The sequence below is a fragment of the Bradyrhizobium diazoefficiens genome, from assembly GCF_016616885.1.
Classification (GTDB): Bacteria; Pseudomonadota; Alphaproteobacteria; order Rhizobiales; family Xanthobacteraceae; genus Bradyrhizobium; species Bradyrhizobium diazoefficiens_F.
The window spans coordinates 6751728-6808172 of sequence record NZ_CP067102.1 but is presented as its reverse complement, the minus strand read 5'-3'; the positions used below and the strand labels follow the sequence as shown (position 1 = coordinate 6808172).

General features: G+C 64.0%; 50 protein-coding genes and 4 pseudogenes (2 of these 54 running past the window's edge). 26 read left to right on the top strand and 28 right to left on the bottom strand.

The features are described 5' to 3' along the window. The 5 genes in view from JJC00_RS31670 to JJC00_RS31650 are tightly spaced (at most 52 nt apart) and all read left to right on the top strand, a layout consistent with a single transcriptional unit that may run on beyond the window. On the top strand, positions 1-946 hold the end of the coding sequence (locus JJC00_RS31670) for a sensor domain-containing protein (protein ID WP_200469713.1). Its footprint begins 1739 nt before the window's first position; 946 of the gene's 2685 nt are visible here — the last part of the coding sequence; its start codon lies off the left edge, out of view; its stop codon occupies positions 944-946. A 39-nt stretch (positions 947-985) separates the two neighbouring features. Continuing rightward, on the top strand, positions 986-2464 hold the full coding sequence (locus tag JJC00_RS31665) for a glycerol-3-phosphate dehydrogenase (protein WP_200469712.1): 1479 nt from the start codon (positions 986-988) through the stop codon (positions 2462-2464). Positions 2465-2516: 52 nt separating this feature from the next. After that, a complete protein-coding gene (locus JJC00_RS31660) occupies positions 2517-3686 on the top strand; it encodes an ABC transporter ATP-binding protein (protein ID WP_200469711.1) in 1170 nt (389 codons plus the stop codon). Further along, the gene (locus tag JJC00_RS31655) at positions 3683-4594 is read left to right on the top strand and encodes an ABC transporter permease (protein WP_200469710.1); all 912 of its coding nucleotides are present in this window, start codon (positions 3683-3685) and stop codon (positions 4592-4594) included. The genes JJC00_RS31660 and JJC00_RS31655 overlap by 4 nt, the downstream gene beginning before the upstream one ends. Position 4595: 1 nt before the next feature. After that, positions 4596-5408, top strand: a complete 813-nt coding sequence (locus JJC00_RS31650; RefSeq protein ID WP_200469709.1) for an ABC transporter permease — start codon at positions 4596-4598, stop codon at positions 5406-5408. 102 nt (positions 5409-5510) lie between these two features. Here JJC00_RS31650 and JJC00_RS31645 read toward each other — a convergent pair whose 3' ends face one another. The 4 genes from JJC00_RS31645 to JJC00_RS31630 form a co-directional block, all read right to left on the bottom strand. Beyond that, the gene (locus tag JJC00_RS31645; protein WP_200469708.1) at positions 5511-6362 is read right to left on the bottom strand and encodes a carbohydrate ABC transporter permease; all 852 of its coding nucleotides are present in this window, start codon (positions 6360-6362) and stop codon (positions 5511-5513) included. Beyond that, the gene (locus tag JJC00_RS31640) at positions 6359-7231 is read right to left on the bottom strand and encodes a carbohydrate ABC transporter permease (protein WP_200469707.1); all 873 of its coding nucleotides are present in this window, start codon (positions 7229-7231) and stop codon (positions 6359-6361) included. The genes JJC00_RS31645 and JJC00_RS31640 overlap by 4 nt, the downstream gene beginning before the upstream one ends. A gap of 98 nt (positions 7232-7329) precedes the next feature. Further along, complete coding sequence (locus tag JJC00_RS31635) at positions 7330-8715, bottom strand: ABC transporter substrate-binding protein (protein ID WP_200469706.1); 1386 nt, start codon at positions 8713-8715, stop codon at positions 7330-7332. Positions 8716-9107: 392 nt separating this feature from the next. Next, the gene (locus JJC00_RS31630; RefSeq protein ID WP_246773987.1) at positions 9108-10088 is read right to left on the bottom strand and encodes a LysR family transcriptional regulator; all 981 of its coding nucleotides are present in this window, start codon (positions 10086-10088) and stop codon (positions 9108-9110) included. A 117-nt stretch (positions 10089-10205) separates the two neighbouring features. Here JJC00_RS31630 and JJC00_RS31625 point away from each other — a divergent pair, with 117 nt between their 5' ends. Both JJC00_RS31625 and dctA read left to right on the top strand, forming a co-directional pair. After that, positions 10206-11279: a 4-oxalomesaconate tautomerase gene (locus JJC00_RS31625; RefSeq protein ID WP_200469704.1), complete on the top strand. Its 1074-nt coding sequence runs from the start codon at positions 10206-10208 to the stop codon at positions 11277-11279. Positions 11280-11333: 54 nt separating this feature from the next. Further along, positions 11334-12719, top strand: a complete 1386-nt coding sequence (gene dctA, locus JJC00_RS31620; RefSeq protein ID WP_200469703.1) for a C4-dicarboxylate transporter DctA — start codon at positions 11334-11336, stop codon at positions 12717-12719. A 96-nt stretch (positions 12720-12815) separates the two neighbouring features. On the opposite strand, the gene JJC00_RS31615 is transcribed toward dctA, so the two are convergent. Next, positions 12816-14705 carry an AsmA family protein gene (locus JJC00_RS31615; protein WP_200474300.1) on the bottom strand — a complete coding sequence of 630 codons (1890 nt, stop codon included), beginning with the start codon at positions 14703-14705 and terminating at the stop codon, positions 12816-12818. A gap of 273 nt (positions 14706-14978) precedes the next feature. Between JJC00_RS31615 and JJC00_RS31610 the strand changes: the two genes are divergently transcribed. Together JJC00_RS31610 and JJC00_RS31605 are read left to right on the top strand one after the other, a co-directional pair. After that, positions 14979-15686 (top strand): CoA transferase subunit A, encoded by a 708-nt coding sequence (locus tag JJC00_RS31610; RefSeq protein WP_200469702.1) that lies wholly within the window; start codon positions 14979-14981, stop codon positions 15684-15686. 15 nt (positions 15687-15701) lie between these two features. Then, positions 15702-16352, top strand: coding sequence for a 3-oxoacid CoA-transferase subunit B (locus JJC00_RS31605; protein ID WP_200469701.1), 651 nt, complete (start codon positions 15702-15704; stop codon positions 16350-16352). Between the two features lie 125 nt (positions 16353-16477). Here the strand turns inward: JJC00_RS31605 and JJC00_RS31600 are convergent. Then, positions 16478-17138 (bottom strand): annotated as a pseudogene (locus tag JJC00_RS31600) (formylglycine-generating enzyme family protein); the annotation flags it as partial. A 53-nt stretch (positions 17139-17191) separates the two neighbouring features. After that, positions 17192-18289 (bottom strand): copper-containing nitrite reductase, encoded by a 1098-nt coding sequence (gene nirK, locus JJC00_RS31595; RefSeq protein ID WP_200469700.1) that lies wholly within the window; start codon positions 18287-18289, stop codon positions 17192-17194. A 252-nt stretch (positions 18290-18541) separates the two neighbouring features. Here nirK and JJC00_RS38395 point away from each other — a divergent pair. Both JJC00_RS38395 and JJC00_RS31585 read left to right on the top strand, forming a co-directional pair. Continuing rightward, positions 18542-18904, top strand: a pseudogene (locus JJC00_RS38395) (radical SAM protein); the annotation flags it as partial. Then, a pseudogene (locus tag JJC00_RS31585) lies at positions 18892-19799 on the top strand (NnrS family protein); the annotation flags it as partial. The pseudogenes JJC00_RS38395 and JJC00_RS31585, both read left to right, overlap by 13 nt. A 3-nt stretch (positions 19800-19802) precedes the next feature. On the opposite strand, the gene JJC00_RS31580 reads toward JJC00_RS31585, so the two are convergent. Beyond that, positions 19803-20840, bottom strand: coding sequence for an AraC family transcriptional regulator (locus JJC00_RS31580; protein ID WP_200469698.1), 1038 nt, complete (start codon positions 20838-20840; stop codon positions 19803-19805). Between the two features lie 201 nt (positions 20841-21041). Between JJC00_RS31580 and JJC00_RS31575 the strand changes: the two genes are divergently transcribed. Together JJC00_RS31575 and JJC00_RS31570 are read left to right on the top strand one after the other, a co-directional pair. Further along, positions 21042-21662, top strand: a complete 621-nt coding sequence (locus tag JJC00_RS31575) for a response regulator transcription factor (RefSeq protein WP_200469697.1) — start codon at positions 21042-21044, stop codon at positions 21660-21662. Positions 21663-21844: 182 nt separating this feature from the next. Next, positions 21845-23524 (top strand): mucoidy inhibitor MuiA family protein, encoded by a 1680-nt coding sequence (locus JJC00_RS31570; protein ID WP_200469696.1) that lies wholly within the window; start codon positions 21845-21847, stop codon positions 23522-23524. A gap of 159 nt (positions 23525-23683) precedes the next feature. Here the strand turns inward: JJC00_RS31570 and JJC00_RS31565 are convergent, their stop codons facing one another. The 5 genes from JJC00_RS31565 to JJC00_RS31545 form a co-directional block, all read right to left on the bottom strand. Then, the gene (locus tag JJC00_RS31565) at positions 23684-25039 is read right to left on the bottom strand and encodes an esterase-like activity of phytase family protein (RefSeq protein ID WP_200469695.1); all 1356 of its coding nucleotides are present in this window, start codon (positions 25037-25039) and stop codon (positions 23684-23686) included. An 84-nt stretch (positions 25040-25123) separates the two neighbouring features. Further along, positions 25124-25966 (bottom strand): carbohydrate ABC transporter permease, encoded by an 843-nt coding sequence (locus JJC00_RS31560; protein ID WP_246774304.1) that lies wholly within the window; start codon positions 25964-25966, stop codon positions 25124-25126. Positions 25967-26015: 49 nt separating this feature from the next. After that, positions 26016-26972 (bottom strand): carbohydrate ABC transporter permease, encoded by a 957-nt coding sequence (locus JJC00_RS31555; protein ID WP_200469693.1) that lies wholly within the window; start codon positions 26970-26972, stop codon positions 26016-26018. 132 nt (positions 26973-27104) lie between these two features. Beyond that, the gene (locus JJC00_RS31550) at positions 27105-28448 is read right to left on the bottom strand and encodes an ABC transporter substrate-binding protein (RefSeq protein ID WP_200469692.1); all 1344 of its coding nucleotides are present in this window, start codon (positions 28446-28448) and stop codon (positions 27105-27107) included. A gap of 99 nt (positions 28449-28547) precedes the next feature. Further along, a complete protein-coding gene (locus JJC00_RS31545) occupies positions 28548-29591 on the bottom strand; it encodes a C-terminal binding protein (RefSeq protein WP_200469691.1) in 1044 nt (347 codons plus the stop codon). A 262-nt stretch (positions 29592-29853) separates the two neighbouring features. On the opposite strand from JJC00_RS31545, the gene JJC00_RS31540 reads away from it, so the two are divergent. Beyond that, entirely contained in the window at positions 29854-31539 is a 1686-nt protein-coding gene (locus JJC00_RS31540; protein WP_200469690.1) for a methyl-accepting chemotaxis protein, read from the top strand. 196 nt (positions 31540-31735) lie between these two features. On the opposite strand, the gene JJC00_RS31535 is transcribed toward JJC00_RS31540, so the two are convergent. After that, positions 31736-32713, bottom strand: a complete 978-nt coding sequence (locus JJC00_RS31535; RefSeq protein WP_200469689.1) for a Bug family tripartite tricarboxylate transporter substrate binding protein — start codon at positions 32711-32713, stop codon at positions 31736-31738. 98 nt (positions 32714-32811) lie between these two features. Next, complete coding sequence (locus tag JJC00_RS31530) at positions 32812-33747, bottom strand: DMT family transporter (RefSeq protein WP_200469688.1); 936 nt, start codon at positions 33745-33747, stop codon at positions 32812-32814. A 105-nt stretch (positions 33748-33852) separates the two neighbouring features. On the opposite strand from JJC00_RS31530, the gene JJC00_RS31525 reads away from it, so the two are divergent. Together JJC00_RS31525 and JJC00_RS31520 are read left to right on the top strand one after the other, a co-directional pair. Further along, on the top strand, positions 33853-34242 hold the full coding sequence (locus tag JJC00_RS31525) for a DUF1330 domain-containing protein (protein ID WP_200469687.1): 390 nt from the start codon (positions 33853-33855) through the stop codon (positions 34240-34242). 173 nt (positions 34243-34415) lie between these two features. Further along, positions 34416-37652 (top strand): AAA family ATPase, encoded by a 3237-nt coding sequence (locus JJC00_RS31520; protein ID WP_349643520.1) that lies wholly within the window; start codon positions 34416-34418, stop codon positions 37650-37652. 83 nt (positions 37653-37735) lie between these two features. Here JJC00_RS31520 and JJC00_RS31515 read toward each other — a convergent pair whose 3' ends face one another. The 3 genes from JJC00_RS31515 to JJC00_RS31505 all read right to left on the bottom strand — a co-directional run bounded on the left by JJC00_RS31515 (position 37736) and on the right by JJC00_RS31505 (position 40013). Continuing rightward, positions 37736-38410, bottom strand: a complete 675-nt coding sequence (locus JJC00_RS31515) for a class I SAM-dependent methyltransferase (protein ID WP_246773986.1) — start codon at positions 38408-38410, stop codon at positions 37736-37738. Positions 38411-38418: 8 nt separating this feature from the next. Next, on the bottom strand, positions 38419-38934 hold the full coding sequence (locus tag JJC00_RS31510; RefSeq protein WP_200469685.1) for a hypothetical protein: 516 nt from the start codon (positions 38932-38934) through the stop codon (positions 38419-38421). 143 nt (positions 38935-39077) lie between these two features. Then, positions 39078-40013, bottom strand: coding sequence for a DMT family transporter (locus JJC00_RS31505; RefSeq protein ID WP_200469684.1), 936 nt, complete (start codon positions 40011-40013; stop codon positions 39078-39080). A 369-nt stretch (positions 40014-40382) separates the two neighbouring features. Here JJC00_RS31505 and JJC00_RS31500 point away from each other — a divergent pair, with 369 nt between their 5' ends. Both JJC00_RS31500 and JJC00_RS31495 read left to right on the top strand, forming a co-directional pair. Further along, positions 40383-41675, top strand: a complete 1293-nt coding sequence (locus tag JJC00_RS31500) for an adenylosuccinate synthase (RefSeq protein ID WP_200469683.1) — start codon at positions 40383-40385, stop codon at positions 41673-41675. 37 nt (positions 41676-41712) lie between these two features. Then, complete coding sequence (locus JJC00_RS31495; protein WP_200469682.1) at positions 41713-43296, top strand: hypothetical protein; 1584 nt, start codon at positions 41713-41715, stop codon at positions 43294-43296. A 78-nt stretch (positions 43297-43374) separates the two neighbouring features. On the opposite strand, the gene JJC00_RS31490 is transcribed toward JJC00_RS31495, so the two are convergent. Together JJC00_RS31490 and JJC00_RS31485 are read right to left on the bottom strand one after the other, a co-directional pair. Further along, positions 43375-43740 carry a hypothetical protein gene (locus JJC00_RS31490; protein ID WP_246773985.1) on the bottom strand — a complete coding sequence of 122 codons (366 nt, stop codon included), beginning with the start codon at positions 43738-43740 and terminating at the stop codon, positions 43375-43377. A 192-nt stretch (positions 43741-43932) separates the two neighbouring features. Beyond that, positions 43933-44178, bottom strand: coding sequence for a hypothetical protein (locus JJC00_RS31485; RefSeq protein ID WP_200469681.1), 246 nt, complete (start codon positions 44176-44178; stop codon positions 43933-43935). A 145-nt stretch (positions 44179-44323) separates the two neighbouring features. Between JJC00_RS31485 and JJC00_RS31480 the strand changes: the two genes are divergently transcribed. Next, positions 44324-44749 (top strand): DUF5413 family protein, encoded by a 426-nt coding sequence (locus JJC00_RS31480; RefSeq protein ID WP_200469680.1) that lies wholly within the window; start codon positions 44324-44326, stop codon positions 44747-44749. A 60-nt stretch (positions 44750-44809) separates the two neighbouring features. Then, the gene (locus JJC00_RS31475) at positions 44810-45352 is read left to right on the top strand and encodes a DUF4112 domain-containing protein (protein WP_200474297.1); all 543 of its coding nucleotides are present in this window, start codon (positions 44810-44812) and stop codon (positions 45350-45352) included. A 232-nt stretch (positions 45353-45584) separates the two neighbouring features. On the opposite strand, the gene JJC00_RS31470 is transcribed toward JJC00_RS31475, so the two are convergent. The 4 genes from JJC00_RS31470 to msrA all read right to left on the bottom strand — a co-directional run bounded on the left by JJC00_RS31470 (position 45585) and on the right by msrA (position 47518). Further along, the gene (locus tag JJC00_RS31470; protein ID WP_148754538.1) at positions 45585-45878 is read right to left on the bottom strand and encodes a hypothetical protein; all 294 of its coding nucleotides are present in this window, start codon (positions 45876-45878) and stop codon (positions 45585-45587) included. A gap of 215 nt (positions 45879-46093) precedes the next feature. Next, on the bottom strand, positions 46094-46258 hold the full coding sequence (locus JJC00_RS31465; RefSeq protein WP_187436663.1) for a DUF3309 family protein: 165 nt from the start codon (positions 46256-46258) through the stop codon (positions 46094-46096). A 108-nt stretch (positions 46259-46366) separates the two neighbouring features. Continuing rightward, the gene (gene msrB / locus JJC00_RS31460; protein ID WP_200469679.1) at positions 46367-46786 is read right to left on the bottom strand and encodes a peptide-methionine (R)-S-oxide reductase MsrB; all 420 of its coding nucleotides are present in this window, start codon (positions 46784-46786) and stop codon (positions 46367-46369) included. Between the two features lie 30 nt (positions 46787-46816). Continuing rightward, on the bottom strand, positions 46817-47518 hold the full coding sequence (msrA, locus tag JJC00_RS31455) for a peptide-methionine (S)-S-oxide reductase MsrA (RefSeq protein ID WP_200469678.1): 702 nt from the start codon (positions 47516-47518) through the stop codon (positions 46817-46819). A gap of 276 nt (positions 47519-47794) precedes the next feature. Here msrA and JJC00_RS31450 point away from each other — a divergent pair, with 276 nt between their 5' ends. Then, positions 47795-47932, top strand: coding sequence for a hypothetical protein (locus JJC00_RS31450; protein ID WP_200469677.1), 138 nt, complete (start codon positions 47795-47797; stop codon positions 47930-47932). Positions 47933-48112: 180 nt separating this feature from the next. Here JJC00_RS31450 and JJC00_RS31445 read toward each other — a convergent pair whose 3' ends face one another. Beyond that, positions 48113-49228, bottom strand: coding sequence for an ATP-dependent DNA helicase (locus JJC00_RS31445; RefSeq protein WP_200469676.1), 1116 nt, complete (start codon positions 49226-49228; stop codon positions 48113-48115). 190 nt (positions 49229-49418) lie between these two features. Here JJC00_RS31445 and JJC00_RS31440 point away from each other — a divergent pair, with 190 nt between their 5' ends. The 4 genes and pseudogenes from JJC00_RS31440 (at position 49419) to JJC00_RS31425 (ending at position 53541) form a co-directional block, all read left to right on the top strand. Continuing rightward, the gene (locus JJC00_RS31440; RefSeq protein WP_200474296.1) at positions 49419-50546 is read left to right on the top strand and encodes a helix-turn-helix domain-containing protein; all 1128 of its coding nucleotides are present in this window, start codon (positions 49419-49421) and stop codon (positions 50544-50546) included. Positions 50547-50634: 88 nt separating this feature from the next. Further along, a complete protein-coding gene (locus JJC00_RS31435; protein WP_200469675.1) occupies positions 50635-51864 on the top strand; it encodes an acyltransferase family protein in 1230 nt (409 codons plus the stop codon). 136 nt (positions 51865-52000) lie between these two features. Next, positions 52001-52579 (top strand): annotated as a pseudogene (locus JJC00_RS31430) (LLM class flavin-dependent oxidoreductase); the annotation flags it as partial. 179 nt (positions 52580-52758) lie between these two features. Continuing rightward, positions 52759-53541, top strand: coding sequence for a helix-turn-helix transcriptional regulator (locus JJC00_RS31425; protein ID WP_200469674.1), 783 nt, complete (start codon positions 52759-52761; stop codon positions 53539-53541). Between the two features lie 803 nt (positions 53542-54344). Here the strand turns inward: JJC00_RS31425 and JJC00_RS31420 are convergent. The 3 genes from JJC00_RS31420 to JJC00_RS31410 all read right to left on the bottom strand — a co-directional run bounded on the left by JJC00_RS31420 (position 54345) and on the right by JJC00_RS31410 (position 55852). Then, positions 54345-54659, bottom strand: coding sequence for a hypothetical protein (locus JJC00_RS31420; RefSeq protein ID WP_200469673.1), 315 nt, complete (start codon positions 54657-54659; stop codon positions 54345-54347). Between the two features lie 33 nt (positions 54660-54692). Then, positions 54693-54995, bottom strand: coding sequence for a GNAT family N-acetyltransferase (locus tag JJC00_RS38390; RefSeq protein ID WP_246774303.1), 303 nt, complete (start codon positions 54993-54995; stop codon positions 54693-54695). Positions 54996-55345: 350 nt separating this feature from the next. Further along, a complete protein-coding gene (locus tag JJC00_RS31410) occupies positions 55346-55852 on the bottom strand; it encodes a DUF1993 domain-containing protein (protein WP_200469672.1) in 507 nt (168 codons plus the stop codon). A 161-nt stretch (positions 55853-56013) separates the two neighbouring features. On the opposite strand from JJC00_RS31410, the gene JJC00_RS31405 reads away from it, so the two are divergent. Further along, positions 56014-56445, top strand: partial view of a TetR/AcrR family transcriptional regulator gene (locus JJC00_RS31405; RefSeq protein WP_200474295.1) — the 5' portion only. The gene runs 138 nt beyond the window's last position; 432 of the gene's 570 nt are visible here — the first part of the coding sequence; its start codon is at positions 56014-56016; its stop codon lies beyond the right edge, outside the window.

The window sequence follows — 56445 nt, the reverse complement described above, 5'->3', positions numbered from 1 at the left end:
TATCACCACCGGCATGTCGATCTTCCCGCACAATGGCCCCGACGGTGCTTCGCTGCTTGCCAATGCCGGCGCCGCCCTGTTCCGTGCCAAGCAGAAATCGCGCGGCACGATCAGCCTCTACCAGCCCGAGATGGACCAGCAGATCCGCGACCGCCGCGTGCTGCACCAGGATCTGTCGAAGGCGATCAAGAACGGCGAGCTGTCGCTGGCCTTCCAGCCCCAGGGCATCGCGCGCAACAGCGTCGCCGAGAGCGAGATCATCGGCTTCGAGGCCCTGGCACGCTGGCAGCATCCGGTGCGTGGCCAGGTCTCGCCGGCCGAATTCATCCCGATCGCGGAAGAAAGCGGCCTGATCGTCGAGATGGGCGAATGGATCCTGCGGCAGGTCTGCCGCGAGGCGGCGTCGTGGCCGAAGCCGCTGCAGGTCGCAGTCAATCTGTCGCCGGCGCAGTTCATGCACGGCGACGTCGTCGGCCTCGTCCATTCGATTCTGATCGAGACCGGGCTTGCGCCCGGCCGGCTTGAGCTCGAAATCACCGAGGGCGTGCTGATCGAGGACTTCGATCGCGGCCTGGCGCTGCTGCGCCGCCTGAAGGCGCTGGGCGTCCGTATCTCGATGGACGATTTCGGCAGCGGCTATTCCTCGCTGAGCTATCTCCAGGCGTTCCCGTTCGACAAGATCAAGATCGACCGCGCTTTCATCATCAATCTCGGACGCAACCCGCAATCGGCCGCGATCGTCCGCGCCGTGATCGATCTCGGTCATGGCCTCGAAATGTCGATCATCGCCGAGGGCGTCGAGACCATCGACCAGCTCGCCTTCCTCGCCAGGGAAGGCTGCGACGGCGTGCAGGGCTATCTGCTCGGCAAGCCGCTGCCGATCGGGCAATATGCCGGCCTCGTCGGCCGCGTCGAGGCCATGGAGCTTGCGCTCAAGACCGGCTAGTGGTGCTGAGTACTTACCTCGCTCGCTCTCGACGGCTTCATGGCGGATTACGACCTCGCGATCATCGGCGGCGGCCTGAACGGTGTCAGCCTCGCGCGCGATGCCGCCGGCCGCGGGCTGCGGGTGATCCTGATCGAGCAGGGCGATCTCGCCGGTGCTGCCTCGTCGGCGACACCGCGATTGATCCATGGCGATTTATCCGTGCTGGAGCGGCGTGGCTTCTGGCGGGTGCGCCGGGCCCTGGCCGAGCGGTCGACCTGGCTCCGGATCGCGCCGCATCTGGTGCGGCCGATGAGTTTCGTGATCCCCGCCCATTCCGACGAACGCCCGCCATGGCTGTTGCGCGCGGGCCTATACGTTTATGACGTCCTCACGAACCGCGGCGGCCTGCCCCGATCGACTACCCTCGACATCACGCATCATCCGGTCGGCAACGCGCTGAAGCGGCCGTTCGGCATCGCGTTCGAATATGCCGATTGCGTCGTCGACGATTCGCGCCTGGTGGTGCTCACGGCGCTGGATGCCAGTGAGCGTGGCGCCGCGATCCTGACCGGGGCGCGTTGCGTGCGCGCCGACAGGACCGACATCTGGCGGCTCGCGCTGGTCGATCGCGGCCATCGCCGCGTGATCACGGCACGTGCGCTGGCCAATGCCACCGGCGCCTGGACCTCGATGGTTGCCGAGACCGTGCTGCGGCAGAAGCAGCCGGCCATGGCGGCCATGCAGATGAGCCAGATCGTCGTGCCCAGGCTGTTCGAGTCCGACAACGTCTACGTCTTCCAGAACAACGACGGTCGGTTGATTTTTGCCAGCCCGTTCGAACGTGATTTCACGCTGGTCGGCACGGTCACGCATGACTTCACCGGCGATCCCGCAATCGTCGCGATGCCGGGTGCCGATATCGGCTATCTCTGCGAAGCCGCCAGCCGCTATTTTCGCGAGCGCGTTACGCCGAGCGACGTGGTGCGCACGGTCTCCGGCGTCAATTTGACGCCGGCGTCCGCGCGGCGACGCGACGGCACGACGCTGTTCCACGCACGCCGGCGCAAGGCGCCGCTGCTCACGATGTTCGGCGGCGACGTCACGACCTCGCGGCTGCGCGCGGAGCGGGCCGTGACGCGGCTGACCCCGTTCTATCCGATGTCGCCGCGCTGGACCGCCGGCGCGGCATTGCCCGGCGGAGATTTTGCCTGGGATCGTTTCGAGACCGAAATCGACCTCGCCCGCCACTGCTGGCGGTTTCTCTCCGAGCCGCAGGCCCGGCGCCTGGTTGCGGCCTACGGCTCGCGATTGCCGGTCGTGCTGGGCGAGGCGAAGACACGCGATGAGCTGGGCCCAGGTTTTGGGCCCGACCTGACCGGCGCCGAGGTGCGCTATCTCATGGCCCGGGAATGGGCGCGCTTCCCCGAGGACATCCTGTGGCGCCGCTCCAAGCTCGGCCTGACCATGACGGCGGCGGACGGTGAGGCGCTGGCTGCGTTCATGGCGGGTGTGAACGATTCCCCTCGAACCGGTTGAGCAAAATCCGATCCGCCGCTAGCGTGCGGCGGCATTGGGGTTGGCAGGGACCATGACTGACGAGTTGCCCAGAATGAGCGCCGCGGCCAATGCGGCTGGAGATGCGCATCCGGCCGCGGGTGAGCCGCTGCTGCGCATCGAGGGCGTGGGCAAGACGTTCGGGACGTTCCGCGCGGTCGACGGCGTGTCGCTCGACATCAAGGCCGGTGAGTTCTTTGCGCTGCTTGGCCCCAGCGGTTGCGGCAAGACCACGCTGCTGCGCATGCTCGCCGGCTTCGAGGCCCCGGACGAGGGGCGCATCCTGCTCGGCGGCAAGGACATCGCGCAGGCGCTGCCGCACGAGCGTCCGATCAACATGATGTTCCAGAACTACGCATTGTTTCCGCATCTCACGGTGCGCGACAATATCGCCTTCGGCCTCAAGCGCGCCGGCATGGCACGCGCCGACATCGCAACGCGTGTCGCGGAGATGGTTGCGCTGGTGAAGCTCAACGGACTGGAGAAGCGCAAGCCGGACCAGCTCTCCGGCGGCCAGCGCCAGCGTGTGGCGCTGGCCCGCGCGCTGGCGCGGCGGCCGCAATTGTTGCTGCTCGACGAGCCGCTCGCAGCCCTCGACAAGAAATTGCGTGAAAACACGCAGGGCGAGCTGATGGAGCTGCAACGCCGGCTCGGCATGACCTTCATCATCGTCACCCACGACCAGGAAGAAGCGATGACGATGGCGAGCCGGATCGGCGTGATGAACGCCGGCAAGCTTGCCCAGGTCGCGGGCCCCCGCGAGCTCTACGAGGCGCCGCGCTCGCGCTGGATCGCGGAGTTTGTCGGCGACATCAATCTGTTCGACGCCGAGTCCAAATTGCGCGACGGTCATCGCCTGGTCGTTGGCACGCGCGATGCGGGTACGCTGGTGGTGGCCGAGCCGCGCCAGCCCGTCGGCGAGAGCAGATTTTCGGTTGCGATCCGCCCCGAGAAGATCAAGCTGTCGCGTCGTGGTCCCGTGAGCGAGGCCGGTCATGAAACCGCGATCAACCGGCTGGACGGCGTGATCGCCGACATCTGCTATCTCGGCGGCACCACCACCTACAAGGTGAAGCTCGATTCCGGTGGCATGGTGCAGGCGTCCGTCGCCAACAGCGCGCGCCTCGATGTCGATGCCTATAGCCTGAACCAGCAAATCGTCGCGTGGTTCTCGCCTGATGACTGCGTGGTGCTGCCGTCATGAGCGCGCGCCGGATTTTCGCGCGCCCGGCGCGCTTCGCCGCGATCGCCCCTTATGTCTGGATGGTGCTGTTCTTCCTGGTGCCGTTCGGTTTCGTGCTGAAGATCAGCCTGTCGCAGACGGCAATCGCGCAGCCGCCTTACGAGCCGGTGTTCGACCTGACGGCCGGGTGGACGGCGATCCGCGCGGCCTTTGCCGCGCTGGGAATCGACAATTTCAAGCTGATCACCTCCGACGACCTTTATGTGTTCGCCTATCTGCGCAGTCTCACCGTTGCGGTGACGGCGACCGCGTTGCTGCTGCTGATCGGCTATCCCATCGCGTACGGCATGGCGCGGCTGCCGAAGCGCTGGCAGGCGGTGGCGATGGTGCTGGTGATCGTGCCGTTCTGGACCTCGTTCCTGATCCGCATCTATGCCTGGATCAATATCCTCCAGCACGACGGCCTGCTCAATCAGTTCCTGCTGGCGCTGCATCTGGTCAGCGCGCCGGTGGTGTGGCTGTCCACCGACACCGCGATGTATATCGGCATCGTCTATTCCTATTTGCCGTTCATGATCCTGCCGCTCTACGCCACGCTCGCCAAGATGGAGCCGGCACTGGAGGAAGCGGCCGGCGATCTGGGCGCGCCGCCCTGGCAGGTCTTCTGGCTGGTGACATTTCCACTGTCGCTGCCGGGCGTCGGCGCCGGCGTGCTGTTGTGCTTCATTCCGATCGTCGGCGAGTTCGTGATCCCGGATCTTCTCGCCGGCTCCAATTCGCTGATGATCGGCCAGACGCTATGGCTCGAATTCTTCACCAACAAGGATTGGCCGGTGGCGTCGAGCGCAGCGATCGTGCTGCTCGTAGTGCTGCTGCTGCCGCTACTGCTCTATGAGCGGCTGCAGCGGCGGCAGTTGGAGGAGCGGTGAGATGCGCAAATTCTCTCGCCTGTCCCGCTTCAACATCGCTTCGCTCGCGCTCGGGCTCGCCTTCCTCTATCTGCCGATCCTCATTCTCGTCATCTACTCCTTCAACGCCTCGCGGCTGGTGACGGTGTGGGGCGGCTGGTCGCTGCGCTGGTACCACGAGTTCTTTGGCGACCGCGCCATGATCGAGGCATCCTGGATGAGCCTGCGGGTCGCGGTCGCGTCCGCAACCATCGCCACGCTGATCGGTACGCTGGCCGCGGTGGCGCTGGCGCGCGGCGAGCGCTTTCGCGGCCGTACGTTGTTCTCCGGCATGCTCTATGCGCCGCTGGTGATGCCGGAGGTGATCACGGGATTGTCGCTGCTGCTGCTGTTCGTTGCGCTGAACGCCGAGCGTGGCTTCTGGACGGTGACGATCGCGCATACCACGCTGACGATGTGTTTCGTCGCCGTCGTCGTGCAGTCGCGCCTCGGCTCGCTCGACCGGTCGCTGGAGGAGGCGGCGATGGACCTCGGCTGCGCCCCCGTGCGCGCCTTCCTGTCGGTGACGTTGCCGCTGATTGCACCAGCGATCGTCGCCGGGTGGATGCTCGCCTTCACCCTCTCGCTCGACGATCTCGTGATTGCAAGCTTCACCACGGGGCCCGGCTCGGCGACGCTGCCGATACGGATCTATTCCGAGGTGCGGCTGGGCGTGAAGCCCGAGATCAATGCGATCTGCACCCTGGTGATCGCCCTGATCGCGATCGTCATCGTTATCGCCTCGCTCGCTTCAAAGCTATCGAGTTCGCAGGGCAAGAGCGCGGCGCCGCTATAGGCCCCTGCTGTCATTGCGAGGAGCTCTTGCGACGAAGCAATCCAGAGTGTCTCCGCGGGAGCATTTCTGGATTGCTTCGCTTCGCTCGCAATGACGAGGGGGCTAGGACTTCACCGCACCCGCTGTCAGCCCGCCGACCATGTAGCGGCGGAAGGCGTAATAGACCGCAGCCGGCGGCAGCGCGTAGATGAAGCCGGTGGTCATCAAGAGTTCCCACGGCGAATCGTCGGCGGCGAGGAAGTTGCCGAGCGCGACGGGAAGCGTGATCTCCTGGTCGTTCGACAGCAGCAGGAATGCATAGAGATATTCGTTCCAGGCGAGCAGCACTGCATAGGTGCCGATCGCGACCAGCGAGGGCATCATCAGCGGCAGATAGACCAGACGGAAGATCTGCAGCGTGGTGGCGCCGTCCATCACCGCGGCTTCATCCAGCTCGACCGGCAGCTTGTCCGAGGCCTGCTTCAGCACCCAGATCGCGTAAGGCGAGGCGATCGTCACCATCGCCAGGATCAGCGCCCAGTGATTGTTGAGCAGGCCGTAATTTCCCATGGTGCGGTACATCGGCACGGCAAGGAATGCCGCGGGGATGAAATAGGTGAAGAGCGCGAGGTTCAGCACCATGCGCCCGCCGGGCACCTTCAGCCGCGAGATCGAGAACGCCGCGGCCGTGGCGATGAACAGCGTCAATGCGCCGACGGCCGCGGCGATCAGCGTCGAATTCCAGAACTGGACGTAGAAGTCGCGCAGGAAATAGTGCTGCTGCTTGAACACGATTTCGAAGTTGTGCAGCGTCGGATGGTCCGGCCACAGCTTGCCCGAGAACGCGTCCTCCTTCGGGGAGATCGCGAACAGGAACATGTGGTAGATCGGGATCATCGTCCACAGGAAGACAGGAATGCCGATCAGGAGCAGCCGCGCTTCCGTCGCGACGTCACGGAGAGAGGGAAGCTTCATCGCGACAACCGTTTCATCATGAAATACACGAGCGGCAGGACGAACGGCATCGCGCAGACGATGGAGGCCATCGCGAGCGACAGCTGGTCGAGCCGGAGATAGCGGATACCGAGCGTCGACAGCACGTGCGTGAGGTCGGCCGGGCCGCCGCCGGTGAGCAGATAGACGCTGTTGAAATCGCCGAGCGTCCAGATCATCGAGAGCAGCGTGCAGGTGATGTAGAGCGTCTGCATCGACGGCCAGGTGATGAAGCGGAATTTCTGCCACCAGCTCGCGCCATCGACCTCGGCGGCCTCGAACAGGTCCTGCGCGATTGCAAGGCGCCCGGTGATCAGGATCAGCGTCCAGAACGGCAGCGACTTCCAGATGTGCACGCCGATCGCCATGGTCAGCGCCACGGTCGGGTCATTCAGCCAGTTCGGGCCGTCATCGCCGGTCAAAGAGAAGATCAGGTGGTTGATCATGCCCCATTCGGGATTGAGCATGAAGCGGACCGACAGGATGGTCGGGATCGACGGCACCGCCCAGGGCAGGATGAAGATCACCGAGAGCCACTTGATCCAGGTGCGCTGCACGGCGAAGAAGCCGGACAGGAACAGCGCGATCAGCATCTTGATGTTGATGCCGATCACCAGGAAGATCAGCGTATTGACCGCGGCGCGCGCGAAGATCGGGTCGTTGTAGAGCGCGACATAGTTCGACGGGGCCCGCGCCAGCCATAGCCCGTAGCAGACGGGATAGACCACGAAGGCGAGGAAAACGAGCAGGTAGGGCGCGAGCAGCGCGATGCCCCAGGCCTGCGCCGGGGTCAGCCGCGGCGACAAGGGGGAGGCGGGGATCGACTGATCGCCAGAGAGCGTGATCGCCATTCTTTTAGGACTCTTTGAAAGGACTTCCGGCCGCACGCGGCGGCCGGTGTTAGCGTTTCGCCTCTCCCCGCGCCAGCGAGGAGAGGAAGAAAGAGAGCTTAGCCTGCAACCTGCTTGATGCGGGCGATCAGCTCGTCGACGGCCTTGTCGACCGGGACCTTCTCACTGACAACCCGGTTCATCGCCTTGGCCCAGACGTTCTCGTTGTTGAGGATCGTGAACTTCCAGTTCTTGGTGAAGTCGAACGGCGCGGTGCCGCCCGTGAACTGGGCGTAGACCGCCTTGCGGTGCTTGTCGGCCTGCCAGAATGGGCTGGCCTGGCTTTCCTTCGTCACGGGGAACCAGCGGCCGAGCGCGCCTTCGATATAGGGTCGGACGTTCTCTTCCTGGAGCAGGAAGCTGATGAACTGCTTGGCCTCGGCCTTGTTCTTGGCCGCGGTGAAGACCAACCCGGTCTTGACGTCGGAGCGGTAGCGGATGGTCGAACCATCCGGCGCCTTCGGGAAGGACGCCGTGATGATGTCCTGTTCATAGGCCTTCTTGCCGGCGTCGCGCTGTTCTTGCGTGAGCGCCTGATTCTGCGAATCCTCGTACCACTTCGCCGCGATCGAGATCGTGAAATTGTGGGTCATCACGATCGTCTTGTTGTGGAAGGCGACGTTGTTGTCCGGATCCTTCCAGGTCGTGGACGATGGCGGGGTGCAGCCCTTGATGTAGGTGTCGGTGTAGTCCTTCAGCGCATGGATCAGGCCGTCGCGCACCTTTGGGTCGTCGACCAGGAGCTTGCCGTCGTCGTCGACCAGCTTGACGTGGTAGGCGTCCATGAAAGTGTAGAACGACTGGAAGGCGTCGGTGGATTCCACGCCCATCGGCTGTCCGACGGCATAAATGCGCTGGCCGGTCGCCTTGCGGATCCCCGGCTGAACCTTGTCGCACCAGAACGTCCAGTACCCAGCCCAGTCGGTCGGGATGTCGCTCTGCTTGAAGCCCGCCTTCTCCAGCATGTCGTTCCAGATCTGGACGTGCATGCTCTGCTGCTTCAGCGGGAAGCCGTAATAGGCCTTCTTCTTGGTGACGTCGTTATAAAGGATCGATGCGTCCAGCGTGTTCTGCACGAACCGGCCCTTGATCGGCTCCATGACGTCCGTGAGGTCCTCGAGCTTGCCCTCATAGGCCCACTTGCCCTGCGCCTGCACGTCGTAGGAATCGGAATAGGCGACATCGGGCACGGTGCCGGCGTCGAGTGCGGCGACCGTCTTCGGAATCATGTCCTGAATCGCGTATTGCGACAATTCGACCTTGATGCCGGTCTTGGCTTCGAACTTCTTGATCGTCTCGAGCAGCGCGTCGTCTTCGGACCGATAGAAGCCTTTGCCCCACCAGACCGTAATCGTCTTTTGCTGCGCAAATGCGGGTGCAGCGGCTGCAAACAGCCCGGCCGCAGCGACCGCCAGTGATACTGCGCCAATAACCTTGGATCTCACGTTTTTCTCCCTCAAACGGCCGGTGTTTTTAACCGGTCGAGCAAAACACTAGCGCATGGCGGTAGTCCGATCTAGCGGCATGTTGTCAGACCTATGTCGTGGGGGCGTCGGGCGCGAGGAGATGCTTAATGCGCGCATCGATCCAATCGCCGCATCAATTTGTGGCAATCAATTCGCCTCGCGCCTTCTGGCTTCGTCTGATCATCCCACACCTGCTCGCCGCCAGTGAAAGATCGGGCTGTTCTATGCGGTATGAGCACTGAACGCAACGCCACCGGCCGGGCCAGCGAGCTCCGGCCGCAGAATCTGGAAATGCCTCGGGAACGCGGCGGGCTCATCCGAGGAACTCCGGTTCAAGGGCGAACGGCCTGCACCGCCACGCGGGCGAGCGATCAGCGTTTCCCCTTCATGCCTGTCGGAACGGCATTCGAACCTGCCTCAGCGGATCGGGATCGCGGCTTGCCTTGCCCGCTCGTCCGGGAAGGCGAGCGCCATGCTTCGAGGAGCATCTTGAGAAACTGGCTGGCATGAGGAGATAGTGTCGCCCCGCGCCTGCGCACGATTCCAATCGTCCGCGATACTTCCGGCTCGATCAACCGAATGGTGTGAATGATCGGATGACCGGCCGCCGGCGTCGCGAGCCTCGGTAGCACGGCGATGCCCAGCCCCGCTTCGACCAGGCCAAGCGAACCGGAGAGGTGAGCGACTTCATAGGACCAGTTGAGCTGCAGGCCGTGTCGCGCCAGCGCATTGTCGATCAATGCGCGATTGCCGCTGTTACGACCGACGGTGATGATTCGGTGCGGCACGATCTCCGTCCAGCTTACCTGTTTGCGCGATGCCAACGGATGGTCATGACGGCAGGCCAGAACGAAAGGGTCCTCGACCAGTTTCTCAAATTCAATTTCGGCATGCGAGGCGCCAATGAAATTGATGCCGAAGTCGGCTTCTCCGCGCGCGACCGCTTCCAGTCCCTCGTTGGCTCCGATGTCCAGAATCCGGATGCGAATGCGCGGATAGGCTTCGGCGAACCGGCCGATCGCACGCGGCAGGAAATAGAACACGGCTGTCGGCACCGCAGCCACCGAAACCAAACCTGAACTTCGCGCGCCGATATCGTGAATGGCGAGCACCGAGGTCTCAAACTCGTCGATGAGGCGACGCACTTTCGGCAGGAAGTCGCGCCCCGTCATGGTGAGATTGACGTGCCGCGTCGACCGTTCGAGCAACGGCGCACCGAGGCTTTCTTCCAGTTTTTGAATGCGCCGGCTGAGCGCTGGCTGCGACAGGTTCAGCGCCTTGGCGGTCCGGACAAAGCTTCCCGTCTCCGCCACGGTGATGAACGCTTTGAGGTCGAGCAGTTCTGCGTTCATGGTCCGCTCCATTATACCGATATATGAAACAATACATCAGATATTTGCATTTCACAAAAGAGTTCTGGCGGACGATGCTCTGGTCCGAGCGAAGATGTCGACGAACGGAACAGCTCCATGAACGATCAGATTGCCATTCCCTGTGTGGTCATGCGCGGAGGAACCTCACGCGGGCCGTTTTTTCTAGCCAGCGATCTTCCGGCCGACCCCAGGTTGCGCGACGCCATCCTGCTCTCCGTGATGGGAGGTGGGCACGATCTTGGAATAGACGGTATCGGCGGCGGCAATGCCGTTATCAACAAGGTTGCGATCGTTGGACCGGGATCGGTGCCCGGCGCCGATGTTGACTACCTGTTTGCCCAGGTGCGGGTTCGTGAAGGGATCGTCGATACCTCGCCCAACTGCGGGAATATGCTGGCGGCGGTGGGGCCGTTCGCGATTGAAGGCGGGCTGGTCGCCGCCGCCGCAGATCGCACCCATGTGCGCATCCACAATGTCAACACCGGTAAGCTGATTGACGCGATGGTTGCCACCCCCGGAGGGCGGGTGACCTATGAGGGCGAGGCGAGGATCGACGGTGTACCGGGAACGGCCGCGGCGATCGAACTGTCGTTTCCCAACGCGGCCGGCGCACGCACCGGCCGCCTCCTGCCCACGGGGCGACCGGTCGACCGCATCGAAGGGATCGATGTGACTTGCATCGACGCTGCCATGCCCGTGATGCTGGTCCGCGCGGCGGATCTTGGCTGGAGCGGCCGCGAGGCACCCTCAGATTTCACCGACAGCTACTTCCGCGCGCGTCTCGAAACCTTGCGCATCGAGGCTGGACGCCGGATGGGCTTTCCGAATTCTGCGGCAATGGTGATCCCAAAACCGGTCCTGATATCGTCCGCAAGCGAGGCGACGTTGAACGTCAGGTACTTCATGCCACACGACTGCCATAGCGCGCTGGCGGTGACGGGCGCTGTCGCGATTGCGACTGCCTGTGTCACGCCCGGAACGATCGCCGCGGAGATGGTGGGACCGCTGGCGCCACCGGTGCCGATCACGCTGGCCCATCCCTCCGGCCAACTCGTCGTTCGGCTGGAGCCCGGCCCGGTTGCCCGGGTGCAGCGGACTGCGCGGCGAATCTTCGAGGGCCACGTCTTCGCCCGTCGGTCGCACATTGCTCATTCGGTCCTGGCGGCCTGAAGCCGGCCGCCTCCGGAGTCATCAAGAAAAATCAAAGCCATGGGAGAAACGAGAATGCACAAGGAAGCTTTGGTTGAGCATCCCAACACTGAGGCGCGAAAGCCGTTCTATCGGGTTCTCTATGTTCAGGTGCTGATCGGACTCATGCTGGGTATCCTCACGGGCCATTTCTGGCCGGAATTTGGCGCCGCGCTGAAGCCCCTCGGAGACGGCTTCGTCAAGCTGGTCAAGATGATGATCGCGCCAATCGTGTTCTGCACCATTGTCAGCGGCATCAACAGCATCAGCGATTCCCGCGAGATCGGCCGCACACTGGTCAAGTCCATGGCGCTGTTCTACCTGCTGACCGTGCTGGCGCTGCTGACTGGCCTGATGGCCGTATCGCTGATCCAGCCGGGCGCGGGCATGCATGTGTCCGTCAGTACGCTGGATCCGTCGGTCGCCGCGAAATTCACCAAGCAGGCAGGTACGAGCGGATTTGCGGACTTCGTGCTGCACATCATCCCGCATTCGTTCTTTGGAGCGTTTGCTGATGGCGAAGTGCTCCCGGTGCTGCTGCTCTCCGTCGTGATTGCCTTTGGGCTGAGCCGCGCCGGCGACGGCGGTGTCGTGGTGGCAAAGGCAATCGCCTCGTTCTCGCAGGTGCTGTTTGTGTCCTTCGGCTTCATCATGAAACTCGCTCCGCTCGGCGCCTTTGGCGCCATGGCGTTCACGGTGGGCCGCTACGGCATCCGTTCGATTGGTTCGCTCGGACTGCTGATCCTGACATTCTATATCGCCTGCTCCGTCTTCGTGGTCGTCGTGCTTGGTACGCTGGCGCGGCTGAACGGCTTCAGCCTGTGGAAGACCATCCGCTACTTCAAGGAAGAACTGCTGATCGTGCTCGGCACGTCGTCGTCGGAGCCGGCGCTGCCCGGCGCACTGCGCAAGCTGGAGCAGCTCGGATGCCGGAAGGGCGTGTCGGGGCTCGTGTTGCCGATGGGCTACTCTTTCAATCTGGACGGCAGCGCCATCTATCTTACCTTGGCGTCCATCTTCATTGCGCAGGCCTGCGACATCCATTTGTCATGGGGGCAGATCGCCGCGATGCTGGGGCTGATGCTGCTGACGTCCAAAGGGGCGGCCGGTGTCACCGGCAGCGGCTTCGTCGCGCTTGTTGCGACCCTCTCCGTCATGCCGGATTTGCCCGTGGCGGGCGTGGCACTGCTTGTCGGCATCGATCGCTTCATGTCGGAGGCGCGGGCGCTGACCAGCATGATCAGCAATTGTGTCGCAGCCATCACCGTTTCGCTGTGGGAGGACGCTTGTGACCGCGAGGTGTTGGCCCGCGAGCTGGGACAGGACGGCACTCTCAAGGTCGAGGCGGGACCGAAGATTGGCGGGGCAGCAGCGGTGCAGGAGGACAAGATCTGGATTTCGACGACGCAGCCCGCCGCTTGACGCCGCGTCTGGATGAAATCGGTGGCGGTATTCCGTTTGGCAGGTCGAACCCGTGGCCCGCAGGCTCCCAACCCAAAGAGAGCGACGTTGATCACTCTAATTGGATTTGGCGTTGTCCTTTGCGTTCTCCGCCGTCGGCGATCCCTCCGGCGCCTGTCGCTTTCCGCCGATGATGCGTTGCTTCAGCAGGTCGAGGAAAGGAGACGCCGCAGGCGACTGGCGGATCAGGGCCTCGGGGTCGGGGAAGATCAGCGGATCGTCCCAGGGACCCTGCACCATGAAGGGCAGTTGAAAGCCTGACGTTGTGTTGAGGCTGGCCACACCCTTCATGTCGTATTCGCGCGTCGGCACCGATGCGGTGCCGGTCAGCGTGATCTTCGCAGCCGGCCCTTCGATGCGGATGTCCTCGGCGGTGGCGATCCCGTCGGCGAATTTCACGGCAATGGTGAGATTGTCGTAAGGCGTCGAGCCGTTGCGGAAATTGCCGCCGCCGGACAATGGCCGGCGCTCCAGCCGCTTCAGCAACTGCTCGGCATTGAAGCCCGCGATCGCGCCGTCATGCCCGGTCACAGTGGCGGTGCCGTCGAGCGACTGCACCAGGCCGAACGGGCTCGAGCCGGAAGCGAGGAGCGATACGTTGATATTGCCGCGGCCGGACAGCTTGTTGAGGCCGAACAGCTCCGAGGCGCAGGCCTGGAGGTCGACGTCGGTGAACTGGAATTGCGCCTTGATGTCGGCGACGGTGTCGGACCGCGAGATGCCGAACGAGCCCTTGGCGATGCCGCCATAGACTTGCGCCTCGCCGACCGAGAGCGCCAGCGTGCCGTTGCGCAAGTTGGCGCCGATCGCGGTGCGGCCAAGCTTCGTGGGGCCGACCGTCAGCTTGGCGGCCGAGAGGCGCATGTCGAGGTCGGTGCTCGAAAGTCCGTTGAGATCGAACAGCTGCCTGTTCCAGTCGCGCGCGCCGCTCGCGAGCAGGCGGAAGGTGGAGATATAAGGTGTGAAGTCGAGCGCGTCGGCGGCGAGCGTCGCCTGCAGCGTCTGCCGGCCGTTATTGGCGTAGGTCATGACGCCTTCGGCGGTGTTGCCGTCGAGCTCGACATTGACATTGGTGAGCGCGATCGAGGCGCCGACGACATTGGCGCGCGCCTTCAGCGCGAAGCGGCCGAAGCCGCCGCTGCCCGGCTGCGGCTGGCCGGTCCAGCGCAGCGCGTTGCGCAAGGACGGGCTGTCGATGGTGAGCGTACCCTCCATCATCGGGCTGGTGCGGTTGGCGACGCTGCCGTCGAAGGCGAGCTTGAGCGGCGCGCTGGCGATCCGCGCCTTCAGGCCCGAGCGGTCGCCCGAGAGGGCTGCGACGAAATCGGCAAAGCTGATCGAGCCGTCGACGCGCTCGCCGCGCCAGTCGAACTGCCCCGTCGCGGCAAAGGAGCGCGAGATCGAGGGCCAGGCCAGCGACAGGTCGATGTCCTCGAGCTTCTCGGTGGCGTTCGTGGCGGCGTCCTCGTAGTCGAGCACGCCGTCCTGGATCCTGATCTCGGAGAACGAGACCTGGCTGTCGGCGCCGGGCTTCATCGTGCGCGCAATGGTCTGGATGAAAGGTGTCCAGTTGCTCTCGCCGTCCGGCTTCAGACTGACATGGATGTGGGGACGCAGCAACGTCAGGTCGGCGATCTCGAACCGTTGCAGCAGCAAGGGCAGGAGCCTGAGATTGGCGGTGAGCACGTCGACATGGAGCGCGGGGTCGGCGGTGCCGCCACCCTTCAGGCCGACGTCATGGAAGGAGATGTAGCTGGCCGGCAGCACGGAAATGTCGATGTTGCCTGCCACGCTGAGCTCGAGCCCGGTGACGTCGCGGATCTGCGCTTCCACGGCCTTGCGCAGTGCGTCGCGGTTGATGAGCCAGGAGGTCGCGATCAGGGCGATCAGCGCGACGCCGAGCAGCGCCGCGATCGGCGTCCCGAGGCGCTTCATTCCTTGGGCCATGGTCAATGGCGTGTCCTGATCGGGTTGGTCGCTGGAGCCAGAAGGGCGGAGCGGGAAACCTCCGCGCCCCCACGCCCAACCCCCGCAACTTGATGGGTTTTCTTGTCGCTTTCAAGGCCGCGGACGGGTCTGCCCACGGCGTGGGCAGCTTCTACCACCGGCTCTCGGAACGGAGAACCCCGTATCATTGACGGCTTCGGACGATTCCGCCTAATAATCGCCGCCAATAAGGCGTGACGCCTGCAGGCCGCAGCTTCAGTCGAGGGTTTTTGCATGAACAAGGTCTATCCCGACGCCAAGTCGGCTCTTGAGGGCGTTCTCAAGGACAACATGATGATCATGTCGGGTGGCTTCGGCCTCTGCGGCATTGCCGAGGTGCTGTCGGACGCGATCCGCGACTCCGGCGTAAAGGGTCTGACCGTTGTCTCGAACAATGCCGGCGTCGACGGCATCGGGCTCAGCCGCCTGCTGGAAACCCGCCAGATCAAGAAGATGATCTCATCCTATGTCGGCGAGAACAAGCTGTTCGCCCAGCAATTCCTCGCCGGCGAGCTGGAACTCGAATTCAACCCGCAGGGCACGCTGGCCGAGCGCATCCGCGCCGGCGGCGCTGGCATCCCGGCCTTCTACACCAAGACCGGCGTCGGCACGCTGATCGCCGAAGGCAAGGAAGTGAAAGAGTTCGACGGCGAGAAGTACCTGATGGAGCGCGGCCTGTTCGCCGACCTCGCCATCGTGCACGCCTGGAAGGGTGATACCGCCGGTAACCTGATTTACCGCAAGACCGCGCGCAACTTTAACCCGATGATGGCGACCGCGGCCAAGATCACGGTGGCCGAGGTCGAGCATCTGGTTCCCGCCGGTGAACTCAACCCCGACCACATCCACACGCCCGGCATCTTCGTGAAGCGCATCGTCGAGGTCGGCACGGCCAAGAAGCGCATCGAATTCCGCAACACCCGCCCGCGCACCGCAGCTTGAGATCAGGAGAGTAAGATGGCCTGGACCCGTGAACAGATGGCTGCGCGCGCCGCGAAGGAATTGCGCGACGGCTATTACGTCAATCTCGGCATCGGCATCCCGACGCTGGTCTCGAACTACATTCCTGATGGCGTTGATGTCAGCCTCCAGAGCGAGAACGGCATGCTCGGCATGGGCCCGTTCCCCTACGAGGACGAGGTCGATGCCGACCTCATCAACGCCGGCAAGCAGACCGTGAGCGAGCTGCCGTCGACCTCGTATTTCTCCAGCGCGGATTCCTTCGGCATGATCCGCGGCGGCCACATGGATCTGTCGATCCTCGGCGCCATGCAGGTGGCCCAGAACGGCGATCTCGCCAACTGGATGATCCCCGGCAAGATGGTCAAGGGCATGGGCGGTGCGATGGACCTCGTCGCCGGCGTCAAGCGCGTCGTCGTGGTGATGGAGCATTCCGCCAAGGACGGCGCCAAGCTCTTGAAAAAGTGCACTCTGCCGCTGACCGGCGAACGCGTCGTCGACATGGTCGTCACCGATCTCGCCGTCTTCACCATCGACAAACACGGCGACGGCGGCATGGCGCTGATCGAGCTCGCCGACGGCGTCACGCTCGACGAGGTCAAGTCCAAGACCGAAGCCGAATTCCGCGTCGCGCTGAAGAATACGTAAGACAACGATCGCGAGCGATTGTGAATGGCCGGGCTTCGTCCCGGCCATTTTCGTTTGTGTGGGGCGCACTACTTCCAAACCGTCATTGCGAGGAGCTCTTGCGGCGAAGCAATCCAGACTGTCTCCGCGGAGGGACTCTGGCGCACGAAGCAGGTCGAGGTCCACTCCCAGACGTTGCCGGCGAGGATCGGACACGCCACGCTCGTTGAGGCCGAACTTGCCGAACGGATAGGCCGTGGTGTCGGAGAGGTCGCGTTCGGATTCGCGCTCGTAGCGGCTGATCCAGCGTTTTGCGGGATCGTCTGCGTCGACCGGCGCGCCGTCATCCCTGAACTTCGAGCCCGCTGCAAAGGCCCATTCCGCATCGCTCGGCAGGCGGTAATGGTGGCCGCTCTTGCGCGACAGCCAGCTCGCATAAGCTTGGGCATCGTGCCAGCTCACCTGCACCGCGGGGCGATCGGGTGCAATCGCCACGCTCCGATCGAGCGCGTGGCACGCACCGTCCTGCACGCAAAGCTGGTAGTCGGCGGAGGAGACCTGCTCGCGCATGATGTGAAGCGGCCGCGTGAATTGCAGTGTGCGCAGCGGCGCCTCGGCCTGCTGTCCGGCACGCGTGAAATCGCCGGCCTCGCGATAGGCGAAGCTGCCCGCGGCGATCTCGACGATAGCAGGCCCGCCTTGCGTGCCGCGTGTCGACATCTCGGCGACCAGCGGCGCAACAGCCAGTGGTCCCGCGAACCCCGCCGCACAGGCGAGCAGCAATTTGAGCTTGAATGCGATCAGCATGGTGATTCCCCCGAAAAAAGAAAGGGCCGGCGATGGCTGGCCCTTTCCCGCCTCTAGTTGGTGTTGGCGGCCGGTATCTCAGCAGGCGCCTTCACCTGGGTCATCAGATCGTCGTTCCATTTGCCTTCGACCTTGAAGTGCGCGGTGGCGCCAAGGTCGGCGGCCTCGATCAGATTATGCGTGACATAGGCGTAGATGCCGGGCTGCAGGAACTTGTACATCGCAGCTCCCGCCGAGCCGCCGCGGATGAACCAGGTTTCGAGCCCGGTCTCTGGCGGGTTGGAGAACTTGCCGGTCTCCCAGACATAGTCGCCATGACCGCCGATCAGATGCGGCCGGCTGTCGCGATTGGCCTGCGAATGCACGATCAGCACGTTCTCGCCGACCTTGGCCGTCAGCGCGTTCTTGCCGGTGAGCGCGCCGACCTTGCCGTTGAAGACGACGTGGGAGGGGATCAGCTTCTTCATCACCTCTTCGGTGTCGGTGAAGGCTTCGCCTGGCGAGTCATAGGACTTGAAATTGCCCTTCTCGTCGCGCGGCACGTACATGTCCTGCTCGCCGACATAATAGACCTTGTCGTATTTCAGCGCGTGACCCTTGCCGTCATTCAGCCCATCGCGCGGCAGCACCATCACGGCGCCGTTCATGCCGGAGACGACGTGCCAGGGGATCATCGGGCCGCCCGGCGCGCAGTGATAGACGAACACGCCGGTCCGCGTTGCCTTCCAGCGCAGCACGACCTGCTCGCCGGGATTGACCAACGTGAGCTCGGCACCGCCCAGCGCACCGGTTGCGGCGTGGAAGTCGATGTTGTGCGGCATGGTATTGGTCGCGGGATTGACCAGCGTCAGCTCGACATAGTCGCCTTCGTGCACGACCATCAGCGGGCCCGGCATCGAGCCGTTGAAGGTCATGGCCTGGAAGGTCGTGCCCTTATCGTCGATGACCACCTTCTTCTCTTCGATGGTCATCTTGAACTCCATGATCTTGGGGCCCTGCGTCGTGGCCTGCTCGTGCGCGTGCACGAAGGGCGGGGCGACCAGCTCGACCTTCTGCCGCGGCAGCTTGAGATCGCTGGCAGCGAAGGCGGGTGTTGCGAGCATCAGAGCGGTCGCGGCGGCGCTGACCAATGCGGCTCTGCGGGTGAACATCGGAAGCATCCTTCATGCGAAAGGGTTTTGATGACGGATGCAGTGTGCGCATATCCGCGCAAGAGTGTTTGCGCTGCGACAAGGTTCTGCCTGGATTCGCCTCCGGTAAGAACCCTAAGAAGTTTACCGAAGTGCGACTCCGGCGCCCGGACTTTGAGCAAGCGCAAGGTGGCCTTCCGGAAAACGGGTAGTCCAATGCCATCCGTGATTTGCCGCGGCCTTGCGCGGCATTGATTTACGAATGGGCAAGAGATGAGGACTGATCTCGCAGCGAGCTACGGCGAAGAGAGATTGCCGCGCTACACGAGCTATCCGACCGCGCCGCACTTTTCGTCGGCGATCGGCGCCGACACCTATGCACGCTGGTTGTCCGAACTTCCCTCGAACGCCAGTGCATCACTTTATCTGCATGTGCCGTTCTGCCGCGAGATGTGCTGGTATTGCGGCTGCCATACCCAGATCGTCCGCCGCGACGGGTTGATTGCGGCCTATCAGCGGACGCTGCGCGGCGAGATCGCAGAGGTCGCCGACACCATCGGCCGACGCATCAAGGTCGAGCACATCCATTTCGGCGGCGGCACGCCGACGATCACGGCGCCCGAGGCTTTTGCCGAGTGGCATTGTCCGCCGAGATCGGCTGGGCGTTCGCGCTTGTCGTCGACGCCGCCTTCCTCGCACTCGTCATCGCGGCCGCCACGCGCGAGATCATCGCGGGCGGTAACTGGCGCAATCTGCCGGTGGTGGTGCTCGTGCTGGTGCTGCTCGCTGGCAATGTCGCCTTCCATCTCGAAGCGCACTATGAAGGTGCAGCCGATGTCAGCATCCGCGTCGGCATTGGCGTGGTCATGCTGCTGATCTCGCTGATCGGCGGCCGCATTATCCCGAGCTTCACCCGCAACTGGCTGGTCAAGTTCAATCCCGGCCGCCTGCCGGTGCCGTTCGGACGGTTTGACGGCGTTGTGATCGGACTGAGCGCGCTCGCGCTCATTGGCTGGATCGTTGCGCCGCTGAGCACCGTCACCGGCGTGGTGATGGCGCTCGTCGGCGCATTGCACCTCGTCCGGTTCGCACGCTGGGCCGGTGATCGCACCACGGGCGAACGGCTGCTGCTGATCCTTCACGTCGGCTACGCCTTCGTGCCGCTCGGCTTCCTCCTCAACGCCCTGGCCGGTTTCGGCGTGTTGCCGCCGAGCGCGGGCATTCATGCCTGGATGACGGGAGCGGCCGGAATCATGACGCTCGCGGTGATGACGCGCGCGAGCCTTGGCCACACCGGACAAGCGCTGACGGCGTCACTGGCGACGCAAGCCTCTACGTCGCGATCATCGTTGCGGCGCTGGCGCGGGTCGCTGCCGTGGTATTGCCCGCGCATAGCGATATGCTGCTGCACATTGCCGCCTGCGGCTGGATCGTCGCGTTCCTCGGCTTCGCAGCCGCGTTCGGGCCGCTGCTCGCCGGCAGCCCGCGGCGTGCACTCGCCATCATCGGCGCGCCGGCCACGGCGCGATAAATGTTAAGCGGCCGACGCCGAAGGAACGCCGGCCGGCTTCGTCAACGGCCGCACGCCCCGCCGCCAGTCGGTGATGGTGCAGCCGAAGCGGCCGCGGAACCAGCGCGCCATGGCACTCTGTGCGGAGAAGCCGAGCTGTGCGGCGATATCCGCCAGCGGCCGCTCGGGGTCCTCGATCAGCCGGATCACGAGATCGGCGCGCTGCGCATCGAGGATCGCCGAGAAGCTGGTGCCGGCGTCGGCGAGATGCCGGTGAATGGTGCGGCGGGTGCAGGCGAGATGTTCGGCCACCCGCTCGACCGTGCAGTCGCCGCTTGCGAGCAGGCTGCGCACGACCTCGTCGACCTTCTCCTCCCAGCTTGCCGGCCTGTTTTCGATCGCCTCGATCCGCTTGCGCAAATAGTTCGCGATCACGGGATGCGCGCTCGGGATCCGGCGCTTCATGTCGTGCGCCGACAGCAGGATCGCGTCCTCCTCCGCGTTGAAGATGACGCGGCAGCCGAAGAAGTCGCGGTAACGCTTGCGGTCGTGTGGCGGCGGGTAGTGCAGATGCACCTCCTGCGGCCGCCAGTCAGTTCCGAACAACGATTGGATGATGCGATGGACGCTGCCCAGCGCCATGTCGATCGACTGGCGCGAGGCCGTCGGCTGTCGCCCGCGCAGATACAGCGTGACGGTCACGGTCTGCTTGTCCCTGACGACGTCGAGCTTCATGCCGTCGTGATGAACATGGATGAAGCGTGAGAACGCTTCGATCGCCTCGCCGACGGTCGCCTGTTCGCGCACGATCAGGCCGACCGCGCCGAAATTGGTCAGTCCGCCGCGCTCGGCGAGCCGCAAGCCGAAATCTTCGGCACCGGACTCCGCTGCCGACATTTCGAGCAGGCGACGCAGGGCTGGGACGGCAATGGGCGTATCGGGCTTGTCGAGGATGGCCAGCGGCAGCCTGACCTTGCGCATCATCTGTCGGGGGTCGAGCCCGACAGACCGGGCGACCTCCGGGTAGTAGCTCAAGCCTGCGCTGCGAATGAGGTCGGTCATGCGACCTGTTCCTGTCAGCATTCTCGCAGATGTCCCGAAATGTAAGGTTTTTGTCCCAATCCGTCAAATCCCGGAACAAGGCGGAACATACATAAAGGGAAAGCGAAGCACCGGCGCGAATGCCGTGCTCATGACGGCGGGGCGCCATGGGCCCCCGGCCGTCTCTTATCAATTGACCAAAGACATTATTGGATCGGAATTATGCCGGGAAACATGCTTTCCAAGGGTGAGGTATTCGTCATTGAAACCGACGCCGCCTCCCGCGAACAATTGTCCAGTGCGCTCCAGCAGAGCGCCTATAACGTCATTTGCTTCGCCGACGGCGCGTCGCTGTTGTCGGAAGCGAAGGCGCGCATGCCGGCCTGCGTGCTGCTGGAGATGCCGCCGGATCGCTCCGCCCTCGACGTGCTCAAGCGCCTGCGCGAGGAAAATTGCATGGCGCCGGTGCTGGTGACCTCGGCGAACGGCAGCATCGCCATGGCGGTCGACGCCATCAAGAATGGCGCGGCTGATTTCATCGAGAAGCCGTTTCGCACCCACGACGTCGTCGGCCGGATCGATGCCGCGATCGACGAATCCGCCCAACCCGATTCGAGCCGGCAACGCTGGCTGGCCGGCTGCGAGCCACTGACCGCGCGCGAAGGCGATGTGCTTGCGCATCTCGCTGTCGGCCTGACCAACAAGGAGATCGCCCGGCGGATGCATCTGAGCGCACGCACGGTCGAAGGCTATCGCGCCAGCATTTTGAAGAAGGCCGGCGCCCGCAACGTGACGGATCTGCTCCGCCGCATCTTCGGCCAGGGTTCGCCCAGCCAGGTCTGAGCCGACCTCTGAGGTTGTGCCGCGGCGTGGTGACGCGTTCCGCGGCCATGGTGCTGCCGCAGCTGCGCCCAACGGAAACCCCAATCGAACCGGTTCCTTCCCTGCCGCGTCTCACTGCGATGGCGTGGCATGTTTTCGCGCGTCCGGCTGGCGGCGCGGCGATATCGGCAGGGAGAAATTTGATGCGCACGATTGCAAGGTGTCTGGCGACGACGAGTCTGGTCCTGGTGACTACGGCGCTCGCCTCGCCCTCATGGGCCGCCGATGTGGACGCCACATCGGCCATCGACACCGTCACCGTCTATCCTGATGGCGCCATCGTCACCCGCGTGATCGCGATCGACCTCGCCTCCGGCGACAGCACGCTGGTCGCCAAGGATTTTCCGCTCTCGCTCGATCCATCCTCCCTCCGCGTCGAGGGCGAGGCGGGCGCCAGGCTCACCATCGGCACCATCGATGCGCGGCCGCCGCGCGCAGCGCCGCCGGTCAATCTGCCCGAGCTCGACAAGCGCATCGAGGCGCTCAAGGACGAGCGTGCCGACCTGCAAGGCGCGATCGATGCGGCGGCCGCCCGGCGCAAATTCGCGCAGCGCTTTGCCGATGCCTCTCCCGCCGGCCTCGGTGAGAAAGGCGAGGCGCGCCCGATCACCGAGTGGCGTGCGGCCTTCACCGCCGTGGCCGAGGAAGTCGCGGCGGCTGAGGCCGCAATCCGCGAATCCGCGCGAAAGCAGCGCGAGATCGATCGCCAGATCGCGCAACTCGAAGCCGACCGATCCGCCAAGCCGCCAAGCAAGCTGGAGGTGCGGATCGACGTGGCTTCAGCGGCGGCGACAAAGGCAACGCTGCGCGTCACTTACGCCGTGCGCAATGCGCGCTGGCTGCCGCTCTATGATGCCAGGCTCGACACCGGTGCCAAGGATCGCAAGCCGCAGCTCGAGCTGGTCCGCCGCGCCGAGGTCACGCAATCGACCGGCGAGGACTGGTCGAACGTCACGCTCGGCGTTTCCACAGTCCGCATCGCGCGCGGCGGCAGCGCGCCGGAGCTTGGCTCGCTGGTGGCGCAATATCCGCAGGTGCCGAAGCCGCGCGCGCTGGGCTCGGTCGCGGACACCACTATGCCAGCGCCGGCTCAAATGCAGCGAAAGATGCAATCACTCGCCGTGCCCACCGAGCAGGCCGATATGCCCGCACGCGCCGACGAGCAGCAGGCTGTCGCCGAGATCGGCGATTTCCAGGCGACCTTCAGGATTCCCGGCCGCGTCAGCCTCGGCGCCGCCGAGGGCGCCAAGAGTCTGCGTATCGCCTCGGTGAGCGTGCCCGCAGATCTCGCAGTACGCGCAGCGCCGGTGCTGGACCCCACCGCCTTCCTCGAAGCCAGCTTCAAGCAGACCGACGACACAACGCTGTTGCCGGGCAAGGTCGCGATCTACCGCGACGGCGTCTTTGTCGGCCGTGGCAAGCTCTCGGCTTCGGCCAAGGACGACATCGTGCGGCTCGGCTTCGGCGCCGACGACAAGGTCAAGGTCGAGCGCGCGGTGCTCAAGCGCAACGAGGGCTCGGCCGGTCTCCTGCTCACGACGTCGAAGACCGACGAGCGCGCCTTCAAGACCACCGTCCGCAACGGCCACGACTTCCCGATTCACGTCGCGATCGAGGACCAGCTCCCGGTCAGCGAGAATGACGAGATCGTCGTCGAAATGCTGCCGGCGACCACGCCGCCCACGGCAAAAGATATCCGTGACAAACGCGGCGTGCTGGAATGGTCGTTCGACGCCAAGCCCGGCGAGGTCAAGGACATCAACTTCGCCTGGCGCGCCCGCTGGCCGAAGGACAAGAGCATGGTGATCGTGCCGTCGGGCTAGGGTCAGTCGCGTCACGACGGAGGTGCGCTCCCTCTCCCGCTTGCGGGAGAGGGTTGGGGTGAGGGCTCTTTCCTCTGGGGGAGTCTTCGTCGTCGAGACACCCTCTCCCCAGCCCTCCCCCGCGAGCGGGGGAGGGGGCGCACCTTCTCCGCGGAAGCCTTACTTCGCCTTCAGGAAGTCTGCGACGTCGAGCAGCATGAACTCGTCGTCGTCGGCCTTGTTGGGATCGCGGCTCGACGAGAACGGCAGATTGTTGTCGTTGCCGACGATGATATGGGTGTCGTCGACACGATCGACGTTCTCGATGGTGAAGAACGGGAACGTGTAGACGCCGTCATTGAGCGCTTTCCGCGCCTTCTTGTCGGGATCCTGGATCTTCAACAGGTCGATGTAGCCGATCTTGCGCACGGGCTTGCCGACATTGCCGTCGGTCAGCTCGATCTTGTAGATGCGCTTGAACTTGGCGACGTCAGGGAAGCAGTTGTCGCCGCGGGTGCCTGCCGGGCAAGCCTTGTCGGGCGTGCCTTCGCCGTTGTCGCGCTCGATGACGAGGCCGGCGCTCGGATCGATCATGTTGAAGTCGCCGATGGCATTGCCGTTCTGCTCGAACACATACTGCCAGTAACGGCCGGTGAACTTTTCGGCGGCGACGTCGAATTCGAGGATGCGGGAAGCTTCCTTGCCGTCGACCCGCTCCCAATCCTTCTTGTCGGCATCCCACAGCGGGCCCTCGAGCAGGCCGTAGAGGAATTTGCCGTCCTTGGAGGAGGCAAAGCCCTCAAAGCCCTTGGAGCGGCGCAGATTGACGTTGGTGTAGGTCGCGCCCGGTGCGCCCGGGGTCGCCACCGCCCAATGATCGGGCGAGCGCACCGGCTTGCCGTCGGCGATGGTCTCGAACACGGCGAGGATCTTGCCTGATTTGTCGGCCTTCAGGATGTAGGGGCCGAACTCGTCGCCGATCCAGAAGGTGTCGCCGATGATCTGGAAACCTTCGGTATCGAAGTCGGCGCCGGTGAGATAGCGCTTCTCGGTGTCCTCGTGGACGATACGGAAGGGCACCTTCTTGTCGGGATCGTGCAGGAAGACGGTCGCTTCGCGCTCGATTTTGCCGCCCGCCCAATCCATCTTGTAGTGGTTCAGGTACAGCATCGAATCCATCGAGTTGGCGCGCGCGCCCATGCCGTTGTCGGTGATGACCCAGAAGGAGCCGTCGGGCATGGTCTTGATGCCGGAATGGCCCTGCAGCGGCTGGCCCCTGAACGGCAGCGAGACGCCGGTCGAACGTTCAAAGGACTTGCCCATCACGGTGCCGAGCGCGTCGACGCGCTTGCCGGTGGTATATTTGCCGGAGGTCTTGAGATCGGCCGGTGCATCGGCCGGGGCATCGATGAAGGTCGCGGCCGGCATCACCACGTGGCCGGCGAGCTTGGCCGGGAATTCGCCCTCGTTCCGCGCGAGCGCGGTGCTCGCGGTGAGAACGATCGTTGCGACGGTGCTGAGAAAAGTCGCGCGCATGTGCGTCTCCTGTTAGCGGACGACGCCTTATGCGGATCGCACATTGCAGTTTTGTGAAACCGGGCCAAACGCCGCAGGCGCCGCCTATTCCTTTACCGCGCCGGTCAGCGAGGACACGTAATAGTCCACGAACAGCGAGTAGAAGATCGCAACCGGCAGCGAGCCGAGCAGCGAGCCGGCCATCAGTGCGCCCCACTGGTAGACGTCGCCGGTGACGAGCTCGGTCAGGATCGCGACCGGCACGGTCTTGTTGGCGCCGCTCTGGATGAAGGCGAGCGCGTAGATGAACTCGTTCCACGACAGCGTGAAGGAGAAGATGCCGGCCGAGATCAGGCCGGGTACCGCGAGCGGCAGCGTGATCCGGCGCAGGATCTGCAGCCGCGTGGCGCCGTCGACCAGCGCGCATTCCTCGAGCTCGTAGGGAATCGACTTGAAATAACCGATCAGCAGCCAGGTGCAGAACGGCACCAGGAAGGTCGGATAGACCAGGATCAGCGCCAGCGGCGAATCGAACAGGCCGAACTGCACCACCACGGTCGCGAGCGGAATGAACAGGATCGACGGCGGCACGAGATAGGCCATGTAGATGCCGAGGCCGACATAGGGGCTGCCACGGAAGCGCAGCCGTTCGATGGCGTAGGCGGCGAGCGTGCTCGCGATCAGCGACAGCGTGGTTGCCCCGATCGCGACCAGCATCGTCGTCCACAGCCAGCGCGGATAGGCGGTGTCGAACAGCAGGTGCTTGATGTGCGCCAGCGTTGGCGAGGTGATCCAGAACGGATTGTGCTCCCGGTAATTCATCAGCTCCGCGTTCGGCTTGAACGACGTGATCGCCATCCAGTAGAACGGAAACAGCAGGATCAGCACGAAGCAGCCGAGCGGCAGATAGATCATCATCAGCCGCCGCAGCCCGGAATCCCAGGCCATGGTGTCGGGCGCGGCTTTGGCGTTGGCGACCGCGGAGGTTTGCGCGACGTCAGTCATTGGCCTCTCCCTGCTGCCATTTGCGGCGCGCCAGGCCGAAATAGGAAAACAGCGTCGCGAACACCAGGAACGGGATCATCGACACCGCGATCGCGGCGCCTTCACCGAGCTCGCCGCCGGCAATGCCGCGCTGGAACGCCAGCGTCGCCAGCAAATGCGTCGAGTTGCCCGGCCCGCCGCGGGTGATGGCGTAGACCAGCTGGAAGTCGGTGAAGGTGAAGATGATCGAGAAGGTCATGACGATGGCGAGGATCGGCAACATCATCGGGAAGGTGATGTAGCGGAAGCGCTGCCAGGCGCTGGCGCCGTCGAGCATCGCGGCTTCGTAGAGCGAGGGCGAGATGGTCTGCAGCCCCGCCAGCAGCGAGATCGCGACGAAGGGAATGCCGCGCCAGATGTTGGCGGCGATCAAAGAGAATCGCGCCGGCCAGGGCGAGCCGAGAAAGTCGATATTGCTCGTGCGCCAATGCAGTATGTCGACCAGCAGGTAGGAGATGATCGAGAATTGCGGATCGTAGATCCACCAGAACGCCAGCGCCGACAGCACCGTCGGCACGATCCAGGGCAACAGGATGATCGCGCGCAGCAGGCTCTTGAACGGAAAATGGTTGTTGAGCAACAGCGCCAGCCAGAAGCCGAGCGCGAACTTCCCGAAGGTCGCGATGGCCGTATAGACCACGCTGTAGAACACCGCGTTCCACCACAGGGAATCGGTTAGCAGGTACTGGAAGTTCTCCAGGCCTATGAACTCGCCCTTTCGGCCGATCGTGGTGTCGGTGAAGGCGAGCCAGATGCCGAGCCCAAGCGGATAGGTCAGGAATACCGCGAGCAGCCCGATCGCGGGCGCGAGGCACATCACGACCAGGAATGGCTTGTAGTCGAACAGGCGCACCAGCCAGTTCGGTTGCCGCTGGACTAGGACGGGTGAGGAGAGGGTGGTCACGGACATCGGTTCATTTGTCCCGTCTTGAATGTCACCACACCGTCATTGCGAGGAGCGAAGCGACGAAGCAATCCAGGCTGCAGCCGCGGAGACAGACTGGATTGCTTCGCTTCGCTCGCAATGACGATCGCTCAGCCGCTACTTCTGCCGCCTGAAATACCGCTTGCAGCGTTGCTCGGCTTCCGCGGCGGCGGCCTCCGGCGTGGCCGCGCCGGTGGCAACGGACGCGAACATCTGGATCAGCACATAGTCGGCGCTGACGGCACCGGTCGCCGTCGAGATCGGGCCCGCGTATCCGTCGTAATAGGTGCTGTTCATGGTGTCCTTGAAGATCTTGACCTTGGGGTCCTGCGACCACACGGCGGCCTCGGCATAGGCCGCGAGCGGCTGCGCCCAGTAGCCGGAGTTGGCGTTGAGCCACGGCTCGTACTGGTCCTTCTCCAGCATGAATTGCAGGAAGGCCTTTGCGGCGTTGGGGTACTGGCTGTGCTTGAACACCATGGCATTCAGCGTCAGGCCCGCCATCGGCGAGACCTTGGCCACGCCCTTCGGCAGCAATTGATGCTCACTGTCGTCGGCGATTGCCTTGGTGGCCGGATCGTTCTTCAGTGAGAAATACAGCGAGACGCCGTTGGCGGTCAGCGCGATCTCCTGGGCGGCATAGGCGCGGTTGTTGCTGACGTCGTTCCACGACGTCGTGCCGGCGATGAAGGTCGGGTAGAGCTGCTTGACCCAGTTCAGCGCGGCGATCGTCTCCTTGCTGTTGATGGTGACGTTACCCGCTTCATCGAGCAGGGCGGCGTTGTGCGACCACAGCGCCCAGCTCGCAAAGCCGTTGCCGTCGCCCTTGGCGTTGCCGAGCGCGAAGCCCGCCGGCTTGCCGGCCTTTTGCAGCTTCTGGCACAGGTCGAGGATGCCGGCGTGATCTTCCGGCACCTTGTCGAAGCCGACCGATTGCAGGATCGACTTGCGGTAGATCAGCGGGCCCGCGGTCGCGCCGAACGGCAGGCCGATCCAGGTGTCGCTCTTGTTCTTCTTGCCGTAGCGCTGCGCCAGCGGCAGCCAGCCGCCATAACGCTTGCCGACATAGTCGGCGACGTCGGTCAGCTCGATCAGCTTGTCGATATAGATGTGCGGCGCATCGGAGAAGCCGATGATGATGTCGGGGCCGGCGCCGGAATTGGCGGTGACGGCGGTCTGCTGGTTGATGTCTTCCCAGCCGACGAAATCGACCTTGACCTCGACGCCGGTCTCCTTGGTGAACTTGGCCGCATTGGCGCGGAACACGTCCTCGTCGGCCTGGACAAAGCGCACCGGCCGCAGCATGCGCAAGCTTGCGCCCTTCTCGATCGGCAGTTTCGGCGCGGGGGCGTCGGCGGCCTTGATCGCGGATTGAGCGTGCGCTGCAACACCCGTGGCAGCGACCGTTGCAGCGGACAGGCCCAGCGCCAAGGCATCACGACGTGTGATGTCGTTCCTCATCAGTTCCTCCCTATGATGTCTCCCTTCCCTGCGTTGGTCGCCGGTGAAAGGCCGTTTCGTTCTTTTGCCGGTTTCTCGGCGCGCTTTGCGCCGGCCGCCTTAGCTGTTCGGGCCGCGGTCCATGCTGACGGGTTGCCAGCGGCGGAGCGCGGTGTCTTGCAGCACCGACGGGTTGACGCAGCTTACCGGCCACATGCCCTGAAGCACCAGTGACAATTCGTAGCCCACCCGGCGCTTGCGCGCCTCGTCGAACCGTGCCGAGGCCGAGGCCACATGGGCGGTCAGGGTCACGTTCTCCATGCCGAGGATGGGATTGTTGTGCGACGGCGGTTCCTTCTCCAGCACGTCGAGGGCGGCATGCGCGATCCAGCCCTCCTGCAGCGCCTTGATCAGGCTCTCCTCATCGACGGTGGCGCCGCGCCCGGTATTGATGAAGATCGAGCCCTTCTTCATCTGCCGGAAATGCTTCTCGGTCAGCATGTGATGCACTTCGGGCCGCGCGGGCGCATGCATCGAGACGAAGTCGGATTGCGACAGCACCTCGTTCAGCGTCGCCGGGATGACGCCGTGGTCCCACATCAGGGTTTCCTGGATGAAGGGATCGTAGGCCATCATGCGCAGGCCGAACGGCGCGGCGCGCTTCGCAACGGCACGCGCGACGCGGCCGAACGAGACGAAGCCGAGCGTCTGGCCCATCAGCCGCGGGACTTTTAGCAGCGCCGGCCGGCCCTCGGCCCAGCGGCCGGTGCGCACCATCTTGTCCTGCTCGACCAGCCGGCGGAAGCCGGCGAGCAGCAGCATCATGGCGTGGTCGGCGACTTCCTCGATGAAGGTGTCGGGGATGTTGGTGACGGGAATGCCGCGCGCGGTCGCCGCCTTCACATCGACGCTGTCGACGCCGACCGAGCCGAGCGTGATGACCTTGCAGCTCTCAAGTGCGTCGATGATCGACTTGGTGATCGGGATGCCCTTGGCGTAGATCGCGTCGGCATTCTTGGCGGCGGCGATGAACTCCGCCTCGTTGGCCGGGGCCTCGATGATCTCGGCATCGATCGGATCGAGCGCCTCGCGCTCGTAGGAGTAATCGCTGCCCGCGACCGTGAAGCTCGCGCCCTTCGGCGTCACCACCCTGTATTTCGGCATTTCCTGCTCCCGATTTGGTTTGTCGGTTCTTGTTGTGACCCGGCCTTCTCGATCGGGCCTTTGCGTCTTTTACGCGAAATCGGCGCAGTCACGTACAATTCCCGGTTGGTGCTGTCGTGATTATTTGCCGGTTTCCCCGGCGTTGTCCGGGCTACTACTGAGGCCCGTAAGTAACTTGCTAATGGGTCTCACACTAAAAGTTGATTCAATTTCGATCGATTTACTCGCGCGCCCGCATCCCTTTTTTCCCGGAGCCCACCCCTTGAAGTTGAGCAATCTGAAGATCGCCCCCAAGCTTGGCATCCTTGTCGGTGTTACCTTGTTCGGCCTGTGCATCTCCGGAGTCCTGGCCGGTTACCTGATGAAACGCGCCATGGTCGACGCGCGGATCGACCAGACCAAGTCGATCGTCGACCTCGGTCGCAACTATGCAGCCGCGCTGAAGAAGCGCGTCGATGCCGGCGAGCTGACGAAGGATGCGGCCATGGCCGAGCTTCGCCGTTACGGCAATGCGATGACCTATGACAACGGCTCGGGCTATCTGTTCGGCACGTCATATGACGGCATCACCCAGCTCGCGCCCGATCCGAAGCAGATCGGCGCCAATCGCATGGACGTCGTGACCAATGGCCGCAAGCTGTCGGTCGAGCTGATGGACGGCGTCAAGGCTAACGGCTCGATCCTGCTGTACTATGAATATGTGAAGCCCGGCCAGCAAACGCCGATCCGCAAGATCGGTTATGCCGTCGCCGTTCCCGGCTTCGACATGTATCTCGGCACCGGCGCCTATCTCGACGACATCGACGCCAAGATGGGCCCGGTGTTCTGGTCGCTCGGCCTTGCCATGCTCGGCATCGTCATCGTCGCCGGCAGCGTCGCCTGGATGATCGGCCGCAGCATCAGCCGTCCGCTGGCGCTACTCGGTGCCCGCATGAAGGATCTCGCCGCCGGCAAGCTCGAGGGCGACATCCCCGGCGTTGGACGCGGCGACGAGGTCGGCGCGATGGCTTCGACTGTCCAGATCTTCAAGGACAATGCGGTCCGTATCCGCGACCTCGAGAGGACCGAGGCCGAGGCCAAGGACCGCGCCGCGGCGGAACGTCGGAGTGCGATGGAGGGCATCGCCAGCGACTTCGAGCGCAGCGTCAACGGCATCGTCCGCTCGGTCTCCTCGGCCGCAACGGGCATGCAGGCCACGGCGCAGTCAATGACGGCGACCGCCAGCGACGCCAGCTCACGTGCGGCCACCGTCGGTGCGGCCTCGCAGAGAGCCTCCGGCAATGTCGGCACGGTCGCCGCCGCCGCCGAAGAGCTGTCGAGCTCGGTTGCGGAAATCTCTCGCCAGGTGACGCGTTCGACCGAAGTGGCGAGCCGCGCCGTCAGCGACGCCGAGCGTACCAACGCCACGGTGCAGGAGCTCTCGACCGGCGCCGAGAAGATCGGCGAGGTGGTCAAGCTCATTCATTCGATCGCGGCACAGACCAATCTGCTCGCGCTCAACGCCACCATCGAGGCGGCGCGTGCCGGTGAATCGGGCCGCGGCTTCGCCGTCGTCGCCTCCGAGGTCAAGGCGCTGGCCAACCAGACCGCCAAGGCCACCGAGGAAATCTCCGCTCAGGTCGCGGCGATGCAGACTTCGACCAGCGATGCGGTCGCAGCGATCGGCGGCATCACCCAGACCATCGCCGAGATGAGCGAGATCACCGCCGGCATTTCGGCCTCGATCGAGCAGCAAGGCGAGGCCACCCGCGAGATCGCCCGCAACATCCAGTCGGTCGCGGCTGGATCAAACGAGATCAACGCCAATATCGGCAGCGTCACCTCGGCCGCGGAAGCGACCGGCACCGCGGCCAGCGACGTGCTGACCAACGCCCGCGAGCTGGACAGCCAGTCCGGCGCGTTGCGCAACGCGGTCGACGGCTTCCTCGCCAAGGTCCGCGCGGCGTAAGGCTTTGCACTGAACTCGTAGGGTGGGCAAAGACGCGAAAGCGTCGTGCCCGCCTTTTTCTCTCGACTGTCATGCCCCGCGAAGGCGGGGCGTCCAGTACGCCGCGGCCTCTCGATTCAAGCACTGGCGTCTCTGGAATACTGGATCGTCCGCCCCAGTGCGCAATTGCGCACAAGGCGGACGATGACAGCAAACCCTACTGCTTCTCGATCCCGGCGTCCCGGATCAGCCGCTCCCACAGCACCAGCTGCTCGTTCACGAACGTGCCGAGCTGCTCCGGCGTGCCGGAGAAGGCGTCCATGCCGAGCGTGGCGAGCTGGGTCTTGATCTCAGGCTTCTCGACGATCTTGCGGATTTCGGCGTTGAGCCGCGTCACGATCTCCTTCGGCATGCCGGCGGGGCCGAAATAGCCCTGCCATGACGAGATGTCGAAGTCGGGTACGCCGGCCTCCTGCATCGACGGCAGGCTGGGGATCAGCGGCGTGCGGTCCTTGGTGGTGACGGCGAGCGCCCGCAGCGCGTTGCCCTGGACATGCGGCAGTCCGGTCAGGATGTCGACGAACATCATCGAGACACGGCCGCCCATGACGTCGTTGAGCGCCGGCGGCGAGCTCTTGTAGGGCACGTGCAGGAGGTCGAGCCCCGCATTGTGCGCGAAGGTCGCGCCCGAGACGATCGCCGAGGACGAGCCCGAGGCGTAGCTCAGCTTGCCCGGATTGGCCTTGCCGTAGGCGACGAGCTCGGCGACGGTCTTGGCCGGCACGTCCGGGTGGATCACCAGCATGAAGGGCAGATCGCCGGTGCGCGCGATCGGGGTAAAATCCTTCACCGGATCGTAGGTCAGGCTCTTGAGCAGATAGGGATTGGCCGAATGCGTGGTGTTGGTGGTCACCAGCAGCGTGTAGCCGTCGGGCGCCGAGCGCGCGACATAGGTCGCCGCGATCATGCCGTTGGCGCCCGCCTTGTTCTCGATGACGATGCCGACGCCGAGCGCCTGCGACAAATGCTGCGAGATCAGCCGCGTCGTGGTGTCGGTGCCGCTGCCGGCCGCAAACGGCAGCACCAGCGTGATGTTGCGGCTCGGCCAGGTATCGGCCTGCGCGGCGGATGCGGCAGCAAGACACAGCGTGGCGGCGCCGGCGGTGCGCAAAACGCGCATGAGCGATGACAGCATGTTCGGACGTTCCCTCTTTTTTCGTTGGCGGGGAACCTAGCCGGTCCACATCAAAACCGGAAGACGGCAGAGACGCGCACCGCGTCCGCAGCGCGGAATTACTTGACCGCAGCGCCCTGTCGCGAGGCGATGACGACGCCGGCGAGCACCAGCGCGTAGCCTATCAGGTGGAACGGCTGGAGCTTTTCGCCGAGCAGCAGGATCGCCATCGCAGAGCCGAACACCGGCACCAGATGGAAGAACGGCGCGGCCCGGTTCGGCCCGATCAGCGCGACGCCGCGGTTGAAGAACAGATAAGCGAGCGTCGAGGGGAAGATCAGGATGTAGCCGAGCGTCAGCAGCGTCACAGTGTCGAATTGCATGACATTGCCGGACCACACCTCCCAGACCGCCGTCGGCAGCAGCATCATGGCGCCGCAGCAGGTGGTGAAGGACAGAAACGACAGCTGATGAACCTTCGGCCGGCGCGGGATGAAGGCGGAGTAGATTCCAAACGCCACCAGCGAGGAGGCGAACATGATGTCGCCCCTGTTGAACGAGATGCTCGCCAGCGCCGCGAGATCGCCGCGCAGGATGATGATCAGCACGCCGAGCAGCGAGATCGCGATGCCGGCAAGCTGGCCTCCGGTCAGCCGCACGCCGAACAGCACCAGCGACCACAGCGCCACGAACAGCGGCCCGGCCGACTGGATCAGCAGCGCGTTCAACGCCTCGGTATATTGCAGCGCCCAGTACGAGATCGCGTTATTGAAGGCAAAGCCGACCAGCGACAGGAACAGCATCAGCGGCAGGCTCCTGCGCAACGCCGGCCAGTCGCGCTTCAGATGCGGCCAGGAGAACGGCAGCAGGATCAGGAACACGCCGAACCAGCGGATCGTGGTCACCGTCAGCGGCGGCACATGGGCGCCGACATGGCGTGCGAGCACGATATTGCCGGCCCAGAACAGCGAGCTCAGGCTGAGCAGCAGATAAGGTTGGTTGTTGAGCCAACTGACCGGATTGAAGGCCTTTGGCGCGGGTGAAGCAATCGTCATTGGCGTTGGATACGAGCTTGCGCTGGATCGCTGTCGTGACACAAGTCACGCCACCGCAATGCTACGATGCAGGCATGACCGGAGGAGGCGTCATTGGCGGTTAATATGTTGAACATTCAGGGACTCGAACGGCTCGACCGGCATGCGCCGGTGGTGATGCTGAACCTAATGCGCTTTCACGCGCGCTCGCGCGACGGTGCTGGCTCCGGCTGGGACGCGTATCTGCGCTACAGCGCAATCACCGTGCCCATGATCAAGGCGCGCGGCGGCACGCTTCTGTGGACCGGCGAGGCCAAGGCGATCGCGCTCGGGCCGCATGCCGGCAACGACTGGGATTTCGTCGCGCTGGTCTTCTATCCGTCCGTCGCGGCGTTCCTCGACATGATGACGTCGGAAGCCTACGAGCGCGAGGCCGATCCGCATCGCGTCAACGGCTGCGCCGAGCACGTGATTATTGCGACGAGGGAGGCCTACGGCAAGTTCAACGCCGGCTGACGTCGCCGCCTTGCCGCCAGGAGCCCGCATCAGAACGAGTTTTCCGACTTTTTTGGCACAGCACTGCGCGCCAAATGTGAACTAACCGGTTGCATGGGGCTGCCAAAGATGGTGCCTTTGGCGGGTGACGCGCGTGTCGGGGCATCGCCGGCCCGGCATGAGGCGTCGCGGGGATGCTTTCTCCTGGCCGATTTTGGTTTCGTTTCGGAGATCAGATGCTTTGTGAGCGTTGCGGCGGAGACAACCCGGCGACGAATCGCTTCTGTCACGGCTGCGGCTCGGCTCTGCCGATGGCGTGTCCCACCTGTGGTCGCCTCAGCCCGCCCGGCTCAGGCTTTTGCGGCGGCTGCGGCACGGCCCTGAGTGCCACGAGCAGACCAATCACGGCACCGGCGGGGCATTCCGCCAGACCGGTTCGGGGCGAGTTGAAGCAGGTGACGGTGCTGTTTGCTGATCTGGTCAGCTCGACCGAGATCGTTGCCGGGCTCACCGCCGAAGATGCCATGCAGCGCCTCAAGCCCGCGCTCGACGCGATGTGCGACTCCGTTGGCCGGTTCGAGGGAACGGTGGTGCGAACGCTCGGCGACGGAATCCTCGCCTTTTTCGGCGCGCCGCGTGCGCAAGAGGGCCACGCCCTGCTGGCCTGCGAGGCGGCGCTGGCGATCCGGGACACGTTTCGCGGGCGCGACGATGCCATGTCGGTCCGCATCGGCCTGCATTCCGGCGAGATCGTCGCGGATGCTCCGCTCGTCGACACCGTCACCGAGCACGGCGCCTACGGCCTCACCATTCATCTGGCAAGCCGCCTGCCGGCCAAGGCAGAGCCGGGCGAGATCTGCCTGACGGACGAGACCTATCGGCTGGTGCGCTCGTTCTGTGATGTCGGCCCGCTCGGCCGTCACCGCCTGCGCGGCGTGCCGGAGCCGATCGAACTTTATCTCCTGAAGAACCTCAAGCCGGCGGTCGCCAGCCAGCAATTCCGCGGCGTAGCCCTGGCGACGTTCCGCGGGCGCGAGCGGGAGATGGCTCTGCTACAGCGGACCCTGGCGGCTGTGGAGACTGGTGGCTCGCGCGTCACCGGCATCGTCGGCCCGCCCGGCACGGGCAAGAGCCGGCTGTGCTACGAGTTCGCGGAGTGGTGCCGCGCGCGTCTCATTCCGGTGTTCGAAGCCCGCGCGCAGCCCTATGGCGCGGCAACGCCGCTACAGCCGGTGCTGGAGTTCTTGCGCTCGACCTATTTCAACGTCTCGCCGGACGACGATCCCGATCTGGCGGTGAAGCAGATCGCCACGCGCCTTGCCGAACTCGGTTCGAGTTTCGAGGCGGACTTGCGGCTGGTCTGCGATTTTCTGGGTATCAGGCACGGCCAGGGCCCGCCCCCCTTGCTCGGTCCGCGCGCCCGCAACATCCGTCTGTTCGAGATCATCCGGCACATGATTCGCCAGCGCGGCGCGTTGGCGTCGGTAATCATCATCGAGGATCTGCATTGGCTCGATCTGGCGAGCGAGGAGTTTGTCGCGACGCTCGTCGACGCGGTGACCGCCACCAAGACGGTCCTGATCGTGAATTTTCGGCCGGCCTATTTCGCACCTTGGATGCGCGGCCCGCTGTACCAGCAGATCGAGCTTGCCGAGCTCTCGCCGACGGACACGGACGATCTTGTCGACGAGTTGCTCGGGCTCGGGGACGGGCTTTTCGATGTACGGCGTCGTGTTGCAGAGCGCAGCGGCGGCAACCCGTTCTTCGCGGAAGAGCTGATCCGCTCTCTGGTCGAGCATCTGGCCATCGTCGGCGAGCAGGGCGACTATCGGCGCGGTATCTCCGGCACCTCGGATATGCTGCCGCCGACCGTGCAGGCCGTGATCGGCGCACGGATCGATCGGCTGGCGCCGGACGATCGCGACCTGCTGCACACGGCGGCGATCATCGGCAAGGAGTTTCAGCTCGCCGTCCTGCAAAGCGTATCGAGCTTGCCCGCAGCCGAGCTCGAGGCGACGCTGCTCCGGCTCTGTTCCAGCGAGATGCTCCAGGCGCGCGGCGGCCAGGACGGCCACGGCTATAGCTTCCGTCATCCCCTGATCCAGGAGGTCGCCTATTCGACCCAGCTCCGTGCGCGGCGCTCGGTTCTGCACGCGCGCGTGGCGGGGGCGATCGAGCAATTCTATCCGGAGCGGCTCGACGAGTTCGCGGCACTGCTGTCGCACCATTTCGAGCAGGCCGGCGAAGTCGATGCCGCGGCCGAATATGCTGCGCGGGCCGCGCGCTGGATCGGCTCGACCAATCCGGCGGAAGCGATCCGGCATTGGCACAAGGTGCGTGCACTGAAGGCGGGACAGCAGCGCAGCGCGGCGGGTGATGCACTCAGGATCACGGCCAGCAGCCAGATCGCATGGCTCGGCTGGCGCGAAGGCATGACGTCGGAGGACGCGAGGCCCTTCATTCAGGAAGCCTTGGAATGGGCGCAGGACAGCGACGATTCCATGATCCCGCTGCTGCTGTTCGTCGAAGGACGGATTGCGGGGGCGAGCGGTGGGCAGGCCGATGCCTATGTCGACACGGTCAAGCAGGCGCTGGCGCTGACGGAATCGCGTCAACTCACCGGCCGCGCTGCGACACTCAATGCCTCGCTCAGCCAGGCTTATGGCTGGGCGGGCCTGTTGCGCGAAGCGCTCGCCGCAAGCGATGCGGCGCTCGCCGGCGTCCCCGCCATCACCGACTTCGAGCACCAGTTCCTCGGCTACAATGTCGAGCACTGGATCCTCAGCCTGCGCGGCCGGATCCTAGTTCGGCTGGGTCGTTTCGACGAGGCGCGGCTGTGCTTCGATCGCATCCTCGCTATCGATCCGACACTAATCGATCCGACCGTGCAGTTCATCGCCAATCTCGGGCATGTCGATCTCGCCTGGTGTCTCGGCGATCCCGCGATGGCCTCGATCCATGCCTGGCGTGTGGTCGAGTTGGCAACGCGCCAGGCGAGCCCGTATCTGCGCGCCTATTCGCTGGCCTGCATCGGCACGGCGCAGGGCATTGCCCGGAACTATCAGGCGGCGATCCCGTCACTGACCGAGGGCGTCGAGTTCGTGCGCGCGGCGAGTGTCGCCATGGAGATCGAGCCGGAGATGCTTGCGAGCATCGCCGACTATCAGCTCCGTTCGGGCGCCCATGCCGCAGCGATCGACAAGGCGCGGGAAGCGATCGCGGTCGCCCAGGAGCGCCACGCCCGCTTGCCGGAATGCCGGGCGACGATCACGCTTGCCGCTGCGCATGCAGCGGCAAGCAATGATCTGCATGGATACGGTGAGGTGGCTCGCCTCGTCGACCGTGCTGAGACTCTGATCGAGCTGACCGGAGCGGGGATCTATCGGCGCCTGCTGGAGGAAGCGCGACGGCGACTGTCGGTCGGCGCCTGAGGGTTAGAGCACGATCCGGAAAAGTGCGAACGGTTTTCCGCACAGATTAGGTGCGATGACGATTCATCCTGATTTCGTCGCGTCTAGACCTTCCGCACGATGAGCGTGAATTCCATCAATCCATAGCCGTCATGCACTTCGGCTGCGGCATTGAACTGGCTGGCGCAGTAGCCTGACCAGAATGCGGCCTCGGTGGTGTAGAGGCCGTGGCGGCCCGTCGCACCTGCGGGCAGCTTCATGAAATTGACGGCGAAGCCACGCTTGGTGCTGCGATGGAGGTCGTGGAGGCTCGCCGCGATGAAGCGCTCCCAGTCGTGGTGCGGTTGACCCTGCGCAACATTGAATATGCCGCTGGCGACTGCATAGTCGGCTATCCGGGGACTGGTATGGCCAAGGGCGAAAGCCGTGTTGCCGCGGTCCCGCCACAGCCGCCGCGCCCGCCGGACCATCGCACCCGAGACATCGATGCCGAGATAGTCGACGGCGCAGTGGCCATGCCGGCGGTCAAGATAGGCGATCAGCGCGCCGTAGCCGCAGCCGAAATCGTTCAGCGAGAAGGGCAATGAGAAGTCGCACAATTTCAGGAGCTGGACGAAACGCAGCTCCTGCGTGGCCTGGCAGGTCCAGTCCACGCCAGCCGGCGTCGTGCCAAAGCGCGCGATCTTTGCCGAATAATAGGCTGCGATACCGGCGTAGATCCCGCTCAGCCCTCCGTCGCCCGGAGGAGCTTGCTCCATTGCGGCGACAGCGGCACGCATCGATCCGCCTATTTCTTTGATTTCTTCTTGGCGCTGCCCTTGCCTTTGGGCGGCACGTTGGGCGCCATCGGCAGCGAGATCGTGAGGTAGGTTCGATCAATATAGCAGATCGGGTTGTCCTCGCGAACGATGACCCGCAGTCCGTCGGGACCGCGAGAATCATGGGCCTTCATGAAGCAGGGCAGCGGCGACTTGCGCGCAAAATTCTTGATCATGGCATTCACGATGCGCTGATCGCCGTTTTCTCCGTCCTGGTCCGACGGCACTTTGGCGAGCCAGGTCAGCAGGCTGAACCAGCGGTTCTTCGCGCGATTGTTGTGCAGGCCGCCCAGTCCAAGCAGCTTGGCGCTTTCGACGAATGCCCGCCCTGGCTGGAAGATATCGAATTCGTCCTGCAGGGCCTTGATCTCGGATGTGCCCCCGGCCTCGAGCTCGTGATCTCTTTGCTCCGGACCAAACCTCAAATTGAATAGATCAAACAGTGGACCGATATAGATATCGTCCTCGGCCATCAACGCGCCCATGCGCCTCTCCCTGACAATCAAAGGTTGGGGAATTGGATCGGAAGCAATACGTCTATTGAACCTTGATCCCGGACAAATTGCAAGGAACCCGAACGGCCACCTGATTGCAACACCGCTGCGGAAGAGGTGACGCTTTCTGCTGCTCAGCCCGTCGTCTGCTTCCTTGACGCCACGAACACGCCCGACAGCACCAAGGCGAAGCCGATGAAGTGGAAGGCCTGCGGGTGCTCGCCGAGGAACGCCATCGCCATGATCGAGCCGAACACTGGCACGACGTGGAAGAACGGCGCGGCGCGGTTGGCGCCGATCAGCCTGACGCCGCGGTTGAAGCAGAGATAGGCAAGCGTCGATGGAAACACCGCGACATAGAACAAGGTGAGCAGGTTCGGCCCGTCGAGCTTCATGACGGGGCGCGCCGACAATTCCCAGATCTCCAGCGGAATGAGGCAGGCCGCACCCGCGCCGAAGGTGAAGGCGAGGAACGACAGGCCGTGGATCGGCGGCCGCTTCAAGGTCAGCACCGAATAGAGCGCGAAGATGATCAGCGCGACGATGAAGATCAGGTCGCCCTTGTTGAAGGCGATGTTCGACAGCGTGGTGATATCGCCATGCAGCAGGATGATGAGCACGCCGCACATCGAGAGAGCCACGCCGAAGGCCTGCGCCGCGGTGAGGCGGATGCCGAGGATGACCAGCGACCACAGCGCCACGATCAGGGGCGCAGCCGACTGCAGCAGCAGGGTGTTGAGCGCCTGGGTATGCTCCAGCGCCCAATATTGCAGGGTGTTGAAGGCGCCGATGCCGGTGATCGACAGCACGATCATCAGGCCGAGTTTCCCGCGGATCGCGGGCCAGTCCTGGGCGAGATGCTTCCAGGCGAACGGCAGCACCAGCAGGAAGGCGAAGGTCCAGCGCAGGAAGGACAGCGTCACCGGCGGGATGTGGCCGGCGGCGAGCCGCCCCACGACCGCATTGCCGGCCCAGCACAGCGCGGTGATGCTGAGCAGGAGATAAGGCTGGTTGGCAATCCAGTGCGGACCGGATGTTTCGGCGCTCGTGGTCTGGCCGGTGGCGGACATTGTGATTGTTATGGCCCCGCGTCATACGCCTGAGCCTCCCGCCCGGCTCTGTCCGGGCCGGTCGAGACCCGGCACCGTTCAAAGACACGGAAATCGAGGTTGCATCAACGGGCGCGGGCGCATCGCGACCATGCGGTGGCTGATGCTTCGCCTAGCGCTTTGGTCGAGGTCGGCGCATCGCCTTGGAAGATTTCCGGATTTTCGGGGGATATCAAAGGCTTGTATCGGGCCTTGGGTCCTCAAAAAGCCCCGTTCTTGCTTGCTTAGAGAGGCTGCTTCCTTTATCCGGTGGGGCTGCCTCGCGTGCGAACGGCCTTGGGCCGGGAATTGGGCTGGGCGCATCTAAAATTCTCGAAGGATTACCCGCGAATGGCCAATGTTGTCGTCGTCGGCGCCCAGTGGGGCGACGAAGGAAAGGGCAAGATCGTCGACTGGTTGTCGGAGCAGGCGGACATCGTCGCGCGCTTCCAGGGCGGTCATAACGCCGGCCATACGTTGGTCATCAATGGCGAGACCTACAAGCTCGCGCTGTTGCCCTCCGGCGTGCTGCGCCCGTCGAAACTGGCGGTGATCGGCAACGGCGTGGTGTTCGATGCGCAGGCCTTCCTCGACGAGGTGACCAAGCTGCGCGGGCAGGGCGTTGCGGTCGGCCCGGAGAATCTGCGCGTCGCGGAGAACGTCACCCTGATCCTGCCGCTGCACCGCGAGCTCGATGCGCTGCGCGAATCGTCCAATTCGGCGACGGCGATCGGCACCACGCGCCGCGGCATCGGACCGGCCTATGAGGACAAGGTCGGCCGTCGCGCGATCCGTCTGATGGACCTCGCCGATCTCGACACGCTGCCGCACAAGATCGACCGGCTGCTTGCGCACCACAACGCCTTGCGTCGCGGCCTCAACCTGCCGGAGTTCGACGGCAACGATATCCTGAAGGAGCTGAGCGCGCTGGCGCCGCAGCTGCTGCCTTATGCGGAAACCGTGTGGCGCCTGCTCGATACCGAGCGGCGTGCCGGCAAGCGCATCCTGTTCGAAGGCGCGCAGGGCGCGCTGCTCGACGTCGACCACGGCACCTATCCCTACGTGACCTCGTCCAACACCGTGGCGGCGCAGGCGGCGACCGGAACGGGTCTCGGTCCGAACGCGGTCGGCTACGTGCTCGGCATCTGCAAGGCCTATACGACCCGTGTCGGACAGGGGCCGTTCCCGACCGAGCTCCTCAACGAGATCGGCGAGGAGATCGGCCGTCGCGGCCGCGAGTTCGGGGTCAATACCGGACGCAAGCGCCGCTGCGGCTGGTTCGATGCCGTGCTGGTCCGCCAGACCGTGCGAACCTGCGGCATCACCGGCCTGGCGCTGACCAAGCTCGACATTCTCGACGGCTTCGATTCCATCGAGGTCTGCGTCGGTTACAAGCTCGACGGCAAGGAGATCGATCATTTCCCGGCCGGCGAGGGCGCGCAGGCCCGGGTCGAGCCGATCTGGGAGACCATCGAGGGCTGGAAGGAGCCGACCGCCGGCGCGCGGTCCTGGGCCGACCTGCCGGCCCAGGCCATCAAATATGTCCGCCGGATCGAGGAATTGGTGGGGTGTCCGGTCGCGCTGCTTTCCACCAGCCCCGAACGCGAGGATACTATCCTGGTGCAAAATCCGTTTGAGGCTTAACGATATCTTACCGGGACGCGCGTATAATTGAGTAGAAATGGCTGATTACTATCCGCTGATCGCCCGCGCTATTACCGCCCTGGACCCCAACGCTCCCGGCGAAAGCCGGCGCGCGCTTTATGAGCGGGCGCGCACGGCCCTGATCGCGCAGCTGCGCAGCGTACAGCCGCCGCTCTCCGAATCCGAGATCACCCGCGAACGGCTGTCGCTGGAAGAGGCCGTCCGCAAGGTCGAATCGGAAGCCGCCCAGCGTGCCCGCGAGGCCTCGCGCCCCGCTGGTGGCGCCCGTAGCGGGAGCGGCAGCGGCGATGCGTTCCGCCGGGCCAGCGCCCGTGCGGCCGACAACACCCCGCCCGCGTCGCCTCAGTCGGCCGCGCCGCCGCGGGCCCGTCCCGCGGCGCCGCCGCCGCGCAACGATCGCCCGCCGCTCGGCGGCGACGACCAGAACGAGGCTCCGCGGCCGCCGCGCGCGCCGCGTTTCGATGCGCCGCGCCAGCCGGAGCCGCCGGCCGGGCGCTTTCCGCCGCGTCGCCCGCAGGAGGGCGGACCGCCGCCGCCATTGCCGCCGGCGCCGGGCGTGCGCGGCTTCCGCGACATCACCGCCGACGTCAATGATCTCGGTGGCGCTGCCGCGCAGGCCAATCGCGCCGCGCGCCGCACCTACGCCAACGTGCCGTCGCCCTCGCCGGAATTCGACCGGCTCGAGCCGAGCCTGGAAAACCGCGCCGCCGAACCCGACGCGCCCTATTCCTATGACGAGTCGATGGAGGAGGCCGAGCGCTACGCGCCGCAGCCGTCGTCGTCGCGTCCGCGCATTGCGCCCGACCGCGGCGTCAAGAAGCCCAGGCGCGCCGGCTCCATCTTCCCGTTCAAGAGCGCGATCGCCATCGGCATCGTGCTGATCCTGGTTGGCGCCGGCATCCTCTGGGGCAAACAGCTGGTCCAGACCGCGACCAGTTTGTTCAAGTCCTCACCCACCCAGGTGGTGGAGGCGCCGAAGGATGCCTCGCAGCCGCAGAGCAAGCCGAAGATTCCGGATCGCGTCGGCCAGCCTTCGGCCAGCGACCAGCCGGTCGCGCCGGTGGCGCAGAAGGTCGTGCTCTATGACGAGGATCCGTCCGACCCAAAGGGCAAGCAATATGTCGGCTCAGTGGTGTGGCGGCTCGAGCCGATCAAGGCGTCGGGCAACCAGAAGGCCGACATCGCCGTGCGCGCCGACATCGAGATCCCCGACCGCAAGTTCAAGATGACGATGTCGTTCCGCCGCAACACCGACTCGTCGCTGCCGGCGAGCCACACGGCCGAGCTGACCTTCATCCTGCCGCCGGACTTTCCGGGCGGCAGCGTCTCCAACGTGCCGGGCATCCTGATGAAGTCGAACGAGCAGGCGCGCGGCACGCCGCTTGCGGGCCTCGCGGTCAAGGTTACCGACGGCTTCTTCCTGGTCGGCCTCTCCAATGTCGACGCCGACCGCAGCCGCAACGTCCAGCTCCTGAAGGAGCGCTCGTGGTTCGACGTGCCGCTGGTCTACGCCAACCAGCGCCGCGCCATCATCGCCATCGAGAAGGGCGCCCCCGGCGAGCGCACCTTCAACGACGCCTTCGCGCAGTGGGGCGACTAGGCGCTTCACCTCTTCCCAGCGGGGAGAGGTGAAGCAAGCCCTCTCGCTGCCCGGTCCAACCGAGATTGAGCGAGCAGTCTACTGCGCCGCCGCTTCCCGCTTGCGGCTTGCGGCGGCGGCTGCATGCTCGCGGTCCATCACGGCGCGGCAGCCGGGGCTGACCTGCGCCTTTTTGTGCACCATGCAGGCCCTGATGCGCGGGATGTCCGGGATTTCACTGGAGCACAGCCGCATCGCGTCGCCCGCGCACATCTGCTGCGCTTCGGACGAAAAGGCGAGGCCGGGTGATGTCTGGATGACGATTGCGGTGGTGGCGAAGGCCAACAGCGAAGCGGTGGTTTTGAACAGTGAAGCGATGGTGCGTGTCATGAAGAATGCGTCCCCGAGTTCCGTGGATTGAACCACTTGGTTTTGGGGCGCCGCACACGGCTTGATGTGCCGCATGTCACAGCCTTCACGCCGGGAACTTAATCCCGCATGTGGTCGCTCGATCTCTTGATGCTCGAATCGAAAAGTGCTGCGCCGCCCGATTCGAGTATGCGCGATTGTCGCGAAGCTTCAATGGGCGACGCAAAGGAATTCGCAATTGTTGCGCGTCCGTCACGCAAAATGCGAAGTCGATCTTACCTGCCGATCTCACCTGCCGTGGCTCGCGAACACCTTGCTGCACGACTTCGACAGCTTCGCCCGATTGGCTTGCAGGCAACTTTGCACCGCATCGTCATTGCCGAGGTCCTTGCGACACAGCCGCGAGGCATCGCGTGAGCAGGCATTCTGTTCCTGCGGTGTGCCCATATGGCCTTGCGCGAAGGCAGGTGCGTTCGACAGGCCGCCGAGGGCCGTCAGCGTGATCGTCGCCAGCAACAACAGTTTACGAGACATCGGGCGGCTCCAGATCTGACCGGTGAATTTCAGCTCCAGTCTGAACCCGTCGCCTTGCCACTTGTTCCCCTAAGCAGCCCGCAACGGCGCTATCCAAGGTTCCCGGCTCGCTGCTATAAATGCCCTCGGGTTTGAGGAGTTCTTGATGAAACGCTATCTGGTGTTTGCGCTCGTTGGTCCGTTCGTGGGCGGCTTCCTGCTGCTGCTGACGACGACCTACCAGTCCGGCTATTGGACCCAGACCAGCCTCAGCGAGGTCGGCAAGCTCTTCGTCGTGTTCTTCAAGACGCTGCAATACAGCTATCTGTTCGGCTTCCTGCCGTCGCTGATGATCGGCGCGGTCGACGACATCCTGATGCATGTCAGGCGGGTCGGGCCGGTGCTGCGGATGCTGCTGGTCGGCCTGTTCGCCTTTATTCTGGCGTCGCTGACCTACGGCTCGCGCGGGTCGGATTCGGGCACGGTGCAGTTCATCCTGTACGGCCTGGTCGGCTTCGTGCCGGCGGTGCTGTCATCCTGGCTCGTGCATCACTATGTCGAGGAGCCGCGGCCTGCGGCGGCGGCGAGCTGAGCGCGCGACCTTCCGACGCGGCGCAGCAACCTCTGTTGCGCTCGCGCGTTCCCAATGGCCATGACCATGCCCGACGACGACATTCTCACGCCACGCAGGTCCCGTTCAGGGACGCGATCGCGCGCCGATTTTTCCGGCCGCGAGGCGCGTGGGCCGATCATCGACCAGGACGGCCATGAGATCCGTCCCGAAAGCATCGAGCATGGGTTTCAAGAGTTTCGCTTCGACTTTGGTCAAGGCAATCCGTTCGCCAATCTCACGCGCGAGCAGCGGATTGCGCGGCTCGAGGCGATCGCAAAGCTGCTCGACGTCGCCTTCATCCTGCCGGGCACCAAGATCCGCTATGGCATTGACGGATTGATCGGCCTGATCCCCGTGATCGGCGACATCATCACCACCGCGATCTCGCTGTGGCTGGTGCGCGAGGCCCGTGCCTTGGGTGCGCCCTGGTACATCACCGCGCGGATGCTCGGCAATGTCGCCGTCGACGGCGTGGTTGGTATCGTGCCGTTCGTCGGCGACGCCTTCGACGTTATGTTCCGCGCCAACATGCGCAACGTGCGCCTCTTGCGCCGCTGGCTCGACAAGCAGCCGCGGATGTAAAGCTGGAAGAATCTTGATTGAGGGGGCGAGCGTCAGGCTCGGTGCACCTCTCCCGCTTGCGGGAGAGGTCGGCGCCGGGTGAGGACTTTCGCCTCTTGGGGTTCTCGATCGAGGAGACACCCTCATCCCAGCCCACTCCCGCAAGCGGGAGAGGGAGAACTAAAAAACGCAAAAAGCGCGACAGCCTTTCGGCCATCGCGCTTTCTCCGTACATCGGAGGCTTTAAGAAAATTTATGCCGCGTCGGCGTCGGCCTCGGCGACCGGTTCCGGCTTGCGGTGGCGCGGCAGCGGGAATGCCTCGCTCTCATAGAGCGAGCGAATGCCGTTCTGATCGAAACGGGCTTCCTCGACCTGGAGATACGCGCCGTTCAGCGAATCCGTCGGCAACTGCTCCATCGCGAATTGCACAGCTTCGGCCGCGGTGCCGAACCGACGATAGGTGAAGCCTGCGCGCTTCTTCTTGCGGATCGCGGCGGGGAAGAGCTCGGCGGAGGTGTTGAAGTTGAACGGACGCAGTGGACGCATGGTCAAAGACCTCGTGATCTTGTCTGGGGCTTTAAGCGCGTGGGGTTTGGCAAGGCGGGGGGCCACGATCGGGTGGGCCCGCCGCACATCGCATTTTCGTCCTCTAATATAGGCCGTTTTGACAGAAATGCGACCCCTGCGATGGGAGATGATGAATCCACGCATGGCAGGTCCGCAACTGCGGAAAATTAAGCAATTACAGTGACTTATATGGTTTACAGTTTGCCAAGAAGCAGCAGGACGAGCAACACCACCAGAACGACGCCGCCGATCCCCATGCCGGAATGGCCCATGCCGTAGCCATAGCCGCCGATCCGGCCGGACCAGCCGCCCAGGAGATAGATGATCACCAGGATGATCAGGATGGTCCCGAGTGACATGCCGTCCTCCCTGGCGGCCGCCGGGATGACGCTCAACGGCTGGACCGCCAGTCAAGAAAAGCACATCGGGCCGCCGGGTTCCATCAGGGAACCCGGCGGCGCGCAATATTATTTCGGCTCGAGCTTCAGCGCCGCCGAGTTGATGCAGTAGCGCAGGCCGGTTGGTCCCGGTCCGTCCGGAAAGACGTGGCCGAGATGGCCGCTGCATTTGGAGCAGAGCACCTCGGTGCGGATCATGCCGTGGGTTGTGTCGTGCTCCTCGTCGATATGACTCTCGACCGCGGGCGCGGTGAAGCTCGGCCAGCCGCAGCCGGAGTCGAACTTGGCGTCGGACTCGAACAGCACGTTGCCGCAGCCTGCGCAGACATAGGTGCCGGCACGGTGGTCGTGCTCATACTCGCCTGAGAAGGGACGCTCGGTCGCCTTCTCGCGCAGCACCGCGTACTGCATCGGCGACAATTCGCTGCGCCACTGCTCTTCGCTCTTGATGACCTTGTCGTCTGTGGTTTTCGTCTTGGTGTCGGGCATGGGTCTCCCGTTGTTCTGATGATCTCGCGATCAGTTGGTGGCCTTGCTGGCGCTCACCAGCGTCGGCTTTTCAATGTAGTTATCCGCGAACAGTTTTTTCAGGTTCTCGACCTTCGGGATGTCGTTATAGGCGATGTAGGGCTGGTTCGGGTGCAGCGTCAGATAGTCCTGGTGATAGCCCTCGGCCGGATAGAACGCCTCGAGCGCGCCGACCTTGGTCACGATCGGCTTGCTGAACACTTTGGCGCCGTCGAGCTGGGCGATATAGGCCTCCGCGACCTTCTTCTGCTCGTCGGAGGTGGTGAAGATCGCCGAGCGATATTGCGTGCCGCTGTCCGGGCCCTGGCGATTGAGCTGGGTCGGATCGTGCGCCACCGAGAAGTAGATCTGGAGGATCTTGCCGTAGGAGATCTTCTTCGGGTCGAACTTGATCTCGACCGACTCGGCGTGGCCGGTCCGGCCGCTCGAGACAGTCTGGTAGTCGGCGGTCGCCTTGGTGCCGCCGGCATAGCCGGAGACGGCGTTGACGACGCCGGCGGTGTGCTGGAACACGCCCTGCACGCCCCAGAAGCAGCCGCCGGCGATCACAGCGGTCTGGATGCCGCTTGCGGGTGCTGCGTCCATTGCGGGGGCGGGGATCACGACGGCGTCTTCCGCGGCCCGGGTCGGTGCGGCAAAGGCCAGCGTCAAGGCGGTGGTGGCGGCGAGCAGGGACAGGACGGAGCGGCGCATGGCGGATCCTCTTTCGGAAGGCCTGACAGTTTAGGGCGGTTGAAGGCGGGCGAACAGCCTGCCGGCGGTTTCAGACAAAGGAGATACGGGCAATGGGGGCTGCTGTTACGGGAAGAGAGACACGAGTCCGTGAAAAAAGCCGCATCCCGTGGCCCGGCTTGGCGGGGTGGGGAACTCCGGGGGAGATGAACCGGCGCAATCGCTGATCGACTTGATCTGACATGCTGCGCGTCGTCCCCCCTGGCATTCGTCGTATTCGTCTCCAACGAAATCAAGGTGCCGAAGGTCGAGATCCGGAAACTGTTCGACATCGTCCGCGACGACGTCTGGTCCAACACCAAGCACGTACAGCAGCCGTTTTCGTACGGCTCGCCGCCGGGACGGGAAGATTTTTATTTTGTGGCGGGGAAGTGAGGGGTGCGATTTGCGGAATGCGGCGCCACACATTCAGTGTCGTCCCGGCGAAGGCCGGGACCCATAACCACAGGGAGAAGTTTGGCGAAGACACGGAGTGATCGAGCCTTCCTCGGGTACTAACACCGTCGTTTGCGGATGGATCACGCGGTATGGGTCCCGGCCTCCGCCGGGACGACATCACACCACAATACTCAACCGCTTCGCCGCGCGCGTGATGCCCGTATACAGCCACCGCGCCCGGCTCTCCTGAAACGCAAAGCTCTCGTCGAACAGCACGACGTCGTCCCATTGCGAGCCCTGCGACTTGTGTACGGTCAGCACGTAGCCGTAGTCGAACTCGTCATAGGGCTTGCGCTGCTCCCAGGCGATCGCCTCGACGCCGCCCTCGAAGCAATCGGCGCGCACGGAGACCTTCGTCACCTTGTGGCCAAGATCCTCGTCAGGCGACAGCCGCATGCTGAGGATGCGCGATTTCGACCGCGAGGTGTTGCGCGACTTCACGCGCCAGAGGCCGCCGTTGAACAGGCCCTTCTTGCGGTTGTTGCGCAGGCAGACCAGCTTGTCGCCGGCGACCGGAAAGACATCCTCGATGTTCTGGCGCTGCCGCACCCGCATGTTGTACGCGCGTCGCGTGTTGTTGCGGCCGACCAGAACCTGGTCGGCGGCCATGACGCGATCGGGATCGAGCTCTTTCCGCGACACCACCTCGCTCTCGCCGTAGCGGCCGATGTCGAGCTCGCGGCCCTCGCGGACGTCCATCGACATCCGCACGATCGGATCGTCCTGGGCCTGGCGATGCACTTCGGTCAGCATCGCATCGGGCTCGGTATTGGTGAAGAAGCCGCCGCCCTGGATCGGCGGCAGCTGGGCGGGGTCGCCGAGCACCAGCAGCGGACAATCGAACGACATCAGGTCGCGGCCAAGTTCGGCGTCGACCATCGAGCATTCGTCGATCACGATCAGCTTGGCCTTGGACGCCGGCGCGTCGTCCCACAGCTCGAAGCTCGGCTGCTCCTCGCCGGATTCGCGGGCGCGGTAGATCAGCGAGTGGATGGTGGAGGCGTCGTCGCAACCCTTGTTGCGCATCACCAGCGCTGCCTTGCCGGTGAAGGCGGCAAACTTCACCTCGCCGTCGACGCCGTCGGCGATGTGCCGCGCCAGCGTGGTCTTGCCGGTGCCGGCAAAGCCGAACAGGCGGAAAATCGGCGGCGTGCCGTTGCGGCCGGGTTTGGCCTTCAGCCAGTCGCCGACGGCCTTGAGGGCGGCATCCTGATGCGGTGAGAAATTGGTCATATCTGTCTTGAGGAGGGGCGAAACGAGGCGATTCGCCATCTCCCAAAACTAACCATTCGCTCTGATGGTTCAAGCGGTACCCGGACTTGCGAGAGCAGCCCAACACCCGCAAGCGCAAGTTTAGATTGTGCGCGCGCGAAGGCGATGCGAAAGTTGATCTCTCGAACGGAGACTGTAAATTGTGAACGGAATGGGACTCGCGGCCATCGATCTCGGCTTTCGCGGGGCAGCGAGCGGCGTGTTCCTGCTGATCACTCTCGTGACGCTGCAGCGTCGTGTCACCAATCAGAACGCTTTGCTGGGCATCGCCATGTGCGCCGGAGGCATGTTCTATGCGATCGTGACCGCGCCGTTCTTTCCCAAAGCGTCCTGGTGGTGGACGATGCCGATTGTGTCCTCGCTCGCGGCCGTATTCTGGTTGTGGGCGCGTGCAGCGTTCGATGACGATTTTGTGCTACGGCGCTGGCACGGCGCCCTCTGGCTGGCCATCGTTGCCTGGGGATTTGCAGTGTCGCTCAGTTGGCCGCAATGGCCCGCTTTGGCCAAGTCCGGCGGCAAGGTCCTGTCATTGGTCGTCCTGGGGCTCGCGCTGGCCGCCGCGCTCCAGACGGTCAAGACCTGGCGCGTGGATCTGGTGATGCGGCGGCGCCGGCTGCGGTTGGCGGTGCTCGCCATCAATGTCGTGACCATCGGACTCGTCGCCGTCGCGGCGTTCGCCGATATTGCTGTTGCGGCGCCCGGCGCCTCCGGCAGTCTGCCGACCGCGCTCAGCCTGTTCGTGGTGTCGATGCTCGTGGCCCTTGGCGTACTCAGTCCGCCGGCGGTGACCGTCAACGACGCCACGGCCGCGATCGCATCCGGCGAGGCGGGGAGGCCAGTCCCTGTGGCCGATCGCGCCGCAGCGGGGAAGGTCGCAGTCGATCCCGTCCTGCTGCGGCGTCTCGACCATCTGATGACCGTGGAGCGAACCTACCGGCAGGAAGGTCTCGCGATCGGCGCGCTCGCCGCGCGGCTCGACGTTCCCGAGCACCGGCTGCGTCAGGCCATCAACGAAGGGCTGGGCTATCGGAACTTCAACGCGTTCCTCAACCGCTACCGCATCGAGGATGCCAAGCTCGCGCTGTCCGACGTGACGCAACGGGAGGTGCCGGTGCTGACCATTGCCATGGATGCCGGCTTCCAGTCGATCGGCCCTTTCAACCGCGCCTTCAAGGCCGAGACCGGCGTCACCCCGACCGAATTCCGGCGCGAGGCGCTGAGCCGGCCGGAAACCGACCGCGATATCGAGATCAGCCAGCCGCGCCGAGAAATCGGCTAGCCGATTTTTGGATCGGGCGAGAGCGCCGTTGGCCGATCGGGCAGATTGGCGGGCGAGAAACCCCTCGCCAGCCATCACGAGCTCATCCATGTCCCAAGCGACGACCGCCGCACCTGTATCGGAACGATTGCACGCCCTCGATGCGCTCAGGGGAGGTGCCCTGCTGCTCGGCATCGTCCTGCACGCGGCAATGTCGTTCGTGCCTGTCTCGCCCCGGATCTGGTTCATCCAGGACACCCATCCAAGCCTGCTCCTGGGCCTGCTGACCTTCGCCATCCACGTTTTCCGGATGACGACGTTCTTCCTGATGGCGGGTTTCTTCGCCCGCATGAGCTTTCATCACCGGGGCGTCAGGGGTTTCCTCCGGGACCGGCTGCAGCGAATTGGGCTGCCGCTCGTGATCGGTTGGCCAATCCTGTTCGCGTCCATGTACCTGATCGCGATCTGGGCGTCTCACTTCCCGAATGGCGGGTGGTCCCGCAGCTGGCCGCCGGTGCTGCCGAATTTCCCCCTGACCCATCTCTGGTTCATCTATGTGCTGCTCGAGCTCTATGTCGCCATGCTGCTGCTGCGCGGCGCATTTGTCCGGCTCGACAAGTCAGGCATCTGGCAAGCGGTGATTGACCGTGCCTTCGCACGGATCATGCGCAATCCGCTGGCGCCGCTGGTTCTGGCGATCCCGATCGGCATCGCTTTCTGTCTCGACCAACGCTGGATCAATGTGATGGGTGTAAGGACGCCGGATCAATCGCTCATGACCAACGCGCAAGCCTGGATCGGCTTTGGCACCGCCTTCGGCGGCGGCTGGCTGTTGCATCGGCAGATCGGTCTGTTGCGGCTCCTCGAGCGGCGCTGGCTTGCGCATCTCCTGCTCGCGGTCGGCCTGATCCTGATCGGCTTCGTGCTATCGGGCGTCATGTTCTCCGCGCCGGGTGCGCCAAAGCTGCCGGTCAGCTTCGCCGCGCTCCGGCTTGCCTCCGCCATCCTCTACGCGCCGGCGATATGGATTGCGACCTTCGCGGTGATGGGACTCGCGCTCCGCTTCATGTCGGGCTTCAGCCCGGCCTGGCGCTATCTCGCAGATGCCTCCTACTGGCTCTATCTGATCCATCTGCCGATTGTGACGGTGCTGCAGGTCGCGCTGTCGCAGCTCGACTGGCCCGCCCTGGTCAAGTTCGCCGTCATTCTCGTCGTCGCGATTCCGCCGATGCTGGCGAGCTATCATCTCTTCGTGCGCTTCACCTTCATCGGCGCGGTGCTGAATGGCCGCCGCGCCGAAAAGCGCGTTCTCCCGCATGGCGGAATTGCGACTGCGTAGACAGCGCCGCCTCGCGCATTAAGATGCCCGCAACAAAAAATAAGCGGGCAAGAAAACTTGGGAGAGACCGCGTCATGAAGTTCGGCATCTTCTATGAGCTGCAACTGCCGCGGCCCTGGGTGGCCGGCGACGAGCGCATGCTTACTACAACGCCATGACCAAGCGGCTGCACAAATTGGCTGACTACGAGATCAATCCGAACATGGCGCTGGTGTCGTTCTTCATGTGCGCCAGGACGGACGAGGAAGCGCGTGCGCGCGCCGACGGCGCCACCTTCTTCCAGTTCGCGCTGCGCTTCTACGGCGCCGCGCAGAACCGCCAGCGTCCCGCGCCCTACACCGTCAACATGTGGGACGAGTACAACAAATGGAAGCGCGACAATCCGGAGGCGCAGGAGGCGGCCTTGCGCGGCGGCCTGATCGGCTCGCCGGAAACGATCCGCAAGAAGCTGAAGCGCTTTCAGTCGTCGTATATCGACCAGGTCATCCTGCTCAACCAGGCCGGCAAGAACAGCCACGAGCACATCTGCGAATCGCTCGAGCTGTTCGGCCGCGAGGTGATGCCGGAGTTCCAGAACGATCCGGCGCAGGCGGCGTGGAAGCAGGGCGTGATGAGCGGCGAGATCAAGCTGGAAGAGATCGACACCGAGGCCTTCACCGACCGCTACGGCAAGCTCGCCATCAACGTCGCGCCGGCGAAGGCGGCAGCGGGGTAGGGAGCGGGACCGTTCTTTCTGCAGCGGCGTGGGCCCCGGCTCAGCAGCGCACCGCTGAAGAAGCGCTGCGCTGCTGCGCAGAGCCGGGACCCAGAAGCGTCATACGCCAGTTCGGCCGACTTCCAGCTAACTCCCACTGCTGCTATCTTCCGCCAAAAGAACTTTGGCGGAGGATCCCCATGCGGCCCCACGCGATGGCCTCAAATCCTGCGGTCGGCGACGTCACGCCCGCGGTGCTCGCCATTGGCCGTCCGGACTTCCCAAACATCCTCATCGACACGCTGCGCCGGCAGGCCGGCGTCGGCCATTGCATGGTGTTTGCACTCACGCGCGCCGGCGCGGCGCGTTGCCTGCTCGATGTCGGCAACATCCCGACCGGCGGCGATCTCGGCGCGGCCTATGCCGGGCAATTCCACGAATCCGATCCCAATCGCGATACGCTGTTCGAAGGCGAGGGCAGCGCGCCGATCGTGTTGCCGTCGTTCGCGCCGCGCATGTATGGCGCACGCTACCGGAAAATCTTCTTCAGCGATTCGGATATCGTCGACAAATGCGCGACCGCGATCTGGGTCGACGACACCTGCTTTTATGTGAATTTCTACCGCATCACGGCGCAGGGCCGCTTTGGCGACGCCGAGCGTGCGCGGCTGCAGGCGATCGCGCCGGCGATTGGCGCCAGCGTCGCACGTCATTTCCAGCAGGCCGCGACTGCAACGCCCGACCAGAACCTCGCCGCGCTGTTTGCGACGCGCGCGCCGCTCTCCGCGCTGACGCCGCGCGAGCAGGACGTCTGCCGCCGTATCCTGCTCGGTCTCAGCTCGCAGGCGATCTCGCAAACGCTCGGCATCAGCGTTCATTCCACCCTAACCTACCGCAAGCGCGCCTATGAGCGGCTCGGCATTTCCGCGCAGAACGAGCTGTTTGCGATCGTGCTGCGGCTGCTCGGAGGGCCGCGCGCCTGAACTAAGGAGGACTCCAAGTCCGCGATACCTGCTTGCGAGAGCAACGCGGACACGCGGTCCGCCCACCAGCGTCGTCGTGCTCCGATACGGCTGCTTGTTCGCTATCTCCTTAAGGTCGAGGCAATCAATCCACGCTATTGTCTCGCCGGTGTCCTTCAAGATGGTAACGGTTGGCACCAAGGATAATGTCTGGTTACTTCCTCACTGCCTGTGTGATCGTGGTAGCCTTGAGTTTCGAGGCATCGTTTCGCCGATCCCGGAATCTATCACGGAACTCTGAGCTGCTTGGCCCGGCCCAGCGGCTCGCAGTTCGGCGGCGTGCGCTTTGGCCGGCAGGCGGCGGGCTAATTTGCATGCTGCTGGGGTGGATCGTGCTTCATTTTGTTCAAGACAAGCTTGTTCTCTATCTAATAATGCTTAGTGCCTCTTTCTTAGCCGGATCGTTTCTTGGCTTTATGGCCGGGACGGTGAATCGGGTTTGAAGCGCCGCGATCAACGCAAAGCGAAAAAAATGCATCGGGCTATGGCCGCCGACAAGCGACCATGACTTTGTCATTGTCCTGTTGATGTCCAGTTTTGGCCCATCAACGACATGGCGGCACGCCACGTTGAGGTGCGTTCTAAAGACGCTTCCACTCCTGAACGACAATCTGGAAGTCGTCCTCATGCAGACATCCCTCTTGGCTCACCTCGCCTCTCGCTTGTGACAGCAGCAGCCGAACCGTTGGTCACCGGTTGAGGCGGTTCATGGGTGCGCCGAAAGCGCCTCCGCTTGACTACCTCCTAATGGTAGCCGCCAGGATCTACCGTTTGTTCGCGACGATCGGCATCATGCTCGCCGTGAACGCGCGAGACATCAGTGTTAGTTCGGGTGCCTCATGATGAGAATACTGGTTGGCGCTTCGATACTTCTTGGCAGCCTTGTGATCGCTGCCGAAGCGCAAAACTGCAGGCAATATCCGCCAGGACCTTTCCGCTTTCAGTGCAAGGCGGCGAGACATCCGGAAATAGTCGAGAAAAAGGAAGAGTGTCGCGACGAGGCCCGTGCGATGGGTTTCTTCAAAGCTAAGAAAGACCCGGCATTTAAGGATTACGTCCACGCCTGCATGCACCGTCATTAGGCTGATCCGGGAGCCACGAGCCGTAATAATTCAGTGCCGCGAGAGATCATTTGCCATAAGAACCGAGTCGTAGTAGCGGCCAGCTTGCTTCAGAGCGTTCTTCTCCACGCCGTACTCCAGGAAGCCCAATCTCGCGTAAAGCCTCCGCGCCTGTTCATTGTCCGCCACCACGCTGAGCTGGATCAGCTCAACCTGCTGACGGGCGTGATTGCATACCGCTTCGACCAACCGTCGACCGACCTTGGCATTCCTTGCGGCGGGTCGAACGTACATTCCCCAAAGCGCGCCTTTGTGAGCTTGTTTCTGGCCCTGTTGGACAGCAAAGCCGACAATGCCGACGAGCTCGTGTCGCGGAACGCGCCGAGCACTGTAGAGCTGCCGAGCCGATCCGAGAACAAACTCAGCGGCTGAGCATCTTCAACCTCGAAGGTGCTACCGAACGCTTCCGGGTTGGCTTGGAGAGCCTCCAGTCGAATGTCTCGATAGAGGACTGCGTCCTCCCGTGCGAGGCGACGTATCTCTATGTCGTCGTCGGTCATCCTTCGTCTTCACCAGCAGGCAGGGAATATTCCTCGTGAGTTGCACAAGATAACTTCTGCGACACCGCAAATCCAGAGAAGCTCGACTTTCGATATTGGTCCATAGCAGAGGGCGCCGTCGCGGCGCCCTCCGCGAAGTTCGCCTCAGATGCCGCGGAGGAAGTCTATCTTGCCGATCTCCACCCCGTTGTGGCGGAGGATCGCGTAGGCGGTGGTCACGTGGAAGTAGAAATTCGGGATCATGAAGCCGAACAGATACTGCTTGGCGGGGAAGGTCATGTCGTTGCCGCCGAGCTTCTGGGTGACGGTGCGATCCTCGGCCCCCGCGAACTTCTCCATCGGCACGCTCTCCAGGAAGGCGACGGTCTTGGCGAGGCGGCCCTTCAGCTCCGCGACGGTCTTGTCCTCGTCGGGGAAGCTCGGGATGTCCATCTGGGCCAGGCGCGCCGCGCCGCCCCTCGCTGTTTCCGTGGCGCGATGGATCTGGGTCGAGAAGGGCAGCATGTCGAAGGCCAACCGGCTGCCCACTAGGACGGTCGGGTCCACCTTCTTGCCCTCGGCGTAGGCCACTGCCTTGTCGAGGATGGCGTCGAGATTCTTCAGCGAGCGCACCATGCCGGGAACGGTGGCGTCGTACATGGACAGGGACAAAGCAAATCTCCAGATAGAGTGACCAATTTGGCGCTCGTCAAAATGATCCTTTCGCGACGCGCCCCGGCGCCGCCACCGTCGCGGGCCTCATTTACTATGGTGATCACCATAGTATGGCGATCGCCATAGTCCTGTCAAGCGAGGCGTGTTACGTTTCCGACATGCCCCGTAAAACTGACGCCCGCGCTCGCGCGATTGCCACCGCCGAACGACTGTTTCGCATCCAGGGCTACGCTGCGACTGGATTGAACCAGATCATTGAAGAAAGTGGCTCGCCCAAAGGATCGTTCTACTTTCACTTTCCGCGCGGCAAGACCCAGCTGGCGGAGGAAACAATCGATCTTTACCTTGCGAACAGAGCTGCTGTGTTCCGGCATATCTCAGCGAATACGACAGGCGATGCTCCGAATTTTTTTCATCAGATTTTTGGGGCAATCGCGGCCGAGATGATTGTCGACGACTTCCAGTATGGATGTCTCATGCAAAATCTGGCGAATGAGCTATCCGTGCTGGACGCCGAGCTGACCAAACGGGTAGCGCGCGGATTTGTTGATTTGACCGAGATTGTTGCAGAGCATCTCCGGGGGTGCGGT

Coding starts and splice junctions, on each gene's coding strand:
- JJC00_RS31640 (WP_200469707.1), bottom strand. CDS start 7,231: ATGGCGATCACGCTCTCTGGCGATCAGTCGATCCCCGCCTCCCCCTTG.
- JJC00_RS31440 (WP_200474296.1), top strand. CDS start 49,419: ATGGGACTCGCGGCCATCGATCTCGGCTTTCGCGGGGCAGCGAGCGGC.
- JJC00_RS31495 (WP_200469682.1), top strand. CDS start 41,713: ATGGCTGATTACTATCCGCTGATCGCCCGCGCTATTACCGCCCTGGAC.
- JJC00_RS31515 (WP_246773986.1), bottom strand. CDS start 38,410: ATGCGTGCCGCTGTCGCCGCAATGGAGCAAGCTCCTCCGGGCGACGGA.
- msrB (WP_200469679.1), bottom strand. CDS start 46,786: ATGCCCGACACCAAGACGAAAACCACAGACGACAAGGTCATCAAGAGC.
- JJC00_RS31575 (WP_200469697.1), top strand. CDS start 21,042: ATGCCGGGAAACATGCTTTCCAAGGGTGAGGTATTCGTCATTGAAACC.
- JJC00_RS31545 (WP_200469691.1), bottom strand. CDS start 29,591: ATGCCGAAATACAGGGTGGTGACGCCGAAGGGCGCGAGCTTCACGGTC.
- JJC00_RS31500 (WP_200469683.1), top strand. CDS start 40,383: ATGGCCAATGTTGTCGTCGTCGGCGCCCAGTGGGGCGACGAAGGAAAG.
- JJC00_RS31570 (WP_200469696.1), top strand. CDS start 21,845: ATGCGCACGATTGCAAGGTGTCTGGCGACGACGAGTCTGGTCCTGGTG.
- JJC00_RS31490 (WP_246773985.1), bottom strand. CDS start 43,740: ATGCGGCACATCAAGCCGTGTGCGGCGCCCCAAAACCAAGTGGTTCAA.
- nirK (WP_200469700.1), bottom strand. CDS start 18,289: ATGTTCACCCGCAGAGCCGCATTGGTCAGCGCCGCCGCGACCGCTCTG.
- JJC00_RS31425 (WP_200469674.1), top strand. CDS start 52,759: ATGCGGCCCCACGCGATGGCCTCAAATCCTGCGGTCGGCGACGTCACG.
- msrA (WP_200469678.1), bottom strand. CDS start 47,518: ATGCGCCGCTCCGTCCTGTCCCTGCTCGCCGCCACCACCGCCTTGACG.
- JJC00_RS31560 (WP_246774304.1), bottom strand. CDS start 25,966: ATGGCCTGGGATTCCGGGCTGCGGCGGCTGATGATGATCTATCTGCCG.
- JJC00_RS31475 (WP_200474297.1), top strand. CDS start 44,810: ATGACCATGCCCGACGACGACATTCTCACGCCACGCAGGTCCCGTTCA.
- JJC00_RS31630 (WP_246773987.1), bottom strand. CDS start 10,088: ATGAACGCAGAACTGCTCGACCTCAAAGCGTTCATCACCGTGGCGGAG.
- JJC00_RS31535 (WP_200469689.1), bottom strand. CDS start 32,713: ATGCTGTCATCGCTCATGCGCGTTTTGCGCACCGCCGGCGCCGCCACG.
- JJC00_RS31525 (WP_200469687.1), top strand. CDS start 33,853: ATGTTGAACATTCAGGGACTCGAACGGCTCGACCGGCATGCGCCGGTG.
- JJC00_RS31660 (WP_200469711.1), top strand. CDS start 2,517: ATGACTGACGAGTTGCCCAGAATGAGCGCCGCGGCCAATGCGGCTGGA.
- JJC00_RS31485 (WP_200469681.1), bottom strand. CDS start 44,178: ATGTCTCGTAAACTGTTGTTGCTGGCGACGATCACGCTGACGGCCCTC.
- JJC00_RS31650 (WP_200469709.1), top strand. CDS start 4,596: ATGCGCAAATTCTCTCGCCTGTCCCGCTTCAACATCGCTTCGCTCGCG.
- JJC00_RS31510 (WP_200469685.1), bottom strand. CDS start 38,934: ATGGGCGCGTTGATGGCCGAGGACGATATCTATATCGGTCCACTGTTT.
- JJC00_RS31465 (WP_187436663.1), bottom strand. CDS start 46,258: ATGTCACTCGGGACCATCCTGATCATCCTGGTGATCATCTATCTCCTG.
- JJC00_RS31420 (WP_200469673.1), bottom strand. CDS start 54,659: ATGACGGTGCATGCAGGCGTGGACGTAATCCTTAAATGCCGGGTCTTT.
- JJC00_RS31520 (WP_349643520.1), top strand. CDS start 34,416: ATGCTTTCTCCTGGCCGATTTTGGTTTCGTTTCGGAGATCAGATGCTT.
- JJC00_RS31530 (WP_200469688.1), bottom strand. CDS start 33,747: ATGACGATTGCTTCACCCGCGCCAAAGGCCTTCAATCCGGTCAGTTGG.
- JJC00_RS31480 (WP_200469680.1), top strand. CDS start 44,324: ATGAAACGCTATCTGGTGTTTGCGCTCGTTGGTCCGTTCGTGGGCGGC.
- JJC00_RS31610 (WP_200469702.1), top strand. CDS start 14,979: ATGAACAAGGTCTATCCCGACGCCAAGTCGGCTCTTGAGGGCGTTCTC.
- JJC00_RS31505 (WP_200469684.1), bottom strand. CDS start 40,013: ATGTCCGCCACCGGCCAGACCACGAGCGCCGAAACATCCGGTCCGCAC.
- JJC00_RS31625 (WP_200469704.1), top strand. CDS start 10,206: ATGAACGATCAGATTGCCATTCCCTGTGTGGTCATGCGCGGAGGAACC.
- JJC00_RS31655 (WP_200469710.1), top strand. CDS start 3,683: ATGAGCGCGCGCCGGATTTTCGCGCGCCCGGCGCGCTTCGCCGCGATC.
- JJC00_RS31470 (WP_148754538.1), bottom strand. CDS start 45,878: ATGCGTCCACTGCGTCCGTTCAACTTCAACACCTCCGCCGAGCTCTTC.
- JJC00_RS31615 (WP_200474300.1), bottom strand. CDS start 14,705: ATGGCCCAAGGAATGAAGCGCCTCGGGACGCCGATCGCGGCGCTGCTC.
- JJC00_RS31445 (WP_200469676.1), bottom strand. CDS start 49,228: ATGACCAATTTCTCACCGCATCAGGATGCCGCCCTCAAGGCCGTCGGC.
- dctA (WP_200469703.1), top strand. CDS start 11,334: ATGCACAAGGAAGCTTTGGTTGAGCATCCCAACACTGAGGCGCGAAAG.
- JJC00_RS31580 (WP_200469698.1), bottom strand. CDS start 20,840: ATGACCGACCTCATTCGCAGCGCAGGCTTGAGCTACTACCCGGAGGTC.
- JJC00_RS31645 (WP_200469708.1), bottom strand. CDS start 6,362: ATGAAGCTTCCCTCTCTCCGTGACGTCGCGACGGAAGCGCGGCTGCTC.
- JJC00_RS31605 (WP_200469701.1), top strand. CDS start 15,702: ATGGCCTGGACCCGTGAACAGATGGCTGCGCGCGCCGCGAAGGAATTG.
- JJC00_RS31565 (WP_200469695.1), bottom strand. CDS start 25,039: ATGCGCGCGACTTTTCTCAGCACCGTCGCAACGATCGTTCTCACCGCG.
- JJC00_RS31555 (WP_200469693.1), bottom strand. CDS start 26,972: ATGTCCGTGACCACCCTCTCCTCACCCGTCCTAGTCCAGCGGCAACCG.
- JJC00_RS31550 (WP_200469692.1), bottom strand. CDS start 28,448: ATGAGGAACGACATCACACGTCGTGATGCCTTGGCGCTGGGCCTGTCC.
- JJC00_RS31665 (WP_200469712.1), top strand. CDS start 986: ATGGCGGATTACGACCTCGCGATCATCGGCGGCGGCCTGAACGGTGTC.
- JJC00_RS31435 (WP_200469675.1), top strand. CDS start 50,635: ATGTCCCAAGCGACGACCGCCGCACCTGTATCGGAACGATTGCACGCC.